Annotated in this window: 49 protein-coding genes (1 of these 49 running past the window's edge); 39 read left to right on the plus strand and 10 right to left on the minus strand. The window is 48.1% G+C overall.

Features of this window, described 5'->3' with window-relative positions; translation table 11 throughout:
• Positions 1-978: 978 nt before the first annotated feature.
• Complete coding sequence (locus tag MHN33_RS16405; protein WP_239399402.1) at positions 979-1329, minus strand: hypothetical protein; 351 nt, start codon at positions 1327-1329, stop codon at positions 979-981.
• Positions 1330-1606: 277 nt separating this feature from the next.
• Between MHN33_RS16405 and MHN33_RS16410 the strand changes: the two genes are divergently transcribed.
• From MHN33_RS16410 to MHN33_RS16450, 9 genes are all read left to right on the plus strand, one after another.
• On the plus strand, positions 1607-2215 hold the full coding sequence (locus MHN33_RS16410; RefSeq protein WP_239399404.1) for a hypothetical protein: 609 nt from the start codon (positions 1607-1609) through the stop codon (positions 2213-2215).
• Position 2216: 1 nt separating this feature from the next.
• Positions 2217-3305, plus strand: coding sequence for a glycosyltransferase (locus MHN33_RS16415; RefSeq protein ID WP_239399406.1), 1089 nt, complete (start codon positions 2217-2219; stop codon positions 3303-3305).
• Positions 3306-3322: 17 nt separating this feature from the next.
• Positions 3323-4495, plus strand: a complete 1173-nt coding sequence (locus MHN33_RS16420; protein ID WP_239399408.1) for a radical SAM protein — start codon at positions 3323-3325, stop codon at positions 4493-4495.
• An 8-nt stretch (positions 4496-4503) separates the two neighbouring features.
• Positions 4504-5187, plus strand: a complete 684-nt coding sequence (locus tag MHN33_RS16425) for a glycosyltransferase (RefSeq protein WP_239399410.1) — start codon at positions 4504-4506, stop codon at positions 5185-5187.
• A complete protein-coding gene (locus MHN33_RS16430) occupies positions 5184-6806 on the plus strand; it encodes an ATP-binding cassette domain-containing protein (RefSeq protein ID WP_239399412.1) in 1623 nt (540 codons plus the stop codon). The genes MHN33_RS16425 and MHN33_RS16430 overlap by 4 nt, the downstream gene beginning before the upstream one ends.
• 10 nt (positions 6807-6816) lie before the next feature.
• On the plus strand, positions 6817-7920 hold the full coding sequence (locus tag MHN33_RS16435; protein ID WP_239399414.1) for a glycosyltransferase family 2 protein: 1104 nt from the start codon (positions 6817-6819) through the stop codon (positions 7918-7920).
• A complete protein-coding gene (locus MHN33_RS16440) occupies positions 7917-8636 on the plus strand; it encodes a DUF1796 family putative cysteine peptidase (RefSeq protein ID WP_239399416.1) in 720 nt (239 codons plus the stop codon). The genes MHN33_RS16435 and MHN33_RS16440 overlap by 4 nt, the downstream gene beginning before the upstream one ends.
• Complete coding sequence (locus MHN33_RS16445) at positions 8633-11680, plus strand: amino acid adenylation domain-containing protein (RefSeq protein WP_239399418.1); 3048 nt, start codon at positions 8633-8635, stop codon at positions 11678-11680. Before MHN33_RS16440 ends, MHN33_RS16445 begins: the two co-directional genes overlap by 4 nt.
• Before the next feature lie 84 nt (positions 11681-11764).
• Complete coding sequence (locus tag MHN33_RS16450; protein WP_239399420.1) at positions 11765-12583, plus strand: transporter substrate-binding domain-containing protein; 819 nt, start codon at positions 11765-11767, stop codon at positions 12581-12583.
• Here the strand turns inward: MHN33_RS16450 and MHN33_RS16455 are convergent.
• The gene (locus MHN33_RS16455; RefSeq protein ID WP_239399422.1) at positions 12573-13016 is read right to left on the minus strand and encodes a GNAT family N-acetyltransferase; all 444 of its coding nucleotides are present in this window, start codon (positions 13014-13016) and stop codon (positions 12573-12575) included. The genes MHN33_RS16450 and MHN33_RS16455 overlap by 11 nt on opposite strands.
• A 298-nt stretch (positions 13017-13314) precedes the next feature.
• Here MHN33_RS16455 and MHN33_RS16460 point away from each other — a divergent pair, with 298 nt between their 5' ends.
• From MHN33_RS16460 to MHN33_RS16470, 3 genes are read left to right on the plus strand one after another with little or no spacing between them, the layout of a single operon-like run.
• The gene (locus MHN33_RS16460; RefSeq protein ID WP_239399424.1) at positions 13315-13635 is read left to right on the plus strand and encodes a hypothetical protein; all 321 of its coding nucleotides are present in this window, start codon (positions 13315-13317) and stop codon (positions 13633-13635) included.
• Complete coding sequence (locus MHN33_RS16465; protein WP_239399426.1) at positions 13625-13879, plus strand: hypothetical protein; 255 nt, start codon at positions 13625-13627, stop codon at positions 13877-13879. Before MHN33_RS16460 ends, MHN33_RS16465 begins: the two co-directional genes overlap by 11 nt.
• An 8-nt stretch (positions 13880-13887) precedes the next feature.
• On the plus strand, positions 13888-15477 hold the full coding sequence (locus MHN33_RS16470; RefSeq protein ID WP_239399428.1) for a PepSY-associated TM helix domain-containing protein: 1590 nt from the start codon (positions 13888-13890) through the stop codon (positions 15475-15477).
• 248 nt (positions 15478-15725) lie between these two features.
• Here the strand turns inward: MHN33_RS16470 and MHN33_RS16475 are convergent, their stop codons facing one another.
• Positions 15726-17273 (minus strand): PAS domain-containing hybrid sensor histidine kinase/response regulator, encoded by a 1548-nt coding sequence (locus MHN33_RS16475; RefSeq protein WP_239399430.1) that lies wholly within the window; start codon positions 17271-17273, stop codon positions 15726-15728.
• Positions 17274-17433: 160 nt separating this feature from the next.
• Here MHN33_RS16475 and MHN33_RS16480 point away from each other — a divergent pair, with 160 nt between their 5' ends.
• Complete coding sequence (locus MHN33_RS16480; protein ID WP_239399432.1) at positions 17434-18063, plus strand: LysE family translocator; 630 nt, start codon at positions 17434-17436, stop codon at positions 18061-18063.
• 81 nt (positions 18064-18144) lie between these two features.
• Positions 18145-18645 carry a GNAT family N-acetyltransferase gene (locus tag MHN33_RS16485; protein WP_239399434.1) on the plus strand — a complete coding sequence of 167 codons (501 nt, stop codon included), beginning with the start codon at positions 18145-18147 and terminating at the stop codon, positions 18643-18645.
• Positions 18646-18727: 82 nt separating this feature from the next.
• Here the strand turns inward: MHN33_RS16485 and MHN33_RS16490 are convergent, their stop codons facing one another.
• Positions 18728-19336: a LysE family translocator gene (locus MHN33_RS16490; RefSeq protein ID WP_239399436.1), complete on the minus strand. Its 609-nt coding sequence runs from the start codon at positions 19334-19336 to the stop codon at positions 18728-18730.
• Positions 19337-19583: 247 nt separating this feature from the next.
• Here MHN33_RS16490 and MHN33_RS16495 point away from each other — a divergent pair, with 247 nt between their 5' ends.
• From MHN33_RS16495 to MHN33_RS16520, 6 genes are all read left to right on the plus strand, one after another.
• Positions 19584-21689: a TonB-dependent receptor gene (locus MHN33_RS16495; RefSeq protein WP_239399438.1), complete on the plus strand. Its 2106-nt coding sequence runs from the start codon at positions 19584-19586 to the stop codon at positions 21687-21689.
• A complete protein-coding gene (locus MHN33_RS16500) occupies positions 21679-22164 on the plus strand; it encodes a TlpA disulfide reductase family protein (protein ID WP_239399440.1) in 486 nt (161 codons plus the stop codon). Before MHN33_RS16495 ends, MHN33_RS16500 begins: the two co-directional genes overlap by 11 nt.
• A gap of 252 nt (positions 22165-22416) precedes the next feature.
• A complete protein-coding gene (locus MHN33_RS16505; protein ID WP_239399442.1) occupies positions 22417-23619 on the plus strand; it encodes a sensor domain-containing diguanylate cyclase in 1203 nt (400 codons plus the stop codon).
• Positions 23616-25595: a TonB-dependent receptor gene (locus tag MHN33_RS16510; RefSeq protein ID WP_239399444.1), complete on the plus strand. Its 1980-nt coding sequence runs from the start codon at positions 23616-23618 to the stop codon at positions 25593-25595. The genes MHN33_RS16505 and MHN33_RS16510 overlap by 4 nt, the downstream gene beginning before the upstream one ends.
• Entirely contained in the window at positions 25588-26094 is a 507-nt protein-coding gene (locus MHN33_RS16515) for a YfiR family protein (protein ID WP_239399446.1), read from the plus strand. Before MHN33_RS16510 ends, MHN33_RS16515 begins: the two co-directional genes overlap by 8 nt.
• 45 nt (positions 26095-26139) lie before the next feature.
• The gene (locus tag MHN33_RS16520; RefSeq protein ID WP_239399448.1) at positions 26140-26898 is read left to right on the plus strand and encodes a DUF429 domain-containing protein; all 759 of its coding nucleotides are present in this window, start codon (positions 26140-26142) and stop codon (positions 26896-26898) included.
• A gap of 28 nt (positions 26899-26926) precedes the next feature.
• On the opposite strand, the gene MHN33_RS16525 is transcribed toward MHN33_RS16520, so the two are convergent.
• The gene (locus tag MHN33_RS16525) at positions 26927-27676 is read right to left on the minus strand and encodes a hypothetical protein (RefSeq protein WP_239399450.1); all 750 of its coding nucleotides are present in this window, start codon (positions 27674-27676) and stop codon (positions 26927-26929) included.
• A 252-nt stretch (positions 27677-27928) separates the two neighbouring features.
• Here MHN33_RS16525 and MHN33_RS16530 point away from each other — a divergent pair, with 252 nt between their 5' ends.
• The 3 genes from MHN33_RS16530 (at position 27929) to MHN33_RS16540 (ending at position 30158) form a co-directional block, all read left to right on the plus strand.
• The gene (locus MHN33_RS16530) at positions 27929-28366 is read left to right on the plus strand and encodes a GNAT family N-acetyltransferase (RefSeq protein ID WP_239399452.1); all 438 of its coding nucleotides are present in this window, start codon (positions 27929-27931) and stop codon (positions 28364-28366) included.
• A 170-nt stretch (positions 28367-28536) separates the two neighbouring features.
• Positions 28537-29628, plus strand: a complete 1092-nt coding sequence (locus MHN33_RS16535) for a YHYH protein (protein ID WP_239399454.1) — start codon at positions 28537-28539, stop codon at positions 29626-29628.
• Positions 29629-29645: 17 nt separating this feature from the next.
• Positions 29646-30158, plus strand: a complete 513-nt coding sequence (locus MHN33_RS16540; RefSeq protein WP_239399456.1) for a hypothetical protein — start codon at positions 29646-29648, stop codon at positions 30156-30158.
• A 349-nt stretch (positions 30159-30507) separates the two neighbouring features.
• Here MHN33_RS16540 and MHN33_RS16545 read toward each other — a convergent pair whose 3' ends face one another.
• On the minus strand, positions 30508-31317 hold the full coding sequence (locus MHN33_RS16545) for a sulfite exporter TauE/SafE family protein (RefSeq protein ID WP_239399458.1): 810 nt from the start codon (positions 31315-31317) through the stop codon (positions 30508-30510).
• Positions 31318-31754: 437 nt separating this feature from the next.
• Between MHN33_RS16545 and MHN33_RS16550 the strand changes: the two genes are divergently transcribed.
• Together MHN33_RS16550 and MHN33_RS16555 are read left to right on the plus strand one after the other, a co-directional pair.
• Positions 31755-32729: a DUF1852 domain-containing protein gene (locus MHN33_RS16550; protein WP_239399460.1), complete on the plus strand. Its 975-nt coding sequence runs from the start codon at positions 31755-31757 to the stop codon at positions 32727-32729.
• A 26-nt stretch (positions 32730-32755) separates the two neighbouring features.
• Positions 32756-33784, plus strand: coding sequence for a methionine synthase (locus MHN33_RS16555; protein ID WP_239399462.1), 1029 nt, complete (start codon positions 32756-32758; stop codon positions 33782-33784).
• Positions 33785-33860: 76 nt separating this feature from the next.
• Here MHN33_RS16555 and MHN33_RS16560 read toward each other — a convergent pair whose 3' ends face one another.
• Complete coding sequence (locus MHN33_RS16560) at positions 33861-38150, minus strand: SIR2 family protein (protein WP_239399464.1); 4290 nt, start codon at positions 38148-38150, stop codon at positions 33861-33863.
• Positions 38151-38521: 371 nt separating this feature from the next.
• Here MHN33_RS16560 and MHN33_RS16565 point away from each other — a divergent pair, with 371 nt between their 5' ends.
• Complete coding sequence (locus MHN33_RS16565; RefSeq protein WP_239399466.1) at positions 38522-39571, plus strand: kelch repeat-containing protein; 1050 nt, start codon at positions 38522-38524, stop codon at positions 39569-39571.
• 63 nt (positions 39572-39634) lie between these two features.
• Here the strand turns inward: MHN33_RS16565 and MHN33_RS16570 are convergent, their stop codons facing one another.
• The gene (locus MHN33_RS16570; RefSeq protein ID WP_239399468.1) at positions 39635-41809 is read right to left on the minus strand and encodes a phosphatidylinositol-specific phospholipase C domain-containing protein; all 2175 of its coding nucleotides are present in this window, start codon (positions 41807-41809) and stop codon (positions 39635-39637) included.
• Positions 41810-42350: 541 nt separating this feature from the next.
• On the opposite strand from MHN33_RS16570, the gene MHN33_RS16575 reads away from it, so the two are divergent.
• The 7 genes from MHN33_RS16575 (at position 42351) to MHN33_RS16605 (ending at position 51868) form a co-directional block, all read left to right on the plus strand.
• Positions 42351-42974 (plus strand): hypothetical protein, encoded by a 624-nt coding sequence (locus MHN33_RS16575; RefSeq protein WP_239399470.1) that lies wholly within the window; start codon positions 42351-42353, stop codon positions 42972-42974.
• Positions 42975-42983: 9 nt separating this feature from the next.
• Positions 42984-45863 carry a hypothetical protein gene (locus MHN33_RS16580; RefSeq protein ID WP_239399472.1) on the plus strand — a complete coding sequence of 960 codons (2880 nt, stop codon included), beginning with the start codon at positions 42984-42986 and terminating at the stop codon, positions 45861-45863.
• A 271-nt stretch (positions 45864-46134) separates the two neighbouring features.
• Positions 46135-46293: a hypothetical protein gene (locus MHN33_RS16585; RefSeq protein ID WP_239399474.1), complete on the plus strand. Its 159-nt coding sequence runs from the start codon at positions 46135-46137 to the stop codon at positions 46291-46293.
• A 206-nt stretch (positions 46294-46499) separates the two neighbouring features.
• A complete protein-coding gene (locus tag MHN33_RS16590; RefSeq protein WP_239399476.1) occupies positions 46500-46937 on the plus strand; it encodes a cupin domain-containing protein in 438 nt (145 codons plus the stop codon).
• A 789-nt stretch (positions 46938-47726) separates the two neighbouring features.
• Complete coding sequence (locus MHN33_RS16595) at positions 47727-49082, plus strand: phosphatidylserine decarboxylase family protein (RefSeq protein WP_239399478.1); 1356 nt, start codon at positions 47727-47729, stop codon at positions 49080-49082.
• Positions 49083-49264: 182 nt separating this feature from the next.
• On the plus strand, positions 49265-49570 hold the full coding sequence (locus MHN33_RS16600) for a hypothetical protein (RefSeq protein WP_239399480.1): 306 nt from the start codon (positions 49265-49267) through the stop codon (positions 49568-49570).
• A 354-nt stretch (positions 49571-49924) separates the two neighbouring features.
• Positions 49925-51868, plus strand: a complete 1944-nt coding sequence (locus MHN33_RS16605) for a RecQ family ATP-dependent DNA helicase (protein ID WP_239399482.1) — start codon at positions 49925-49927, stop codon at positions 51866-51868.
• 394 nt (positions 51869-52262) lie between these two features.
• Here MHN33_RS16605 and MHN33_RS16610 read toward each other — a convergent pair whose 3' ends face one another.
• On the minus strand, positions 52263-52439 hold the full coding sequence (locus MHN33_RS16610; protein ID WP_155946343.1) for a hypothetical protein: 177 nt from the start codon (positions 52437-52439) through the stop codon (positions 52263-52265).
• 517 nt (positions 52440-52956) lie between these two features.
• On the opposite strand from MHN33_RS16610, the gene MHN33_RS16615 reads away from it, so the two are divergent.
• The 6 genes from MHN33_RS16615 to MHN33_RS16640 all read left to right on the plus strand — a co-directional run bounded on the left by MHN33_RS16615 (position 52957) and on the right by MHN33_RS16640 (position 56908).
• Positions 52957-53439 carry a GrpB family protein gene (locus MHN33_RS16615; RefSeq protein ID WP_239399484.1) on the plus strand — a complete coding sequence of 161 codons (483 nt, stop codon included), beginning with the start codon at positions 52957-52959 and terminating at the stop codon, positions 53437-53439.
• Between the two features lie 932 nt (positions 53440-54371).
• Positions 54372-54896 (plus strand): hypothetical protein, encoded by a 525-nt coding sequence (locus tag MHN33_RS16620; protein ID WP_239399486.1) that lies wholly within the window; start codon positions 54372-54374, stop codon positions 54894-54896.
• 115 nt (positions 54897-55011) lie between these two features.
• Positions 55012-55398 (plus strand): hypothetical protein, encoded by a 387-nt coding sequence (locus tag MHN33_RS16625; RefSeq protein WP_239399488.1) that lies wholly within the window; start codon positions 55012-55014, stop codon positions 55396-55398.
• Positions 55399-55576: 178 nt separating this feature from the next.
• Positions 55577-56011, plus strand: coding sequence for a hypothetical protein (locus tag MHN33_RS16630; RefSeq protein ID WP_239399490.1), 435 nt, complete (start codon positions 55577-55579; stop codon positions 56009-56011).
• Positions 56012-56342: 331 nt separating this feature from the next.
• Positions 56343-56624: a type II toxin-antitoxin system Phd/YefM family antitoxin gene (locus MHN33_RS16635; RefSeq protein WP_130244812.1), complete on the plus strand. Its 282-nt coding sequence runs from the start codon at positions 56343-56345 to the stop codon at positions 56622-56624.
• Positions 56621-56908 (plus strand): type II toxin-antitoxin system RelE/ParE family toxin, encoded by a 288-nt coding sequence (locus MHN33_RS16640; protein ID WP_239399492.1) that lies wholly within the window; start codon positions 56621-56623, stop codon positions 56906-56908. Before MHN33_RS16635 ends, MHN33_RS16640 begins: the two co-directional genes overlap by 4 nt.
• A gap of 141 nt (positions 56909-57049) precedes the next feature.
• Here MHN33_RS16640 and MHN33_RS16645 read toward each other — a convergent pair whose 3' ends face one another.
• On the minus strand, positions 57050-57671 hold the 3' portion of the coding sequence (locus tag MHN33_RS16645) for a DUF1552 domain-containing protein (RefSeq protein WP_239399494.1). 605 nt of this gene lie beyond the right edge of the window; the window shows 622 of its 1227 coding nt (coding positions 606-1227); its start codon lies beyond the right edge, outside the window; it ends in the stop codon at positions 57050-57052.

A 57671-nucleotide genomic window follows, 5' to 3' on the forward strand; every position in this document is an offset into this window, starting at 1 on the left:
CCATTGATAACGTATTTGTCCCGCATAACAGTCGCCTGCGAACAGATACCGGCGCAAGGCCGGTATGACGCTGAGAGCTGGCATGAACGCAATGTGTTTACTCTCAGCCTTGGCTGGTTTTTAGTTGCGAAGCGCTGACGCTTGGAATGACTCACTACTCACCGCAAACCTGACCCTGTTCACCTGTCATCCTGTGCTCGACACGGGATCTTGCCTCAGACTGCGCCATTGATAACGTATTTTTCCAGCCTTGCCGTCGTCTACAAACAGATACCGGCGTAAGGCCGGTATGACACAGATGAGATGGTTTGAATGCAATGTGTTTTATCTCAGCCCTGGCAGGTGTTTAGTTGCGAAGCGCAGACGCTTGGAATGACTCACAACGCACCGCAAGCCTGACCCTGTTCATCCGTCATCCCGTGCTCGACACGGGATCTGGCTTCAGACGGTTTGATTGATAACGTATTTGTTCAAGCATAACAGTAGACTGCAAGCAGATACCGGCGCAAGGCCGGTATGACACAGATGAGATGGTTTGAATGCAATGTGTTTTATCTCAGCCCTGGCAGGTGTTTAGTTGCGAAGCGCAGACGCTTAGAATGACTCACAACGCACCGCAAACCACACCCTTCTCACCCGTCATCCCGTGCTCGACACGGGATCTGTTTCAGACAGCGCCATTGATAACGTATTTGTCCCGCATAACAGTCGCCTGCGAACAGATACCGGCGCAAGGCCGGTATGACGCTGAGAGCTGGCATGAACGCAATGTGTTTACTCTCAGCCTTGGCTGGTTTTTAGTTGTGAAGCCCAGACGTTTAGAATGTCTCACAATACACCGCAAACCTGACTCTTTTCACCGGTCATCCCGTGCTCGACACGGGCTCTTGTTTCAGGCGACTTCGTTGATGACGTATTGCGTGGTATCACCTTCGCCCTACCTCCCTCCATCTATTGCACGATAGTTGCTACAAAAAGTCACGGTCGCACAGTCAAAGTAACCCCTAAGCCACAATCAAGCGTGATAGGTGTGCCGATAGGCGCTGACTCAGATGTTATCTCGCCGACAGATAAACGCTCAGTGTCCGTGTTTTGCTGATAAGCGCTGCAGGCATAAATGACATACCAATGTGCGCCTTCGTGCCACAGTGCAGAGATAGTCGCCTGAAATGTTCGTTGTCCCACTTCGCCGCTGAATGAAGCCGACCCTTCTGATAACGACTTTATGCCACCTGGCCATTCAACGATCGCTGAAGGGTGTGAAGTACATGCCATTAAAGACAAAATGAGTGGTATCAGCAGGGAATATAGCAGTTTGTTTATCGGCACTATTGGTCTCTTTGTTTGCATAAGTGCCGCTCAAAATAACACAGAAAATCGTGCTTTTCCCGCTCGGAAATAAGGCGGAGTTTACAGCCCAATGTTAAGCAAAAAACACCATGTTAATGGCCTTGAAACGGACTGTTTTATCATCAGTTAGAATAACCATTGCTCAGCCTTCATAGGGCTCTCGTAACCATTCATCACTTTTCCATAAGCGATTTTATCCAATACTTATAATAACTTGCAGGCCATCAAAGCAAAGCAACACAATGGGTGGCCGGATATGGAACAGCAATTTAAAGATCGCAGAGCAGAACTTTTGGTACAAAAAATGCGCCGTACCGAGCGCTTTATGCATCATCAGCGGCTTGAAAAGACAGCGGTGTCATTTGGCGATGAGCAACTGGAATTTATCGAGCATGCAATGGTGGACGGACTGAACGAAGACACCATTCGCACCATTGAATTTCATCGCCGTTGTCTGGCGGCGGGAATAGACAATGGCCGTCATTATTGGTGCTTTAAACAGGGCGAGCAGCTGATTGGCATGTCTGGTTATCACTATCGCCTGTGGGACCCAAAAAGCATCGTCTGGGGTGGCTGGTTTGTTGCTGATCAGGCTGTCTCGCCTCTGATAAAAATGGCCATGCTGCTCGATACCCTGAAGGTCTTGCTGGAAGAAACCAGTTATGAAGAGCTGTACATTGAGGTATTTGCCGACACCGAGCAGTCGAATATTCTTAATATTTATCACTCTTTACAGTTTACCGCGCTGGGCCGTTTTGAAAATTTTTATGGCCCCCAACAGGACATGGTGGTGATGAAGCTGGAGCTGGCTGAGGTGAGAGCATTATGGCTGAACACCACGCGACCACTTGAGCGGGTTCAGTAATATGTTACTGCTATATGTGGAATCCGGCGCTGGCTCACGGGCACTGGCTGAGGCTTTGGCAAGCCGTTTTCGCAAACAAGGCAAAGCGGTTGAGCTGATGTCAGTGTCCGAGTTATTGCCACAGTGGCTGTCTGACTTACTGTTTGGCCAGTATTACCAGTGGTGCATGTCGGGTAAGCAACATCACAGTAAATTGTATGCCAGCCGCTGGTTTTATCCGTTTCTTTACCGATTGTTACCACTGTGGCTGGCACTTAAAGGCAATGACAAGCTGGATGAGGCCAAAGCGGTGATCCGCCGTCACAATCAGGTTGTGGCGTGTAGCTATTATGGCGCTTTTTTTGCCCGTTATTTTGCAAAACAGGCCGGGCACAAGATCGAAGTCAGCGGGGTGCTGGGAGACTATCAAATATCCAACGGCTGGCGAACTGTGCTCACTCAGTTGTTTGTTTCTCATCAGTACAGTCATCCCGTGCTGGACTGGCATCGCGCCAGAGGGACCGAGATATTACCGCTGGGGATCCCCACAGAGGTAACGCCCGACTTAACAGCAACAAATGAGCAAAACAACGCGAACCTGAACATGCTGCTTTGTGGCGGCGGCTGGGGACTGGGGATCTCCCCTGCAACGGTGGCTTTATTACTGGCGCAAAACCCATCAGGCACGGTGACGGTTATTTGCGGTCAGAACGAGGCGTTACAGCAGCAGTTGCAGGCACGTTTTGAACAACAGATTGCTCAGCAACAACTGCGGCTGGCCGGGTTTGTGTCGGATATGCAGCCCTATTATGCCCAGGCCGACATCATCATCACGAAAGCGGGCGGCCTGACTTTAACCGAGGCGGCGCTGGCCAATACCTGCCTGATCATTCATGGCGCTTTACCCGGGCAAGAGCAGCACAATCGCGCGGTGTTTGTGGCGCAGGGCGCCGCGCTCAATGCCCACAGTGACGAGCAGCTCAGAGACTTGATCAGCCGCATTCAGGGATCAAGCACATTGCGCAGCCAAACCAGCATGAGAGCGGCCACATTGGTTAATGCCAATGCATCACAACAGATTTGTCATCATTTACTCGCAAGTAGCAAATAATATTGTAGGAGTCGAATATGTGGACTAAGAAAGCCACGCAACTGGCAGTCAGCGAATTACCGCAGGCGCATCAGAACTTTATGGCCAGAAACCCAGGGTTTACTGCCCACCATCAGGCCAGCACCGAGCGCGTGGCGAACGCCCTCAGACGCTATGCCGCGAGCGGAAAAATTGAAGCCGAGAACATCTGCAAACTGGTAATTAAAATGACCAGCAGCTGCAACTTGCGTTGCGAGCAGTGTTTCCAGTGGCGTGAAACCGGTTTTCACCATGGCCTGGATCCCACGGCCATTCCGTATGAACAGAGCGGTCATCTATTTGATTTTGTTGAGCGTCAGCGCTGCGACATCATATTGACCGGGGGAGAACCCACTTTACACCCTGATTTTCCCAAGTTCCTCAGCCGTCTGGCAGAAGCCGGGTGCTTTATTTATATCTGCACCAATGGCCTGATGATCAAGCGTCACTTTGAGGTGCTGAGTAAGTATCACGATCAGCTGGCCTTTTTGATTTCCATCGACGGACCAAAAGACATCCATGACTCGATCCGGGGCAAAGGTACCTACAACAAAACCATGGCCGGTATTAAGCTGCTGGCAGATGGCAAAAAAGAGGGCAAGCAGTGGCTGATCGGGGTAGAAAACACCATGATGGCCAAAAATCTCGACCGGGCCACTGAGCTGCTGAATGAGTGTGAGCAGGCGGGCGTAGACTGGATGATCTACAACCATCTGTGGGTCGTGGATATGATGGCGCGCAGCGAATACCACCGCTTTTGTGAAGACTATGACACGGTGCCTAATTCTTATACTGGCTTCGATATGGGCGATTTTCGCCCGGATTATATCGAGCAGGTGATAGACACCATAGAAAAACTGCGTGCCTATCCGGCCCAGATCCCCGTATTGTTCGGGCCGGATTATGACGCAGACGAAATTCGTCAGTACTATCGCGGCAAAATGCCGGCACGGCCACATTATCTCAAAATGGGCGTGAAACTGGATGTTGATATCGGCGGCAAACTGGTGATGACCAAGCAGTTCCCTGATCTGGTCTTTGGTAATGTGCTGGATACGCCTATTGAGGAACTCATTGCGTCTGAGCCCTATCAGCGTGCCGCCGAGACCATGCGTCAGAAAAGCCTTAAAGTGCTCAACGCCTGCCCTGATGCACATAACTTTTTGCTGTAGAGGTGTGTATGTTGTCCGTGATTTTGCCGGCTCACAATGAAGCAAAAACATTAGCAATTACCTTGCCGCGATTGGTTGAGCAGTTGCCTTTGGATGCTGAGCTGATCGTGGTCTGTGATTCCTGCTCGGATGCAACTGTACAGGTCGCGAGGGCCTACACTGAGCAAGTATTCACTATCTCAGCAGGCAGTGCCGCTGCAGCGCGTAATTATGGCGCTGCACAGGCTAGTGGCAGCATGCTGTTGTTTCTCGATGCTGATACCGTGTGTAGCGCACAGCTACCAGCGCAGGTTGCTCAGTTTGCAAAACACAGTCACAGCGCTGTGTATGGCACCGCGCCGCTAAAAAGTGACAGCGGCCACTGGCTCGGTCGGTTTGTTGCGGCCGATATCAACCGCTTTAATCGGCGCCATTTGAGCATGGGCGGTAATTGTTTTATATCGGCCGATTTGTTTAAAGTGGTGGGAGGCTTCAACACGGACTTATTGCGTGGTGAAGATACCGACCTGGGCGTGCGCTGTCAGCGTCAGGGCGGTCATTATCAATGGCTTGGGCACTGTCATTTTGTCCACAATGAGCGCAAATTCCGCACCCATGGTTATTTGCGGTACTACGGCTCTTTGTTGCTCGGTGGCGTGTTATGGCAGCTTTCACCTCGTTTGTATGCCCGCAGTCTGGGAGGACAAGCATGATAGAAAAATGCCGAGCCCTGTGGCGGGTGCTGTCGCTCAAACTGGTTTTATTGAGCAGCTTAAGCGCCTGCACCACCATTTTGATCCTGCACACTTTCACTATGGCACTGCAACTGGATAGCAGCAATCCGGCCAATCTGGTTCAGGGGGCTGTGTGGTTCTCTGTGGCATTTGTTGGCTTTGTGGTGGTGCAGCTGGTTTTTCAGCGCAGCGTGATCCGGCTGACCGAAACCACCATTAAGACCGTGCGGCTGGATATTTTGGATGCGGTACGCCAAGCCCGGTTACAGATGATAGAGCAGTTTGGCCAGGAGCGGATCCTCTCGGCGATTGCGTATGATGCCAACACACTTAGCCAGCTGAATCAGTTCGTCGCGCTGAGTGTGGGCCACTTGTTCACCGTGATTGCGGCATTGATATACATGTTTGTGATTGCTCCTTTGGGCGCATTACTGGCGTTGGGGCTGATAGCACTGGCGGTGACGGCCTATTGTTTGCGCTTCGGGCGCATTCATCAGGGGTATGAGCGCGCAAGAGAAGCCGAAAACAGCTTTTTTACTCATCTGCACGACCTGCTGATGGGGATCCGCGAAGTGAAACAAAACGCGCTGCGCAATAACAGTCTGTATGAACAGCACCTGAGCCGCGATGCCACCGCCGTTCAGCACAACAAAATTATGGCCGAATGTCGCTTTGCCCATAATCAGCTGATGCTGATGGCCGCACTTTATCTATTGGCGGCAGTGGCGGTATTTGTCGCGCCGTTGTGGTTTGCCTTATCGCCTCAGCAGAGTATCAGCTTTGTGATCATCACTTTGTTTATGGTGAGCCCGTTTCACAGCAGCATGGAGTTATTTCGGGTGCTCAGCCAGCTACAGGTGTCGCAACACAAGCTGGCCGAAATCAAACAACTGGCCAGCGAGGCCGGGGAGCAGGGCGTTGCGTCATCAGCGGTGTCGTTTACACAGCAGCTGACGCTGCAAAAGCTGATGTTTGAATATGACCAAGGGTTTACGGTCGGGCCCATTAATCTTGAAGTGAACCAGGGCGATATCGTGTTTATCTCCGGCGGCAATGGCTCTGGTAAAACCACCTTTATGCGGTTGCTGAGTGGACTATACGCACCGCAAAGCGGTCAGGTCTGGCTTGATAATCGTCCGCTTGAGGCGGATCAGCTAATCGCTTATCGCCAGCTTTTTGCCGGTATTTCGGCCGACAGTGTGGTCTTTGCAAATCGCTATGGTCAGCCGATGGGCGAGGCGCAAGTCAATCAATGGCTGGACAAACTTGCGCTGAGCGACAAAGTGCAGTTGCGCGACGGTCGCTTTACTAATACCCGATTGTCGACGGGCCAGCTAAAACGCCTGGCCATGGTGCAGGCGCTGATGGAAGAGCGACCCATCCTGGTACTGGATGAGTTTGCCGCCAACATCGACCCGCAAAGCCGTCAGGTGTTTTACCGCCAGTGGTTACCCACACTCAAAGAAATGGGTAAAACCCTGTTCGTGATCACCCATGATGAGGCTTACTTTGATTGTTGTGACAGCCATTACCTGATGCGTGATGGTCAGCTTCACCCTTATCCGGCACAGCCGCTGTCGCTGGTCAAATCCCACTAAGGAGCGTGCGATGAAAGATTATCAGTTAACCTGGCTGGCACAGCGGGTAACCACTCAAACGACGGCAGTCTTAGTGCCCTTTTATAACGAGGCGGGCGATAAAACACACTTTGCCGAGCGCCTGGCTTACTTTGATGGGCTGGCAGCGCGCCATCCTGAGCTGGATATTATCCTGATTGATGATGGCTCTACCGATCAGCCTTTTGCGGCGGATACTGAAAAGCTGACCCATCTTAGCCTCAGCAGGGTAACGCCCAATGGCCAAAAGATAGGGGCGCTTTATACCCAAATCAAAGCTTTGCCGCATCAGTATATTATTTTCACCGACTTTGATACTGAACTTCAGGGTCTGGATAACCTGCCTGAGATACATGGTAAATTGGCAGCAGACTCGGCCTCTATGGGGTGTTATTTCAGCATGCGCCCCACAGAAGGAAATACACCCGCAGTGCAGTTTCAGATGCTGGAATATGCGCTGGAGCGAGCCAGTTATCAGTTCAGCAAGAATGAGGGCAGTGTGCCCATTATGCCCGGTGCGGGCTGCTTGTATAAACGGCCAATCATAGAGGCGCTGCTGTCTCGCCACAGCGGGCTGCGCAGTGGTGAAGACAGAGAAACCTGTTTGCTGGGTCTGGAGCTGGGTTACACCGTGTTTTACGCGCCGCAAATACAAGCGCTGACCCAGCCGCCACAAACCTTCCGTGCTCTGTTGCAGCAGCGCCGTCGCTGGTCGCAGGGGTTTGTCGAAGTGGCGCTGCATAAAGCGGCGTTTTATCGCAATCAGATGGCTGAGAAAACCGTATTAGGATTGCGCCACCGCATCGACATGATCTCTGTGAGCATCTTTTTATTAATGCCGCTGCTGTTGCTGATGGCGTTTTTGATTAGCAGTACTGTCGGCGTGGCGCTGGTGCTGGCGTGGACGGCGCTGGGTTTTGTTGAAACCTTTTGGCTGTACAGTAAAGCCCGCGATGAGTTTCGTACCATTCCAAATCACAAACTTAAGCTGTGTCTTATTCCGTTTGCCCGTGTGCTGCTGGAAGTACCAACCTGGTGGCGGGTGATTGGACGAGTCTGTCTGAACAAATTACAAGGGAAAGGAGCGTGCGCATGAACAAGTACTTTACAGCTCAAACCGGTAACCCGTTTATTGCGGGAAACTATCGCCGGGTGCACAGCCTGGGGATGGATTGCCGGCCTCGTCATTTAACCCGGCAGCTGGAATTAGGCTGTCGGCGTGGGCCTTTTGACTGGATCGGCGGCCGTTCGGTGGCTGACCTTAACCGAGCGCTGCAAACGCGGTGTAAAGAGGTGCTGTTACTTAAGAACCTGGAACCGTATGAGCCTGATTGCAGGGAATACCGCAAGTATGCCGACCGTTCAGCCGGTTTCCTCACTGCCCATGACTTTGCGGTTGAAAACCATGATCTGGTGCGGGAGTACCCGGCATTTCGGGAAAAGTTTGACGGCATTTGCACTCGCTTCTTTTCTGAGCTGGCAGAACTCGACAGTGTGTTGTTCTTTTTGAGTGTGGCCCTGGAAGAAAATGCTGACTGGCAGTTTGAAACACCCAAAGAGATCCTGGCAAACACGCTGACATTAAAAACCACGCTTGAGCAGCTGTGCCCCAACGCCAGGGTTGGCCTGCTGGTGGCGACCTTTCATGACGAGTTGGTTGAGCACAGCCGGCCTGGACTGGCGTTTACCCGTAAGTATACTTTTGATAATAGTGAGCCCTGGATGGAAGGCCAGGAACTCGCACACTGGCGCAATATGCTGGTGGGCGTGAATGGTTATACCGGAGTGACTCCACAGGGGGAGTCAGCATGAATCGAGCCACTGTGGCTAATATGATCGCCAATATTCTGAGCCAGCCCGCTCAGACTGTGGCACTCGAAGGCGATGACTGGACGTGCACCTATGGTGAGCTGAGTCGGCAAGTAATGGGATGTGCTCAGCAGCTGCGCAACTTGGCGGTTCTGCCGGGCGACAGTGTTGCGGTTTATGGTGATGATCCACGTCTAAGTACAGTGGGGATACTCAGCGCGCTATTGCTTGGCTGTCCCTTTGTCTGCCTCGATGTGCATTTCCCGCTTGCGCGTAAGCAACATATGTTGGCACGCAGTCAAGCGCGTGTGTTGCTTTATAGTCAGGAAGATCCGCAACTGGCTGAAACAGGTTGCAAAGTCGACGTGATGCGTTCGTATGAGGCGGTTTTGCCATCGTACGAGGTTTTAACAGGCAGCTGTGATGATGAGCAATGGAAAGTCGCTTATCATGTGTATACCTCTGGCAGCACAGGTCAGCCAAAGGGCATTGCGATTGCTCGGCATAGCCTGGCTGTGCAAGTCCAGGCTGCACGACAACAGTATCAGCTGCTACCGGGCAATCGTGCCTTATGCATTTTATCCAGCTCAACAGATGCCTTTTTGCAACAGTTATTGATGTTTCTGTCTGCCGGGGCATGCGTGTGTTTCACGCGGCGCACTATGCTGGATCCGGCCGAGTTTGCCAAGGTTTGTATTTCTAAAACCATCACTCATATTGATGTACCGCCCAGTTTGCTGGCCAATTTTCTGGCAGACTCACATGCTGCAGACTGGCTGGCGAATATGCATTTGAGTACCGTTATTCTCGGGGGAGAGGAGTTCAGCCATAATATAGTGCGTCACTGGGACAGGCTGAACTTGTTTGAACGCATTGCGTTATACAACGAATATGGACCATCCGAGGCCACTGTGACGTCGTGCTTGCACCGGGTGACCCGGGCCGATTTAAAACGCAGCCGGGTACCCATTGGCAGGCCCTCGGCGGGCAGCATTTTACTGATTGTAGATGAGCACGGCAGACCGGCTAAACAAGGTGAATTACTGATCGGAGGGGAGGGCCTGGCATTAGCATATTTAGCCGAGCCACAAAAAACGGCGCAACAGTTTATTTCCATGGCACGTCTTGGCGGGATGCAACGCTTTTATCGCAGTGGCGATTTGGTACAACGCGATGAGCAGGGGCTGATCACTTATCTCGGTCGGCTGGACAACCAGGTAAACTTGCTGGGTCACCGAATTGAATTGGAAGGGATTGAAGCCGTATTAAATCAGTATCCTGGCATTCACAGCTCGGCCGTACTATGTGTTGACACTCAGCTGATAGCCTTTATAGCCAGTGATCTCACTGATGCGGATACGAGCGTGCTACGCAACATGCTCAGCGAAATGCTGCCTGCCTATATGTTGCCTGCACAGTTTTTTTATTACACTCAGCTGCCGACCACTGCCATTGGTAAAATTGATAAACCAGCGTTAGAGCGAGTAGCCAAACTGAGGCTGGCGCAATGCCAGCCGGTGGCTACATTGCCCGAGCTAATTGCACAAAGTTTGAATGTGCCACCGGCTGAACTCAACTGTGATAAAGGGTATAAGTCACAAGGTGGTGATTCATTGAAGGCATTGATGCTGCAAACCCGTGCCAGACAACATGGCTGGACGGTATCGTTAAGCCAGTTACTCAGTGATGTGCCGCTTTCTCAGTTAGTACCGCCTTGCGCTAATACGACATTAGGCTTTGAGCAAGAATTGCTGAATTATGCTTTACCAAACAAGCTGGCGATGATCCATATCCAGGGGATAGCGCGCTGGCAAGTCTGTACTACGCTGTTCACCCAACAACAGCTGAACGGCGAGAAAGTCCATCAGGCTGCGCGTATTTTACTGCTGAAATATCCCGCTTTGCGGCTGCGTTTTAATCCCAGGCAGATGACGCAGCAGATCAGTAAAGGGGCTTTACACCTCAGCGCAGTGCTGAGCGTTGCCAGCTTTGCAGATTTCCAACATCAAGTCCGGGACGCGTTTCAATCTTGTCTGGATGGGGCTTCATTGCAAGAGCAATTGGTAACCATCGCCAGTTATCGCAGTCGCTATGGCCATATAGTCGCGATAGGGATAAGCCACTTGCTAGTTGATGATATCAGTTTGCAGGTGCTTAGTAGTGACCTGGAGAGCTTGCTTAATGCACCCGAGCGTTTCGACAGGCAAAGAGACTGGGCGCTGCTGCACTGGCAACAGCAATGTCATAATGAGGTCATGGCAGGTCACTTTGACACCGACCTGAGCTACTGGCGGGAAGCGCTAAACACACAAGGCGTATTTTCTCAGGAAGTGGAGCGTAAGCTTGTTGCGTTAAACAACAATAAGCCGATCTATAGTCAGGTGCAGTTAGCCAGCGCACAACAACTCGCCACGCTATTACCGCGTTTAGCCCGTCAGGGCATATCATTACAGGCCGTGTTGTTGGCTGCTCTTGCGCACAGTTACCATCAGTGCAGCGGCGACAACGCTGTGACGGTTGCGCTGGAAAATAATGGCAGACAGCCTTTCACACACAGTGAGTGCGGGGTCACGGTCGAGGTCGGTCAGGCGGTAGGTTGGTTTGCCCACAGCGCGCCGCTACTTTTGCATGCTTGTGAACAAACAGACGAACAGTTTGAACTGACACAAGCCGATTTAACCAGGTACCCTGTGGGTGGGCACAGCTATGGCTGGCTAAGCATGTTTAGCAAGGATCAGGCGTTTAAAACGCTCACCCAAACGCAGCCACCCAGAATCTCCGTAGCCTATGCGGATCAGAGTGCGTTGCCTGAGCAGCAGCTGTTTACTCAACCAAGGTTTGGCCTGAGTGGACAGGACTGGCTGACAGACGAGCAGGTATTTGATTTTGAACAACGCTATCACTGGTTGCAGATCCGCTTTGTTCACACGCAAGATACAGGTCTGGTGGTTGAGCTCAATAGTGATGCCGATCTTGTCAGTGAACTCTGGTTAGATAGTTTATCCGGGTTGATAGCGACAAGCTTTGGATATATCAGCGGCGAGTGACAGACTATTTTTCTCTGGCAACTGGCGGAAAAAGCACCTGATATGTTATAAGCATAGACACCTGTTTCATGAGGTAGGGTAAAAGTGCAATTAGGTCGAGACTACTTAGCGTTCATATTTGTCAGCCTGCTATGTGTAAGTAAATCTAGTTCAGCTAGTACAGCGGCACAAACCTGTGTGCAAACGGTCACGGTCAGTGCCAGCGATAACTGGCCACCCTATTCCTACCGGGTTGGCGATCAATATCACGGGCTGGATATTGAGATCCTTGAACTGGTACTGAAAAACGCCGATTTATGTTGGCGTTACGTGTCATTTCCTTCATCAAGTCGGACGTTTGAAGAATTTAAAAAAGGCAAAGTTGATGTGATTTTTGCCGCCAGTTTTACTCAGGAACGACGACGGTTTTCTGAGTTCAGTGTACCCTATCGGGATGAAGTGATGCAGCTGTTTAGTCACGCAGACAACCCGTTGAGCCCGCAGAATGCACTTACGCCTACCCTGAGCTTTCTGAGCAAATCTATCGTGGCTGTGAATCGTGGTAGCGTGTATGGTGAGGCGTTCTCCCGCATTAGTCAGCAGTGTCCGGACTGTGTGGTTGACATTAACCTGGCCACAGAGCGCTTTGATTTGTTGGTAAAAAAACGCGTTGATTATGCTGTAGAGGATTTATTTACCGGTATTTATTTGATCAATCGTGACCCATATAAATCCCGGGTTAGGGTAAGTCGCTTAACCGTGCATAAAAATCCCGCTCATTATATGATCCGACCTGGCCTGTTCAGTGAAAAGCGTTTGCAGCAGTTTAATCTGGCCATAATACGTAATCAGCCTGCCATTGATGCGCTGATTGATCTGCATTTTCAGCGCTTATTGCTTGTTTCTTCGCAAGCTAAACAGTGAGGTGCTTGTGTGCTGGTCGGCGCATATGATACTCGAACTCGTCTTCATCATAGGTGCTAAAGCCCAGTGAAAAATACAAATGACGCGCTGGGTTATGTTTTAACACTGTTAACGTGAACGGGCAATCCGGGTATTGTGCAAACAGGTACCTGAGAGCTGCACGCCCAAATCCCTGATTTTGGTACTCAGGTGCAATTTGTAATTGCATAATCTCCAGCTGTTTGTTCAACTTCCGAAACTTAAGTGTTCCAACAGTAACATTGTTGATGATCAGCAAATGTGAGCAGGCATAGTCTTCCTCTAACCGACATAAGTGAGCCTCGTCACTGAGAAAAATCCCTTCCCGCTCCAGGTGTTCCACCATAGTGTGCAGACGCAGGTTTAGCAAATAGGGTTTGTCGATATCGCTGGCTTGTTTTAGTTCAATATCCATCGTTTTTTCCTGTTTTCCATCTCTGTGTCGTCAGTCTCCTTGCGGGTGTGCAGCTTAATAGCATGCGCAGACTGACCAAGCTTTGCTTCATCTAATCCCAAAGTCACTGGGGTTGCAAGCGTAAATTATTCACAGAAACAAAACTTTAATGAATTTGCGTATTGAAGATGTAAGTGCACAGATCACGTGTCATCGGTGACACTATTCTTCTCTTAAGCGACTATATTTTGTGCTTTGCAGTTGAATGTCTGGGTGTAAAACCGTACCATAATTGCAAATGATAACGATTAGTATAAATATGAGTTTTATTGCAATTATCCCGCTTTGGCTGGCTGCACTGAGTTTGTACCTCGGCAGTCACCGACAAATCATCATCAATCGCGCAGTACCCAGACCTATAGCTGGGTTCAGTGCTATGTCTTTATTTTTACTTGGTATTGTCACTTTTAGTTTTGATTACCCCTGGGTGTCATCCATGTTGGCGGCACTGGTGATATTTATGTTGAGTTTATTTACGGTGACGATTAGCTCGGGTTACTCCAGAGGGCGTACTTTGTCCATAACTGGCGGAGTGTGCCTGTTTAGTCTGATCTTTGGGGGAGCAAGCTATGTGGCCTAAAACATTATCGGGCTTAATCATTGGCCTGTTGTTATCTGTCTCTGTGGTGCTTAACCTCAATCTGTTGTTGCCTTTCTCAGAGGGAACCCGGCTGTTGATTGGGCTTATTCTGGCGTTTCCTATTTGGGCTGCGGCCCTGGTGTGGGCGTACTCGTTTCCATCGGCCTGGAAGTCCTTCAGGGCGCTGATGTTGGCACTGGCGCCATCCGTTTTACTTAATACTGCCCTGATGGTGCTGAGGTAATTCAGACAATGAACAATCAAACCCTTAAATCACTGACCAACGCCCATGCCTGGATAGGTCTGATCATTTCTACCGTCCTGTTTGTGGTGTTTTTTGCCGGTGCTATCACCTTATTCAAAGATAATATTACCAGCTGGGAGCGGACCCCACTATTGGTCGATGCTGCGCACAATACTGAGCATCCCGCTTTTGATAAGGCGCTGGCAACCATAGAAAAAAATTACCAGGTGGATATGCATGGCGGCATGTTTATGTTTGCCCCGGATCAACATAACCCGTTTATTGAAGCCTGGTTTGAAAGCGAGCTGGCGCAGCCAGATCCTATCACCGGAGAAGATCACCTTCATCAGGCTCTGTTACTGGATGCCATTACGGGTGAAATCGTGGCCAGCAGTGACACTCATAACTATGCACACTTCCTGTACAAGATGCATTATGACCTCGGGCTGGGTCGTGCGGGCCTGTACTTCGTCGGTCTGGTTACCTTATTCTTTTTTGTGGCAATTCTGAGTGGTATCGTGATCCACTGGCGCAAGCTGTTCAGCAAGTTCTTTCAGTATCGAAAAGACGGCAATAAAGATAAATGGCTCGATGCACATAACCTGATAGGTACGATGGGGCTGCCTATGCATCTGATGTATGCATTCACTGGTCTGGTATTCAATTTGGTGATTATTTACCAGATCTCGTATGCGGTGATTTTGTATCAGGGCAACCAGGAAGCCTTGCTGGATGCAGCCGGGTTTGACCAGCCCCACCTGGAAGAAGCCGACAAGCGTATGGCTATGACAGGTGTCGATGATATGTATCGTCGTGCTATGGCCACTATGGGCGATGTCACCATACAGCGGATCGGTATTGAGCACTTTGGTGATGAGAATGCGATTTTGGTGTTCGCGGCAACCAGCAACGAGGATTTTTCTTTGTGGCGTGAAGTGCGTTATCTGATGAGCACGCAGGAGCAGATCTATCTGACCATGGACAATTATGACAATGCCGTACGTGGTGGCTTGTCGACCATTGCCAGTTTGCATTTCGGTGATTTTGCCGGATACGGTATGCGCCTGGCATTTTTCTTGTTTGGCCTGGCAACTGCTTACGTGATCATCACAGGTAATCTGATGTGGATAGCTAAACGCGCTAAACAACGCAATCAAAACCAGCGCAGTCTGCACTTTGTCAGGCGTCTGACTTCTGGCAGTTTTATTGGTGTTGTGGCGGCTACTGCGGCTGGGTTTGCACTGGCGCGCGCGCTTCCGGTTGAATACCTGGGGCGGACTGAGTTTATTGAACGCAGTTTTTACTTAATCTGGATTGTCAGTATTGTGGTCTCGCAACTGATGAGTAACCAAAAGTTGTTCTGTAAAGCACTCCTGAGTGCCAGTGCGGCCTTGTTTGCACTCACAGCAGTCAGTGACTGGACCTTGTACTACAGCACGTCCAGTTTGCTCGATGGGGCTGCGCTGCGTGATGTTTTGCTGGTTGATACTATGTTGCTGTTGCTGGCGGCGATTTGCATGGCCGCAGCCAAACGCGTTTATGCGCAGGAAGTGAAAGTGCAATCAATAGGCTCTGAACCCATAGCTTCTCAGGCATAATCGATAAAATGAAGGCGCTGTAATCAGCGCTTTTTTGTGCCTGAAATCCAGGCATAGTATCGACACTAACTCGATATACCAATCCACATTAATACATAACCAATTGGAGGGATGAAATCTGCCGATCACTATGTCAAAAACTTCTCATTCAGAACAACTAAATAGCAAAATTTTCTGCTAGTTAGCGACCATATTTTCTCGCCTCAAAATAGAGTACTTAATTAAGCAAATTGGTATAAGCAATTTCGTCAGCAACTGGCAAAGGCCGTCGATCTGTTGAGAACACAAAATAGCTGACTTTTTGAGTAAGGCTTTACCAGGTAATCATGCGCACCCATTTCAATGCAGGTTACCCGGGTAGCTTCATAAGCGTCTGCCGATAGCATCACGATTTTTGGTGTGGCTGGTAATCTGAGCTCAGTGAGTTGTTTAAGCACATCATAACCACTCATACCGGGCATATTGATGTCGAGCAACACAATGTCATAGTGTGTGCCGCTCTTGAGTTTGTTGAGGGCTTCGATCCCGTTTTGGGCATTGTCTAACAATACACAGTGGCCTTCCAACATTCGGTTTGCCACAATCAGATTGATGGCATTATCGTCGACCACGAGTACATTACCCAGTTGCACTGTCGACTCGGGATCGTGCGGTTGCTGTTCCGTTGTACTGCGTTGTTGTGATAAATCCTGCTGTGCTGCCAAACCTATGCTGGCCGTAGTGCCTGTGTTTACTTCTGATTGCAGCGAAAACTCGTACCCAAGCATATCACACAACTGTATCACGACATCCAGTCCCAGACCGGTGCTGCCTATTCCTGTGAGATCTGTGTGTCTCTCCTGAGAGTAGGGTTCACACACAGCGGCTATATCTTTTATCCCGACTCCGGTGTCCTGAACGATGAGTTTGCATTGACCATCATGGTAACTGGCATCCAGTGAGACCTTGCCTTGCTTAGTGTATTTTATTGCATTGCTCAGCAGGTTACTGAGGATCTGAGTCAGGCGCACCTTATCAGTTTTACAAAATAATGTCTGACAATCAGCCTGTGCGACTTCTAAGGTCAGCCCCTTTTCTTTTGCCTTACCATCATAGAGCCGTTGAAGGTGCAAAAAGACTTGCTGTAATGAAACGATTTCAAGACTGGTAGTCAGTTTTCCGGCTTCCAGTTTAGTTAGTGTTAAAATGTCATTGAGCAGCGATTGTAGTTGCTCACCACACTCTAAAATAGTGTCTACATCACGCAGAATATCAGGGTCTTGCAGGCTATTTTTTAATGACTCGGCAACGCCTAGCATACCAAACAAGGGGGTGCGAATTTCATGAGACATACGGGCAAAAAAGCGATCCCTGGCACGCAAAGCATCAATGGCTTGTTGCTCGCTTTCCTTCAGTTTAGTGACGTCGGTGTGCGCGCCGAGCATACGTATAGGTTGACCCTGTGCATTTCTGAGGATCATGCCTCTGCAGCGGATCCAGACAGTTGACCCATCGGCATGCTGATAACGAACGATTTGATCGTACGGGTGGGTTGGCTCTTCGGCGTGCTGGTTAAAGTTGTCTATGGCTTTTGCCAGATCGTCCTGATTAATAATCGATTGCCACTCGGATGCTTTGTGTGTTTTGGTGTCGGGATCATAGCCTAAAGTACGCCAGAGCTTATCACTCATCCACTCTTCTTCGGGGTTTTCCAAATCCCAGAACCAGATCCCGTCCAGCGAGGATTCCTGAACAAACTCAAACAGTGCAGGATCACACTTGATCCGCTCGTAAAGCTCCTTTTCTAGTCTGTGCATAAAACCATCAGGAAAAGTTGATTGTGCTATGACTATAGGCTTAGCTCAACAAAAGCAACATATCAAGGCGTGTCAATGATGTGATTTATACATCTACGCCTTGTGTGAGTGCAAAATGATCTGTAAAAAGGGTTAGACCATACAAAAGGAAGCGCTCAACATGGAATATCTCTACGCAATCATCCTCTTTGCTATCTCGTCTTCTGTTACCCCAGGTCCCAACAATATTATGATAATGACTTCTGGTGTGAACTTTGGTGTAAAAAAGAGCCTGCCTTTGTTGAGTGGTATATGTATTGGTTTTGCCTTTATGCTCCTGTTAGTCGGGCTCGGTTTCTCCCGCTTATTTGAATGGTTTCCCGCATTACATATGATCATAAAATGTGCGGGTGTGTTGTACTTGCTGTATCTGGCCTGGTTGATAGCGCGCTCGGCCGATATCCAGAGTACAGCCAGCCAGGGTGAGCCCCTGTCGTTTTTAAAAGGCGCTTTGTTCCAGTGGATCAATGGTAAAGCCTGGGTGGTTGCAACTGGCGCGGTTGCTGCCTTTACTACGGTTGGTGGTGGAGTCGATAGCCAGACAATGCTGATTGCCATCACTTTCTTATTGGTATCATATCCTTGTGTTGGCGTCTGGCTGTTATTTGGCTCGCTGTTAAAAAATTGGTTGGGTAGTGCAGCCAGTCGTAATCGTTTTAATTTGGTAATGGCAAGCTTATTGGTCATCTCTGTACTACCTGTGCTAAAAGAGATCCTATTACAACTACAGGGACAGGTAATGGCGCTCTGACAGGGTGCTGTAAAGGGCATTGACACCAGCATCTGCGTGGCTCAAATCAGTACTGAAAATAATAATGTAAGGAATATCCAAATGATCACCTATCGACTTGCTTTGGCTGCCGAAGCCGAGGCTCTAAAAGCATTGTTATGGCAACATGGCCAGAATGAATGGAACTACTTAACCGAAGAAGGTGTGCATGCTGAGTTTGAGCTATTCAGCCTTGGTGTTGCTAGCATCCTGGTAGCAGAGCAGGAAGGCGAAATCATAGGCTTCTCGGTGCTGATTGACGGTGCATATGGTCCGGATTACCTGAGCAAGTATACTAATCACAAGGCGATGTATTTTATCGGTGATGTATTGGTTGCGCGCCAGCATGGTGGTAAAGGCATCGCTACTGCCCTGTTGAAGGCGTGTATTGCTCAGGCAAAGCAAGCTGGTGGTGAACTGGTATTAATTGAGCGGCATGAAGAGAATAAGGCTTCAGCAGGCATGATGCGTAAAGCCGGATTCCACATTATAGATACTTTTCATGACCCGCAAAAGCGCAGCGCCGGATCACAAAATAGTTGTATTCTGGCCACTGAGCTGTGATAGCGTACTTTACAGAGTCTCTGATACTCAGTTAAGCCTGGTTCTGGCCAGATGCATAACAGGGTGGTCTTTGCTGATTAGCTCAGCGTACGGCCACCGTCACGCCTGATGCTGCTAATACTGAACCGGCACAGCGGTTGAGCATGGTGAGTCGTCGTGGTGTAGATATAAGCTTTCTGGCCTGACTGCCCAGGTAAACATAGCCCAGATTCACCGAGCCAAATGCCAGCGTTGCACATGCCATGATCCCCACAATGTCCGTATAGGTCATGCTTTCTATGGCTACAAAGGTGGGGAACAAAGCAACGTAAAAAACAATGGCCTTTGGGTTACTCAGCGTCAGCAAAAAACCACTCAGTACGGCCGACTGGGTGCTATGTGTTGTTGTGTCTGTGATCGTGGCATTGGGTTTTGCCAGTAACAGGGAAATGCCCATCCAGATCAGATAAGCGGCACAGAGGTATTTGATGATAACAAAGGCGCTACCTAATACTTCAGCAACGACCGCCAGGCCTGAGATTGCAAGTAAAATGAACACATAATCGGCCAGCAGTAAGCCGGCAGTCATAAACATACCCCGTTTATACCCACTGGCAACGGAGGCCGATGTAATAGCAAATACAGCTGGTCCGGGTATGATGGCGACAACAAACATCGCGATAAACAACGCCATATAATGTTCAAAAGTCATGCAACTTCTCCTTATTTAAACCATATTTGCCTATTAAATCGACTGAAACCATTATTGGCAAGTCGATCTGTGGCACATTTTATCCAAATGTGAGGGATCCCGAGGGCGGAACTGCAGGCTTCTTGTCAGACTAAATTATTCACTTCATCTTACGTTTTTAGTATTTAACCCCAATTTAATGAAAGTTAAAATGTTACAATATAACATTTTGGGTTGTAACTAAGATAAACACTAGGGTCTCACAAACATGTCATTGCTTTTATCAACGCTGACGGTCATTGCGTCAGCTGCAGCTGCGCCCGCAACTGGGATGGAAAAGTCGGTCGAAAAAATAGAGGTACAAGGTGTGCGCGCACGTCTGATCAAGTCGGGTGCATTAAAGGACGATATCGCCAAAACGGAGTTGCTTTCAAACGAATATATAAAAAATACCCAATCCTCCAGTTTGGCAGATGCAATCCAAAATGCCATAGGTATTCGTGTATCCAATGAATGCGCTATGTGTGGTGCAAAACGGATCATGATCAATGGTTTGAAAGGGGAGCACACCAATGTACTGATTGATGGGATCCCCATGCACACCATGATTTCGGGCTTTTACGGTATGGATTCCGTTGCAGCTTCCGGCATCGGGCGCATAGAAATTGCCCGTGGTGCCGGTGCATCACTTACTGCACCGGAAGCCATTGGCGGAACGGTTAATCTGGTAACGGCAGAGCCCAGCGAAGATAACATTAAGCTTGATATGGCGACAGGCACCGATGGATACAAGCTGTTCTCGGCGCTGGCAAGTGGTATAAGTGCAGACGGCAACACCCGGGCAACCCTGATTGGGCAGTATGATAACAAAGATCAGTTTGATGGTGATGGTAATGGCGTGAGTGAAAACCCAGCTCTGACCAATCAGTCACTCACGCTAATTGTCTCTCACGATATGGGTTATTCAGATAATATCCGGGTGCGTCTGAATCAAACTCAGTCAGAGGTCTTTGGTGGTCCTGTTCTGGGTGATACCGCAACCAGTATTTCTGCCACTTTGGCCAGCACCAGTCAGGGGGAAGCTGACTCTTTGTTTGTGAATGATGATGTAAGAAATCGTTACATCGGCCATGCCTGGGAAACCGCTGAGTGGGTTAAGACAGAGCGCGAAGAAGCCAGCCTGAGCTGGTTACATGAGATTTCGTCGCGCCTGAATGTGACCTCCAGTTTGGCCTATGTGGATCATATTCAGGATTCGTTCTACGAGCGCACAGATTATTATGCTGAAGATACCATGTACTATTATTCGGTGCGCTTTAACTATGATCTGAATGCTGAGCACCTGCTTACCTTTGGTGTGGACAAGCGAGATGAAACCATGCGTTCATCATCCGCCGCACTGGAAAGCACGGCGAACTATGTAACCGACAGTTTTGATTACGACACAACCGGTCTTTATATTCAGGATACCTGGTTGCCGAGCGAGTCGGCGGAAGTCTCTGCTGCTGTGCGCCTGGATCGGATCCAGGCCGACTTTGTTGACCCGCAAAAGCCCGGCATTGAGATAGACAAAACCATCCTGTCGCCCAGAGTCGACATGCGTTATTTCCACAATGATACTTTTACCTCGCGCCTGTCATTGGGTCAGGGTTATCGCGCACCATTGTCCTTCTTTGAAAGTGATCATGGCATACTGGACTCAGGTAAAGGTTTTCAGGTCAATGTCAGTGAACCTGAGCGCTCAAAATCGGCAACTTACTCGCTCAGCTACGAGGCAGAAATGCTGACCGTCACAGCCTCTGCCGCACACACCAAAGTGGATCATCTGGCCACTTTGTCTCATACCGACGCAGGCACGCCTGTGCTTACTCAGCTGACAGAAACCGCTACGGTGACAGCGGCGGATATTTCGGCAAACTGGCAGGTTACAGAGATGCTGACTGTGTCTGCAATTGCAGAGCAATATTATTACGATGACACATTCAAAGCGTCCTTTGGCATCGCACCCATTGAAAAGCGTGTAACACTCAGCACCGACTTGCATATTAACGAGTGGGAAATCATCACCAGTGCAATCTGGGTGGCGAGTCGAGACCTGACAGAATACGGTTATGAAGGCTTTAACGATGCCCACGGTGTGTTTGCCAAACCCAGCACGGCTGAGAGTTATATCACGGTTGACTTAAAAGTGGTTAGGCCGCTTTCCAAAGCACTCAGTCTGTATGCCGGTGCCAGCAATTTGTTTGATTATAATCAGGCTGAAGATATGGGCAGTCCGCTGATGTACGATGCACAAGGTGGCTACGATGTGGTGTATATCCATGGTCCACTGCGAGGTAGGCAGGCTTATCTTGGACTCAGCTATGAATTTTAAATGGGCTGCCATGTTGCTGGCCATTTGCCTGGTGTATGAGAGTCATGCGACTGACTTTTATAGCCAACCCATGCAGCGCCTTGATGACGCTGCATATGGCGAGCAGCAAACACTGACCCCATTTACCGGCACGCCAGTACTGATGTCTTTTTTTATGCCAAACTGCCGCTGGTGTGAAAAGCAGCATGTAGCTCTGACCAAGCTGATTGAATCTTGTGCCGGGGTTCAGCCTGTTATGATGGGGGTGAATGGAAATCGCCGTGATTTGCGGCGCGCACTCAAGCGAAAACACAATACATTTCCCGCTTTTTTGAGCAGCCGAGAGTTTACTCAGGCATTAGGGGTAACCCCGCCGGTCCCGATGACTTTGATCTTTAATCGCCAAGGTGAACTTGTGTTTTACACTCAGGGCTACCGATCACAGCAAACTTTGTCCACTTTACTAAAAAAGCACCGAGTCACGCGGTGTCTCTGAGGTTGTTTTGCTGGCACTCTGGTTGCGTATTTACTTGCACAGCAGTGCTGATGTGACAAGGTTAACTTGTTGCGATAAGCTCAATAATTTCTCTAATTACCTGCCACTTACTGTTTTTTGAACAGCTCTCTTCTATATTTATTAAGACAATACAGTCGTCTGGTTTATGGGGGACACTTGAGCGAGCCGTTACCTTCCATGTCTCTTGTTAAGAGACTAACGCAACTGAACTTGTCGGTTATGGCAAGCAGTATGTTGTTAGTGTTTTCGCTGACGTCGATATTTCTGTGGTTTGTGGTCCGTGATCGGCAGGCCGAAACGGCAGAGATCAACCTGGCACAGTTGGCACATAACGTGGTGCCCATGCTGGTTTTCAATGACGTGGATACGGCAAGCAAAGAACTGGAACTCGTCGGTGTCAATAAAGATGTGCTGTTTGTGTCGTTGCGTAACACCAAAGGGGAGGTGTTCAGTGAATATGCCAACCCCAGTTTTGTGCCGTCTTCGGCTTTGTATCGGCAGATTAGCACTGAACCTCAGCGGGAATACGAAGGCGTGCGAATGCGTTTGTATTACCCGGTGTCAATTAAAGGTAAGCTTGAGGGCGACCTGATCATGGTGCTCGACTTAACCGGCATGATGTACTGGTATTTACAGTTGGTACTCATGTTGGCGTTACTGAGTGCCGCGCTGTTTACGGTCTCGGCTGTTTTGCTGTCGCGTGTGCAGCGTCAGGCCCTGATGCCCCTTATTTCATTGTCGGAACTGGCGCAGCGGGTATCTCACGAGCATAATTTTCAGTTACGCGCCACAGTGATCCGCGATGATGAGATTGGCATTCTAACCCGTAGCTTTAATGAATTACTGAAGCGCGTTGACATATCTCAGGCTGAGCTACGACAGCAGCTCGAACAAGAACAGGCTCAGGGACAGCAACTTAAGCAAATGGTACGCACCGATCCGCTTACTAAGCTGCCAAATCGGGTGGCACTGAATCAATTACTCAAAGAGATAACCTGCGAAGCTTGCAATCCTAAGCCTTTAAGCTGCTTGATGTTTATTGATCTCGATAATTTTAAATTTGTGAACGACAATTATGGCCACGAAGCCGGAGATGAAACTCTGATTGAGGTGGGAAAGCGGATCAGTGCGATGATCCGCAGTGATGACCTGCTTTGCCGCCTGGGCGGTGATGAATTTGCGTTGCTGCTGCCCAGCATAGAATCAACGGAAAATGCAGAGAAGCTGGCCGCAAGGATAGTCACCATTATTAATCGGCCCATCATAGTTAAAGAGACGGTGATGCCGATTGGGATCAGTATTGGCCTGGCTTACACCCCCCTCGATGCCGACGCGCCTATGGAACTGCTCAATTGTGCCGACGATGCGATGTATGCAGCCAAGCGTGCGGGGAAAAACAACTTTCAGGTCTTTAGCAAACAGGCATCGGTATGAAACAGCAATATCTTATTGCGGGATTCATGGTTGGATTATCGAGCTGCGTGCTGGCAAAAAATGATCCGCTCCCCGAGCTGGAAGACTTGTTGAATCAGCAGCTTAACCAGTTACCAAGCAATACCCAAATCTCCGCAGGCTCCAGGATAGAGCGCTCAAGTAGTGACAGCATGGCGGTAACGCACGTGATCACCGACAAGGACATCAGACAGTTTAATCTGCAGTCACTGGCAGACATTCTGGCGATGTTTGTTGGTATTACCACCCGGGATAACAGCTCGTTTATCTATCTTGGCTCAAGAGGTATAGGTCGGCCCGGCGATTTTAACTCGCGTTTTTTGTTCTTACTGGACGGGACCAGAATGAACGAAAATCTGCTGGATGCCGGGTTGCTTGGCTACGAGAATTTTGTCGATGTGGGGCTGATTGAACGAGTGGAGTACAGTCCCGGCGCCTCAGCTGCTTTGTATGGTAATAATGCGCTCCTAGGAGTGATTAATATAGTCACTAAAACCAGCAGCAAATTGCGTGGCCTGAATACTGCTGTGTCTGTCACTAACAACAACACACAGCATGGCCGGATAACCTTTGGGCTGCGTTCTGAAGGTGGGGCTGATAGCTGGCTTTCTCTGAGTGGTGCCAAGTTGCGAGATATCGACTTTCCGGTGCCGGGAGCGCCTGCTGAGCTGTTAGCTTGGCAGCACCTGAATAAGGAAAGCAGCAGCAGAGCGATGTTCAGCCACCAAAGTGGCAGCTTTCAGTTTCAGGCAGCGGCTTCACGGCGTCAGCGCAGTTTCCCGGATGGCTTTAGTGTGCTGCGCTCTGACGTGCCCGCTATGGTGACCCCCGAGCTTGAAACACTGGACAATGAGGCCTTTTTTGTGGCTTTGACGTTTGATGACACCACTTCGGAAAATATCGAGGCATATTTTCATATCTCCACCCATGGCAACGACCTTATCCGCAATGTGCCACTGACCTTACCAAACGGTGGGCTAGAGTTTGTGCGCCCTATGAATTCCGGACGCTGGAGTAATGTAGACGGACAGCTGGTTTTTCTGGGAGTTGAGAATCACGAATTGATGCTGGGCATAGACTTTCAGAGAGACCACAGGCAGGCATTTAGCTCCCGCTCCAGCATTCCCACGCAGTTTAACTTTGAGCAAAAAAGCAACGAAAATCGCTATGGTCTGTATGTTCAGGACCTGTGGCGAATTACACCTAAATTTAAGTTCCAGTGGGCGCTGAGATATGATAATTCAGACTTCAGTTCTGAGCGATGGTCTCCCAGCTTAACCGCCAAATACAGTTTTACACCGGGCCATCGCTTGTTGCTGCGCCACAGTCGGGCGTTCAGAGTGGCGAACTTTCTGGAGCGCAACGCGAACAGCGTATTTAACGAACCTAACCCCAAGAATGAAACCATTGATTATAATGAGATAAGCTTGGTACAGCGCTGGAGCAATTCGCTATCGTCGTTTACAACGCTTTATTACGCCAACATAGATAACCTGATCCATCAGGATTTTTTCCGGCCAATTTACTTTAATCCTCCGCCCATTCGCAGTCATGGCGTTGAGTTTGGTGTAGATAAGCGCTGGTCGAACGGAATGTCCCTGATAGCCAGCTCGGCGATTCAGCGTTCACGCCTGCGAGGTGGGTTTGGTATTGCCAACTCGCCGGAGTTTATCGGCAAGGTGCGTTTTAGCTTACCGCTTGGCCGCTCTGGATTTACGCTGAGTCTGAACTCTTATGGCGTCAGTAAAAGAAGAACTTTTGACAGTCATTTGCCGGGCTTTGCCAGCCATGATGTCAGTGTAAACTGGCAAAACGAGGAGGACGTATTTATTGCACTGGGAGTCAGAAATATTACCGACAAAGAAATCCTCGATATCACCGATGACGGGTTTGTGCCTAATCTGCAGCGTCGTCGTCAGCTGCACTTGTCGGTTAACTGGAGCTGGGACCATGACTAAGCTGCTCATAGCTGTGTGTTTTTCATTGTTTCTGTCTGAGGGAAAGGCGCAAAACCTCAGTGAGAATGAGCTCAAGGCGGCGTTTTTATATCGTTTTAGTCAGTTCAGTAAATGGCCACCTCCACCACCGGATAAACTGAGCTTTTGCGTGGTCGGTAACCCGGATCTTTACCAGGCCATAGGCTCTTTGCTGCACGAGCAGCAGGTCGATGATGATACCGAAGTCATTGAACTGCCCGACAACGAACAAGTATCACAATGCGATATCCTATTTTTGAGCCAGCAAAACAGGCAGCAAACCCAGTACTGGCTTGAAGATCTGGCACAGTCCCCGGTGCTGGTGGTCGCGGATACCAGCGAAGGGTTTCGCCAGGGGGCCATGATAGGTCTGATTGCCGATGCCAACAATCTCAGTTTTCGTGTCAATCTGACAGACGCAAAGCGCCGTGGCCTGAACTTCAGTGCCCATTTACTCAAACTGGCCACTGAGGTACGTTGAAATAAACGACAACATAAGTGTAAGCAAAGCGTTAGGGAGAATAATATGAAACTGATGGGACTCGACCTGGCCTGGCACAGTGAAAAGAACCCTTCTGCGGCGGCTGTAGGTAGCCTGAATGAAGGCGTGTTATCTCTGGAAGGGATAGAGCCTGCTCTGTTTGGTCTGCCAGATATTGTGACCTTCATCGCAGGGCAACCCTCGCTCACAGGTATTGCCATTGATGCGCCGTTGATCATCGAAAATCACACGGGTCAGCGGGAATGTGAAAAACAGCTCAGCAGAGACTATGGGTCGCGGAAAGCCTCTTGCCATACCTCAAACACCACCTTGTATCCCGCCGCTGCCAGTGTCGCACTCTCGCTGGCCTTACAGGAGAAGGGGTTTGGGCATCTGGCATTGGCAAAATGGCAAATTGAATGTTATCCGCATCCCGCGATGATCGAATGTTTTGAATTACCGGAGAGACTACTTTATAAAAAGGGCGATGTGGCCACGCGCAAGGCAGGTCAGGTCGCGTTGGCCAGTTTAATTGCGCAACTTGCGTCTTCGCGGGTTTTAGCGCTTGAGATACCTGTGTCGTTCTCGCCCATTTTGTCTGAGGACTATATTGTATCATTGAGCGGGCAAGCCCTTAAAAGCAATGAAGACGCACTGGATGCCATTTTCTGTCTATATATCGCCGGGCTTTATCAGATACAAGCACCGGGAATGACCTATGGGTGTGACCAGCAAGGGTATATCTGGGTGCCGCAAATATCCTGTATTTCGTGGTCGCCACCCGGTCTGAGCAAGTGTTTGTAGTGCTGAATACAAAAAGATCCAGGAGCGGCTATGGTTCCTGGTGGCAACCAATCTCGCTGTCGCAATTTGCAGCGCGCTCCCGCCATATGCACCCATCCATACGCACGCGCCAGATAGCTGTGTCATGGTAAGAGCCATCACGATTGCGAGTAACAACTTTAACGTCGGTATAAAAGCCACCTGAATGCAGTGCTCGCAGTCCTTCTCGTAAATGGAGATAATCCAGGCTAGTCATACCGAAGCTGCCGCACTCTGAGCGACACACATACTCGAACCGTTCCATGGCCTTGATAGAGAAATTACCTTTCCCTTGCATGTTGTCGCTCATTACCCTGCCATCCATCACAAACTGAGCGTACTGTTTCACAAATGGATGAAGCTGCTCGGTTGTCAGACCCAGGTATGTAGCCAGTCGGGCATCATTTTGGTTGATCTCGGCTCTCAGGCGTTGTTCAAATTCCGGGGAATAGCCGTCAGCATGGTACTTTGCTTCCTGTACCGCAGGGATCTGGTTAAAAGGCAGGATATCATCAGGCACTTCACTGTCGTGATAACCCGCGGGTGCTGCCAGCTTGGTCATAAAACGCTCGTACTTCTGGGCGACATCGGCATAGCGCTCAGCACTTATCCCCAGTGCATTGGCGCCTTCATCAAATGCTACCTGCATTTCCTTGAACTCAGCCATTGCCTGATCACTAATCTGGCTGTTGGCGTGCGCGAGCGTGCTATGGCTCAGTAATGCAGCAAGTATACATGCGGTCAGTGGTAACTTTTTCATTTCAGATCCTCTCCTTTTGATTAGTGAGATAGAGGTTAGTTTTGTGTATATTTTTTGTCAAATTTATGGTCGTGTTTTTTGCCCTCTCAGCGCTTTGCAATTGCAGGTTGCAAGTTTAGGGCTTATCACCCCATCGCCAGCTTACTGTTGATCCTGTAAAGTTAATGACTGATGAATCTCGGGCATTTGGTAGGGTTTTTGCCCGGTGCTATTTACGTCAGGTTGCCACGGCTCCAAAAACAGGGGAGTACTATGGTAGAACTAAAAAAATCAAAACCATCAGATATAACGCAGTTTGTAGAAATGGAAAGGGCCACAGACACATGCGGTTTTATTCTGCCAAACAGTGCAGAGCAACATCGCGTCGCGATGGTGCAGCCACAGATAATATATTTATCTATATATGAGCGTCAGTCGTTGGTCGGTTTTATCATTCTGGCACGCGATGATAAAACCAGTGTGGAGTTTCGCAGAATTGTAGTCAGTGTTAAAGGTCGCGGTATTGGCCAGCAAGCTCTCAGCCAAATGGAAAAGTACTGCGCCGATGAGCTGAAATGTAAACGCATCTGGCTGGATGTATTTGCCGAAAATACCCGTGGGATCCATATCTATCAAAAGTTTGGATACACCCCCTTTGATAGTGGCGAGCGTCAGGGGCGCGCTTTACTCTATATGGAAAAAATCCTCTAAAGCGAGTGTATGCAGCCAGGCGCCTGGTCCTAATAGGTCGATGTCTGCCAGCTGCATTTTTGCACCGTATTTGCACTTTCTTTGCGCGCTGTTTGCACAATCCACTCATATAGTGAAACCAGAGGTAGCGTTCGGGCTACCTGATGTTCCATTTTGTGGGAGTGATTGGTATGAATACAATGTATAGAAGATCTAGGCTGGCGGCTTGGGTGTCGGTGTTTTTGTTATCTGCATGTGGTTCAGGATCGAGTGATGACAACAGTACACAGACTCAGTCGAATTCGCTTAGCGGTGAAGTGAGTAGCACAAGCGCCGCAACGCAAAGCGGCAGTACAGGGGATACATCAAGTGATAATAATGCCCCGTCGGATGATTCAGCGTCTGGAGAGACAGAGTCTGGTGCCAATACAGAAACAGGTACGGCGCTGACATCTGGCTCGACCGACGGCGTGCTGTGCGACTACTTTTATAATGAGTTCAATGATTCCACCTCGGTACAAATGACCAGCAATGCTGACTGGAGCTGTACGGGAAGCACCCGGCAACTTACAGCCAACGGCATTCCAGACCATGAGACGGGGACTTTTCCCAATCCGGGCAACCCCAATACCATCAGCGAAACCGCGATTTCTGTCAGCTATACCCTAACGCCTGAACAAACGGACACGGTGTCAACGCTTGGCGGGCCGAGAGGCGCAACGGGCTATGTTCTGAATGGCGTTAAAATAGACGCCAATACCGCAGGCTCGTGCGACGATTCGGGCAATAGCTGTAGTTTGGTTGGTAATACCGGAAACTGGCATATCGAAGCGCTTGGCCAGACCAGCTTTGATTTTGGCACCGATGACAACAATGCCCATGTGCAGCCCAATGGTTCTTATCATTACCACGGTATGCCGGAAGGTTTTATTGCTCTGCGTGGTGGCGATAATCCCAATATGACCTTGATTGGCTGGGCCGCAGACGGTTTCCCGATATACGCCCGATATGGTTACAGCGATGCACAAGACTCAACATCATCATTAAAGGTGATGACGGGAAGTTACCAGCTGGTGGAGAGCGTCAGCAGCAACCGACCTGCAACTTCTGTATATGCACTCGGGACCTTTGCGCAAGATTGGGAATATGTCGCGGGCAGTGGCGATCTGGATGAGTGTAATGGTCGTTATGGCGTCACCCCTGAGTTTCCTCAAGGCATTTACCATTACTATGCCACCGACACCTATCCGTATTTTCAGCGTTGTGTGAAGGGCCAACTTTAGTCATAGGAGGTTTAATCATGTTTTATTTAATCAAACGTGTCGCTATGATCGCCTGTTTGGTCACGTCGACAGCGGCCTGCGCTCACTTAATGGTAGCCGAGCAGGGCACGCTGAACTTTGACGAGTCGGGTGCCTATCTGGTGGTGGCCATCGACCCGTCGGGTTTTCCAGATGCGGATGCCGATAAAAATGGCCATTTGTCAGTCCAGGAATTTAAAGGTGCACACAGGGATATCTTTGATGCAATTCAGCAGCAGATATTTATGACCCAGGGCGAGACCATACAGTATATTGAAGGCTTGATCCTCTCACCACAAACGGCACACCACGGCGACCAGACCGAAATAGATCAGATTGTGGTTATGGGCAAGTTTGTCGGGGTTGATCACAAACAAGGGCTGCGATTTCACAATGGATTTTATGGCAAGGGTAATGACAAGCAGCTGGCTATGCGGGCCAAATACAAGCGACTGGGCTTAACACAACGTTTTACCCTAACTGCAAAGCAGCAGGTTGCAAAGGTATTCTGAATAACAGCAAGATGACTGAGGAGCATTATCTGCTGGCGCATGCCTGGTTGCTCGTACAGCCATCGTTTCTTTGTGGAGCATTATCCGGACGGTAAAAATGCCCTGTTGACATTCAGACAACAACTGAGTGAAGCTGGGTATATAAAGGCGACGCAACGGATACCACTCAATAGCACGCTCTGAATGGGGGAAGCGGCAAATTTGGCCTACTAACCCCGGAGAGTTTAGTTACCATACCACAACCTTGTGTTAAACCTGCCTGAGTTGCGGCGCAGAGTGCCGCAACTTTGTTGTTCTGAACCGAGTTTGGTGAAAACGGAGCCGCTCACCCCGGCTCCTGTGGCTGTGTCTAGGCAATCATCATATTCGCCGCAACCACCACCAGTAACCCCGCAAAAATTTTCTTGATGGTTGGTACGGGCAAATGATGAGTCGCTTTAGCACCCAGCGGTGCGGTAAACCAGGACGTACAGACAATCCCCAGCAGTGCAGGTAGATAGACAAACCCGGCAAAACCATCTGCTAAGGCAAATTGAGCGCTGCCCGAGGTGATGTAACCGACAGAGCCAAACAGGGCGATTACGATGCCACAGGCAGAGGCGCAACCAATGGCCTTTTTCATATCAATGGAGAAAAACGTCAGCAGCGGTACCAGCAGTGCACCGCCTCCGATGCCAATCATGGCTGAGAGCCCGCCCGTTAAGGTTGTAAACCCCGTTAACACCCCTTTATTAGGCATAGTGCGTTCGTCAGAAGTAGGCTTGTTGTTGCCAAAAAACATCTTCAGTGCAATCAGGACCACGCTGATGGCAAATACCCAGCGCACGATTTGTTCCGGTAGCATGGCGGCTAAAAAGCCGCTGATCAGCGCGCCCAGTGCCACACCCGTCATGATCCAGGGGGCCAGCTCCCAGGGTACATTGCCATTTTTATGATGAGCGATGGCTGAGGAAGTAGAAGTAAACAAAATAGAGGCCAAAGAGGTGGCAATGGCGGCGACAATCACCTGTTCAGGAGGCAACACTGCAAAGTACAGCAAGATACTGCTCAGCACCGGGACAATTACCAGACCACCACCAATGCCAAGAAGTCCGGCCAAAAAACCTACACCGCTGCCCAGCACGGCGCAGCATATTATCAATAACAACAAGTCACTCATTGTGTTTGTCTCATTTTATTATTCGGGGTTAGACGGGTGACGAGTGGGTTGCCTTGCTGGCAATCGGTTCGCCACGTTCAGCACGAGTATATCAAGATAAGGTCACGGGCTTTTCAGATAAGTTTTGAATATTCCTCACGTTTTAGTTGAAGGAAATTTAATTTAAACTTCTAGATGTCTAGGTGTTTAAGTTTCTAGGTGTTTTTATGTCGTTTTTTCTACGGTTGCCCGATAAAAAGTCAGTGCCGGGCTATAACCATGAACACAGCTCAAGCTTTAGGTGAAATTAAACCGTTTTTCTTCATGTGCATGTCCGGGTAACAATGTGTGTGCTCTCAACAACAGGCTAGCTTAACGATGGCTAAGTGCATGCGCTGCACCGGGAAGAGCACATTGTACATTTGGGTTAATCACAGAAAATTGGAAACCAGAACGCCATGAACAACGAGTTTACTTTTACAGTTAAAAGCATCATTTTTGATGAAAACTACCACCCGTCAGACAATACACGGATCACGACTAACTTTGCTAACCTGGCCAGAGGGGAAAGCCGTCAGGCGAACCTGCGAAACGCGTTGAAGATGATCGACAATCGTTTTAATGCGTTGGCAAACTGGGACAACCCGAATGGTGACCGCTATGCTATTGAGCTGGAGATTGTTTCAGTTGATATTGATATCGTGGGTGGTGGAGAGGCTTTTCCATCAATTGAAGTACTGAAAACCAACATCATTGACCACAAAACCGGTGAGCGCACCGAAGGCATCGTCGGCAACAACTTCTCCTCTTATGTGCGAGACTACGATTTCAGTGTGGTGCTGCTCGATCACAATAAGGGCAAGCCGCAGTTCAGTATTCCTGAAAACTTTGGGGAACTACATGGCAAACTGTTTAAACACTTTGTGAATTCAAACGCCTACAAACAAAACTTTAAAAAACGGCCGGTGATCTGCCTGAGTGTTTCAGACAGCAAAACTTATCACAGAACCGAAAATCATCATCCGGTACTGGGTTTTGAGTATGAGCCAAATGAGTCGTCGCTGACCGAGCAGTACTTTAAAAAAATGGGCCTGCAGGTACGCTACTTTATGCCACCCAATAGTGTTGCCCCGCTGGCATTCTACTTCTTTGGTGACCTGCTGAATGACTACACCAACCTGGAACTGATCAGCACCATCAGCACCATGGAAACGTTCCAGAAAATCTATCGCCCGGAGATTTATAACGCCAATGCCGTGGCAGGCAGACGCTACCAGCCAGACCTAAAAAACCAGGACCACTCACTGACGCAAATTGTGTACGACCGTGAGGAGCGCAGCAGGCTGGCTGTGGAGCAGGGTAAATTTGCCCACGAACACTTTATTAAACCTTACCAAAGTGTGCTTGAGCAGTGGTCGGCGAATTACGCCTGAGAGTTAACGAGAAAAACGGCAAAATTATGAAAACACTATTACCTACGTCCACAGCGGGCAGTTTACCTAAACCCTCATGGCTGGCACAACCAGAGGTACTCTGGTCACCCTGGAAGCTAACAGAGCAGGCCCTCGTTGATGGGATACAAGATGCATTGCGTGTGTCATTGCAGGAACAACAGCAGGCTGGCATAGACATTGTCAGCGATGGCGAGCAAACCCGTCAGCATTTTGTAACAACCTTTATTGAGCACCTGGATGGTGTGGATTTTGAAAACCGTAAAACGGTTAAAATTCGCGACCGTTACGATGCCAGCGTACCAACCGTGGTGGGGCCAATCAGCCGTCAGAAACCGGTATTTGTTGAGGATGCCAGGTTTTTGCGTCAGCAAACCACACAACCGATAAAATGGGCCCTGCCTGGTCCAATGACGATGGTGGATACCTTGTACGACGACCATTACAAGAGTCGTGAAAAGCTGGCCTGGGAGTTCGCTAAGGTATTGAATCAGGAAGCCAAAGAGCTGGAAGCGGCCGGGGTTGATATTATTCAGTTTGATGAACCGGCGTTTAATGTGTTCTTTGATGAGGTGAATGACTGGGGCATTGCCTGCCTGGAGCGTGCCATTGAAGGTTTGAAGTGCGAAACGGCCGTACACATTTGCTATGGCTACGGCATTAAAGCCAATACCGACTGGAAAAAAACGCTGGGATCAGAGTGGCGTCAGTACGAGGAAGTGTTCCCTAAGCTGCAAAAGTCGAACATAGATATTATCTCGCTGGAGTGCCACAACTCGCGGGTGCCGGTTGAGTTATTGTCGCTGGTACGAGGTAAAAAAGTCATGGTCGGGGCCATTGATGTGGCGACGGATACCATAGAAACGCCGGAAGAAGTCGCTGCAACGCTCAGAGAAGCCCTCAGATATGTGGATGCCGATAAACTTTACCCCTGCACTAACTGTGGTATGGCACCGCTTGCCCGTGAGGTAGCCCGGGGCAAACTGAATGCGCTCAGTGCCGGGGCTGAGATAGTGCGCAAGGAGCTGGCCGAATAAATTTGGCAGGTGTCAGTCTTTGTGTTGGGGGAGATGCTGACTGTCCCCCAACACATCAGTTTGTCAGCGAGCGTGATTACCTATCTTGGTGCGCCTTCAAGTTGAGCGCAGTCACAGCATCAGGTTTTAACTCGGCGTTTCCGTCAACAGCAAGTGCAACCAGAGCACCTTTTGATGAATCCAGATCAGAAAGTGGCCAAAGCTTTAGTGCTGCTCTTTGAAACTGCATGAACGGACTGTCCAGTAAATAACCTAATGCGGCATCAGAGAGCCACTTTGCGTAGATTGGGGCCCAGTCCGAATTACAGAAGGATTCAAATAACGCGGCAATCTGACCTGCCTCGGTAAGGTTGGCACTTTCAGACTCCAACCCAATGGTCAGGTATGTCATTGCCCAGTCAGTGGTAACTTTGTTGACCTGATCCGGATGAACCCTGAGTAATGCTTCAATAAACCGGGTTGCCTCCTCATCTTCACAGATGCCTATCTCCATAGGGTTGTTATATAAAATGAACCATGGTGGAGTGTCCCAGGGAACTAATAAAGCCCAAATGAGGAGTGAACTGGAAAAGTGAACACTGTCTACCGTGCGGTCTTCAATAAATTCTTTTAAAGATTCGAAATGTACTAAATGCACAGGGTCACCAGTCAGTGCAGCACATTCTGAAGCCGTTTGTTTGAGCCACTGATAGCATCGCAAATAATAAGACAGATCTGACAACGAGGCTGCTTCAAGCTGCCTTATCGCTTTAAGGGCGGCATCAACAGGTGCAGGTAGGGTGTGACGCTCAAAGAGCTCTTCGACAGATTGCAATGCCTTGAGCGCATCTTTCATTTCTGTAAAATACACTGGATCCCAAGCAAACGGAGGCCAGCGCTCAATGGGCGTATTTAAATGCGGATGGTTGACAAACAGTGCCACTAACGCGTTTTTCAAATCAAGTAACTTCTCATCAAAGCCTGTGGGAGAATTGGGCGCCATGGAGAGCTCTGAGGGCAAGCGGTTCAACAGCTCGATTGTCTCTGCTCGAGCCAGTTCAATATCATTAACCTGGGATTGCTCAAAAAAATCATCCAGAATTCGGTAAGTTTCAAACTCGTCGCAGTCACCGGGTATAGTGGTTTGCTCGGCTAGCTGAGTTGCCTCAGACAACAATGTGCTTGCCAGCTTGTTGAGCAAATGGAACTTTTGGTTGAGGGTATATGTCGATGAAGCTTGAATGATCTGACCTGCACGCCAGTACGTGTAGGGGGTTTGTGACTGGGGCATAGTATTGCCATATTCATCCTGCTGGGCGACCAACACACCTTGGTTATCGACAAAATCTTCAGTCAGGCACTGAGCCAAACTATAACCCAGTTGAGACACCACGCCAAACTCACTGAATGTTTGTTCTCGGTACCAGTGATTCAGGCCCGCGCAAGGTTGTGCGAGTAAAGCAATCTCAGTAAAGGCAGCCAGGTCGCTACTGGAACGAGAGCTGGCCAGCCGCTGAAGAAACATTTTCAGGGCTTGTTTATCCTGCAGCAGTGTGGCGGCAACCCGTCTGGAGTGTGACCATAAATTCCCCGCTTTGCCAAATCGGCTATAAAACTGTATCCACAGAAACATCACATGTTCAGCGCGCCGAGCGCCAAGATGGAGCATGATATTGAGCAACTGCTCATTGATATGTGTTTCTGGTGCACCGTGGTAAATCGTGGCGCTGAGCAAAGCCTGGCGCAGATCGTCCAGTTTTTCGGTATCTGGCAGGTTTGATGGTAATTGTGCCAGTACGCCTAGTACGACTTCTGGCTCAAATAAGGGGCTGGGCTCGGCTAAACCGGCGATGTATTCGCCCCTTGTGATAAACTCAGTCATCTCACCGCGCACCGCCAGGGCATATAGAATGTGGGCATATCGCTCAGGTCCCAGTTCGATCTCCTGGATGGAGACAAAAATTTTACTACCCAGTTTAAGTAAGTCCCGGGATGAGCAAACTTCCAGAACGTGAGGCAAATACAGGTCCATCATGTGATAGTCGAACCGGTTTAGTGAGCGGTGGCTGTCCAGGCGCGCGTCGTCATGTTGATCAATAAATGGGTCGATGTATCTTAAAAGAAACTGCAACGCAGTGTCGTCTAATCCCAGCGTTAGCATCAGCTTCATGGCTGCCTTGCCCGTCTCCATGTCACCTTGTTCATGCCACATGGTATCTTCTACCAGCGTTAACAAATACCCACTCAGAAACGTTTTGGCAGATAGACCTATATAGTCTGGGTAATGGCGAATAAAAGTGAGTGTTCCTGTGACCAGACGGCTGTTTGGAGCTCGGCAAAACTCGAGCAACTTAGCTTCAAGGCTGTGCCCTGTATGGTGATAGTGATTTGCCCATTCTACGCTAGGTAATTGATTCGCTAATGAATACTTGAGTAAATTTTCTATCTGCTTTACCGAGAAGCCTGCTTGTGATTGTTTATCTAACAAATAGTTGCTGATTTCTGACGATTCGAAATCGGGCTCTATGGCGAGCGGACCATCTTCAATGGCTGTTACAAGAGAGTCATGCACCAGCTCCCAGGCTCTTTTTTCGACAATGTACACCACGAGTCGCTTATCGACTAAAGTATTCAGTACGGCTTGCGCTTTTTCGGGCTCGGGAAACAGAGTTTCTAATTGAGACTCAGTGATTTGCTGCCGGTGTCTATGCAAAGTGAGCTGCTTGAGAACAGATATGACTAAACTGTGTTGCAGGTGGGCGGGCAGTACGCTGAGTGCGTCGGCCACGAAGTTAGAAATCACATTCTCCTGGCTCAGGCTTTGAGTCCTCACCTGATTGCCTTCCAGGTGGCCTTCAATTCGGGCTTTTTCAGCACTTTCAAATTGAGCAAAACCATATAACTGTAGCGCTGGTAAGTAAGGTGTGTCTGCTTTGCTGGCATAGTTAACCAGTTCGAGAGCCAGATTTTTGTCCAGATCATAACCTTGTAGCGCAAAATGATGGACCAGTATTTTTGTGGCATCTTGCTGCGTTAAAGGCGTCAATTCAAGGCTTTCTGTAAACAGCCCAGGGTGAAGATGCTTGTACGGATATAGATCGGCAATTCTGTCCCGGCGCATAACAAATAAACAATAGAGATTTGGGTTACGTTGCTGTTCTAGTTTCAGCGTTTGCGTCAAAAAGTGCTTTTGTTTTGCTTGCGCAGAGCTGTGGTCAAAAAAGCGCTCAAACTGGTCCAGAACAATAAGAGCGGGTTTGTGGCGGTCCAGTTTGCTGGTGATCCGTTGCCATTGTTCGGGCAAATCATCAGCAACGGTTTCTATAAATACTTGCCTGTCGTCTTTTTTCCAACCTGGCAGTAACGCGGCATTGACGAAACTAGATTTGCCGCAGCCTGAGTCACCAAACAGTAATACTGAGTGATATGCTTCCAGCTTGCGCAGGCATTCTGCCAGAAATACGTCTCTGCCAATGAATTTATTGCAGTCTTCTTCTCGGTAGGGCTCCAGCCTTTTGAATGGGTTAGCTCTGCGATTGATCTCTAAGTTTTGCAAAGAGATTTGCTCCACTGGGATCCCTCCTAAAATCCCCAGCAAGATAGGGATCCTTTGGTGTGCTGCAAAGCCACAGCCGTCCTTGATCAAAATAGGTTGTACGCCCTCTCTTTGGCAGAGCTGTGCCTGGTGCTCATCTAGGTGCAGTGCGATGACTTTTTTACCGTCATTGCGCTCATCGAGCCAATTGGTCAGTAAATTGAAGTCGGGTTCATCCGCGGTAAACCCAATGGTCATAACGCTGTTATCCTGAAATAAGCGCTTAAGCTTGTGTTCAAACTCTTTATCCTGATGCAATATTCGGTCGTAGTCGTTGTCACTAAATACCAGTGTATGGGGGTGTTCGAGCGTGCCGTGGATCTTGAGTAAAGTTAAAACGTCTGAGCGTGCATACCCGAGGTCTTCCGGTAGTGAAAAACATAAATGTTGCAGGCGTTGTTGTCGGCAACTTTCTTCGACCAGACGATCGACATTCACCGTGATCAGGTATTTTAAGTTGAGCCGGGGGATTAACCTGTGAATGGGTGACAGGGGTTTATTCCAGTCATCCAGTAACTCCATCAGTAGTCTTCTGAGCTCATATTGGCTGTGCTGTGCTTCATAAACACTACACAGCGCTCTGAGACAGGTTGCATCACTGCCCGTTCTCTTTTGAAATTCTTCGACCATTTCAGCACCAGAGCGCATGCCGCTGGGGATGGAAACGCCGGCCCCGAGAAAAAATGTTGCAGCTTTGTTTTGAAGTGCCTCAGAAAACCGTGTGCATGCCTCAATTTCCGCAGCAGAAAAGTCAGCAAAGTGCTGTTGTAATTGTTCCCTACAATGTTCCATCATGCGCTCCTGAAAGTAACTTGACTATCTGCCTGTAAAGTAGCAGTCAATGCTGGTACACAGTACTGACTACAATAAGGCATAGCTTGATACTTTAAGAAAACACCTTTGTGTCTCAGGCGCAAGAGCCCTGGGGAGATAAAAATATAAGGGTCATAGCCGTGTTACAGTCGAAACACTGAGCGCAAAGTTGGCTTCTCTGGTTACTATCTAAAACACTTAACAGAGATTTGGCCTTTCTGGTTAGTCAATACAGTCGTTTTTATTTGATGTCGATTATGATTTACGGTAACAGTATAAGACGATGAGCGCACTGATCTTGCGCTAAAGCAGTGTCGTATCATTGTGTAATTGAATTTTAAGGAGTCAGAATGCGCCTATTCTCTGCAAGTCGGGTCTTTATGATAATGACATGTGTGTTGCTATCGGGGTCGCTTGGGGCAGAGCAAAACATTGAGCCTCAGGCACCATTTAGCTGGTCGACCGGGCCCGACTTGCCTATTGCACTGCAGGAGATTTATCCAGCGGTCTTTAACAAGCGCATTTTTGTGGGAGGCGGTTTTACGCCTTCTGATCTCCCGTCGTTTTCTGACTTAGGTCCCACCACTGACGTGTTTTTACTTCATCCGGCGCACGCGCGCTGGACCAAAGCACCCACTTTACCCGCTGCCCGCCATCATCTGGGTATGGTAAGCAACCAACACTTCCTTTATGCCATTGGCGGCTTTACAGGAGCCAGAGACAATGCCTGGCAAATTCAAAGCTCGGTATTCAGGCTCGATGGCAATATGCAGGCCTGGCGCAACGCGCCGTCTTTGCCCATACCGCTTGCCGAGTCTGTGTATGCCAGCGTGGGCAAAAACATTCATGTGATTGGTGGAAAAACGACCAGTCGGGGCAGCGGTAAAAATATTGATACCGACGCACACTATGTGCTGGTTAACAATGCCTACTGGCGTAAGGTTAAGTCTGCGAGTGTAGCGCGCAATTCGGCCGCCAGCGCGGTGATTGGCCATAAAATTTTTGTGATTGGCGGGCGTACCAGCGGCAAAGAAGGGGTTAACCTCAGTCATGCGGAGGTCTATAACACCAAAACGGATAGCTGGTCACCGATTGCGCCTTTACCCGTTGCGTCGGCCGGGCTGTCGGCCAGTGTGCTGGATGGCAAAATCATTGTGTCGGGTGGTGAGGTATTCGGCCCTAACGGGGACTGGCAGGCAGGTAAAGCCCTTGATCACGTATGGGCATATGATCCGCAAACGGATCTGTGGCAGGCGCTACCCAACTTGCCTCAACCGCGCCATGGTCATGGTTCAGTGTCGTTTAACGAACAGCTCCATATTATCGGCGGTGCGGCTAAGGTGGGGCCGCAGGAAACCTTGTCGTCGACCATGACGTTGTCACTGCATGAAAGTGAATAGCGAAAAAGCGCCTGAGGGCGCTTTTTTTTAAATAGGCATGTTAAACCAATTAAGCTAAACCAATTAAGGTAAACAACTGGCCTTGGTGAAAAAGTACCTCACTTCGTAATCTTCACAGGTGGTGTAACTGCTGTTTCCGCCATTGCTGGAGTTCCAGCAGGCAAAGCCTGAGCTGTTGTTAACCAGATTTTGCCCGGTCAGGCTTGAGTCCAGCTTGCTGCCTTTGACTCGTGCAACCACCCCTGCAACATCGCTGGTGCTGCAACTGACACCGATATTACCCACAGACTGATGGGCGCTGAATAACTCGTTATCACCGCTGGCCGGATCATCGCGGTCAAGCCAGCCGGTGGCATAGAGTCCGCCGTTAACCTGTGAACTGGCGATGCGATAAACACCCAGTGCGTTAAGTTCTTTATTATCGGTGCCATGAAAGGCAAACAGTTGCTGGCTGGCGCTGGCCGAGTAGGTTGTACAGCTGCCAGACGAAGTACCACCTTTGATTGAACTGCCATTGCTGGAAGTCAGCTTCAGGTAGTACACCGTATCATAGCCATATTTGCCATCGTCTTTACAGATCTGCAGGCTTTTTAGGTGCTCGCCCTTGCTGCTATCAAAGGTCAGTTTATCACCCCAGCTACCGCCGCTGCCGCCGTAGGTAACGCATATTTCTGATGTGCCTACACTGGCATGAGACAGGCTCTGTTTGGTCTCGTAACAGGCCTGAAAGCCATCCACCCGATTGTTTGAGCGAACCCGCACTGAGCTGAGGTTAAAGGTGCCGCCCACCAGCGCTTTGCGCTTTAATAAAGCAATATCATTGAAAGTGTCGCCTTTATTGGTCGAGCCCACCGCAGTGTTTTTCACATACTGCCAGTCGATATGCTCAGCCGCGTTAGACAGCCAGAAATCATCGAACGCCCTGTAATAATTCACCCAGTGGTGCTCTGAGCTGGTGCCAATGGTGTTTTGCAGTTGCACATGCTCATAGGCATTGAATGGCATCGCAAAGGCATAGCTGCCGCCGAGGCTCTGACAGTTCGCAAACCCCATCTCCCAGCTGCCCTTGCTGGTGGTCAGCTTCCAGTTTCGGTTATCATCTACACAGGCATGATACTGATAGGTAGAGCAGGCTTTGTCGACAATAGCGGCATCGTTTTCGAGGCTGGCACAGTCGCCTGAACCATTGGGCCGGTTCGATTTCCACGACCAGATAAAGTCTTCAATCTGGACCTCATTGGCACCATAGCCGCTGGCAGCACTGGTGTTGTTGGCTTCGACCAGCGCCAGTTCAAGAATTTGCGCGCCTTTGTTGGCCCATTTGCTGATCACATTGCTGCCGGTTTTACTGGAACTGGGACCATCCGGGTTGAGCTGCGTTGCGCCATCAATGATCACCGTCATATTGTTGGCCAGATAGTGTGCGGTCTGATCGCCGTTCACACACTCATTGCTGCCGTTCTGGCAAAATGGTTGATTGCTTTGCAGGTTGCCACTGGCATCGAAGGCATCGACGCCGATAAACACGGTATTCCAGAATTTAGAGTAGCTGCCACTGCTGTGATAGGAACACAGGTTACTGTGATCTCTGGGCGTTTGCACTACGGCAACCAGCTGCTTACCCGCCGCCAGAATGTCGCGCTTGATGAGGTGCGACACCGGCAAAGACGCACAACTCTTATCGGCATAGCCCCAGTCTGAGGGCATCAGCAAATAATCGCCGATGTCTTTTTCCAGGCGCTCACCAATCTTGTTGTGCCAGTTTCTATGGTCGTTATGCTTGTACGATTCGATTTTCAGTAACACCACCTCGTCCGGGTTGTCTTTCAGAAAGTCTTTAATGTCGTCTAACCCTTCCGACAGTTTTGCGTGAAAGCTTGAACAAATGGCTTTATTTTCCAGCGAGTTGTGGCACAGCATAGGGGTAGAATCAAAGGTGCCTTCCGGGTAAATATCAAACTCCATCACCCGTATGCCACGTTTAAGCAGGCTTTTGGGGGAGTAGTATTGATTTACATCGGTATACGTACCTTTACTCCAGGCATGTGAGGCATAGGCATTGTGCGCCCCGGCCCACAGGGTTTTAGAAAAAGGCGCCAAGTTATCTATCTGTCCCTGCAAGTCCAGACGGGTGACCTTCTCATCGTCGGTATCTATTGCGGCATGTACCACAAAGGGTACACCGGATACCGCGACAGTGCCTGCCAGCAGCAACGCCAGTGTGTTGTTTGGTTTCATGGTAAAAATCCTCTCCTTTTAGTGTGAAGCTGGTCCTTAAACAGGGATGGTTTATACCCCTGTACGAGCAACCGCGGAAAATATAGACGTGAAAAGTGCAAAAATTGTGAGGTTAAGAGTTTTAACTCTAGCGGGGTGAATTTCAGTTTAACCAGTCTCTGGTTGATACTAAAAAGTGCTTGCGAACTGGGAACTGGCAACCTACGGCGCTGCGCTTGTGCGCAGGCATTTAACATAGTTGGCAGGTTTCTGTCAGGTTTACAGATGGGGATCTTTGCAAAGTTGTAATAGAACTGTGCGGCGCTGTTGTATAATTTTAAGCGGTCAGCTGTCAAATCATGCCCGCTGGGGTCACACAGGATCACACGCTGTTGCGGAGCTTATACCAATTCCACTGAATACTTGTGTCATTTGATGCCTTAGCAAAGCCATCAAAAAGCCAGCAGTCGCGACATCTTGGGTTGAAAAGTTCCCAACTATTACCTTTACTTAAATATCGCGCTGCAGGAAACCTTGCATTAATGTAGATAGGGAAGTTCGAATGAGACACGTCTGTACAAAATTATCCGCCTTGTTTTTATGTATTAATCTCATTGGCTGCGGGCTAACCCCCCGGGAAGCAGGGGTTGTGGGGGCAATCGCTGGGGCCGGTGGCACTTACTTATCTACCCACACTGTGACGGGTGAAGTTTACCAAGTCTATTACCTGGGGGTTTTTGACCCCATCAATCAAATATCGCCAACATTCTACAGAATAACAGTTAGGGGCCAGTCTAACCTGCTCAGTGACATGAAGTTTGCTTCGGGTTGGGTCCCGGCAGAAGCCATTGATACATTGACCAGTAAAGTTGAAATGACGAACCAGGGGTTGAGTACAGACGCGAATGGGGGTGTGCAAGTTACCAGCCCCAGACGCAAGTTTGTATTAATGGGCCCGGAAGGGGTCAGAGAGGGACCCGAAAATCATCGTCTTGTCATTGTGATGGGGTCTACACCTCATAATTTCTTTTCTGCCATTGATAGTGCAATGGGAGAACTACTCAGTTTTGAACAAACCAAAGCCAATGATCCGATTAATCGTCGGCTGATGGAAGAGCTATTATCCATAGCACAGGAAAGGCAAGTGCTGGAAAGCTTTTGCCGTAACGGCAAAGATTTATGCTGAGGGAGAAAGATGATGAAGATGAATAAATTACCGCTACTTCTATCGATTACAGCCCTAGCTTCTGGGTGTTCAACCTTATTAATCGAAGTGGATGTTTATAATGGCCCGTTAAATAGCCAGGCGCCAGAGCGCCTGGACCAGGTTGCTGCAATGGTGACCGCCGCAAGGCCTATGCTCGGGTATATCAGGGATACCTATAACTGTGATGCTGAAACAGACAATGATAAGTCAGAGGCGTGTAGGCAGATAAACCCGATAGAAGTTGATCGTTACCGAACATACCCGGGAAGTGCTTACTACCTCAAGAATGAGGGAAATATAACTTACTATCTTGCGAACGAAATACTGCGTATGTATACCAACGAGCAAAGTGCAGCTCAGCACTTTATAAGCAACTATCGGCAGTTGCTCAGAAAGCTCGAATATCAAGAGGACATTTATACCAAGTTTATATCAAATGAAGCGCAGGATAAGAAGTTTATAGAAGATAATTTTGGCTCGTTTGACGGTAAGTCAACTGAAGTCAATGCAATTAAATCATTTATAGCTCCCTCAATTCAGACGGAGACAGGGTTGGTATCGGTTTTTTGTAAATCTGATTCTGATACTGGTTTGTCGGTGTCGTGCGATGAAAATGAAGAGTCTAAATTATTGGTCGCTTTGCAAGACGAGTCGAAAAATCTTGAGAAGATCTTAAAAGAAAAAGCGAAGGATCCTCAAGTTAAGGATTTAGACAAAAAAATAGACCATATTACAGGCAGGGTTAAGGAGCTCAGCGGGTATTTCGATAGTGCATGGTTAGCTGCCAATGAAAGTGTGATTGCCGCTGCGAAAACAGCGGACTCGTTAGAGCAGTTAACAAAGTCAACTGATGTGTTTGATACACTTCAATTGACACAGCGGGATTTAGATGGGTTACAAGAGGTCTTGTTGTCAGTAATAGAAAATAACACGGATCTGAAAAAGTTGCAGAAGTTAGGGCCGCCGGAGTGCCAAGCTGGATTGAAAATAGAGAGCGATAAAGAGCGCGATATGGGGCATTTGGTTCACTGTATCCTTTCAACACATAAAAAATTAAACCAAGAGGGAGGCAAAAAAGCCGACCTGGGTAAGCGGTTTGCGAAGGCGCCGGACGTAACAGCAGTAGACAGAGGTTTGAAGGGGAGAAAACTGGACCATGTAAAAAGCTATAAACTTACTGGGTTGGGGGGAGATACCGGCAAAGGTCTGGAAGAGGTTATTTATAGATATAAAGAGCTGTATTACCTGGGGTGTTATGAAAGCGGTGACGCTGAGAAGCTAAGTTGTAAATCCCGTAAAGATGTAAAACGTGAATTTCAGTCCGACTTAAAAAGCTTTTCAGAGAAAATACTCTTTTTAGCAAATAACCTTGTTTTACTTCACGGCAATGCAAATATGGATAATGAAAGCGACATTGATGAAAGCGAGGCAGGTGAAAATACGACGGGGGAGCAGCGCATTAAGAAGTTTATTGCCGTGCTTCAGGCGATAGGTAATTCCACCAAAGTTTTGGCGAATGATATTGAGAGGCAAAGCCAATTTACAGAGCGCAACAATGGTGTCAATGCAAAGTTACTGAAAAATGCAATCGCCAACACCATTAAATCGGAGCTTTCAGTAGCCAATGTCACCGACGATTTGGCGGTTTGGCTAGACAGTGAACAAGCAAGCTGTCCTGATAGTGATAAAAGTCGCTGTGATGTATTGAAAGGACTGAAGACAACATTAAAAGACAAGTGTCCAGATAAAGAGTCTGGTGATGCTGAGCTATCAGTTGATCAGAGAGTTAATAATGCTGTTGAGTGTATTAAGAACAACCACACTGTTTCGACAGGTGAAGCTTCTGAGTTGCGCGAGGGGATCTTGGAGAAATATAAAACACAGCTGCGAGAAGCAACCTCAAAACTTAATCTACCTAGTTTTGACGAAAATAGCGATGAGCTTAATACTGAACAAGTCTGGGATAGCTTAATGTATCACCTGGCCGTGGAGAGAGTGCTGGCGGATAAGCGCGGCGACAAAGAGAAAGTTAAAAAGCTCAATAAAGCACTGGAAACAGCCCGGTATTTTCGCTCAGAGAACTCATTCCTGCGGGCGACCTCAGATGCGATCAGGATGACAATGAGACCAACAACCTTATTGAATAACTCTGAGCTTATACAAAAAAAGAGGTTTTTAAACAGAAGCCTTGTTCAGTCAACAAATGCCATTTTGCAAAAACTAGACAACCAGAACTGGCACAATATAAACCGTGTGGCTGTTAAAGGCGGTGGGGATGTCAATTATGTAGTAGCTAAAGATGACATAGGAAACTGGTACATTAAGCAGTATTCCGAACAAAAGAAAGAAATGATTGAGTCAATTAAAAGCATTGCCCTGTTTAATATTAAAAAATCAAATATCTCTAAGTTGGCGAATTACGTACCAAGCGGAGTGAGTGAGGACGCAGCACAATCTACAAGCGAAAAAGTATACATATCCTTTTTGAATCAGCATACCCTGCCACTGAGGAATGAACTGGAGAAGCAAAAGGAGTTTTTAGCTGGCTTAAAGAGTTTTAATGACAGTGCGGAACAGAAATTTATAGGCTTAGAAGAAGCTCAGAAGAAAACAGAGCAGATATTAGAAGACACGAAAGAGCTTAAAAGTGGTGGCAGAAGCAAAATTGCAGGTGGGGTGCTAGACAATATTTATTTACTGACAAGGTTCAGAGAAGGGCTCGGTGACTGCACTAACAATAAACAGCAATGTATATCAACTAAACAGCAAATAGAAGGCCAGGTTAAAAACAGTGTTACGGTGATGCGCCAGCATACATTGCAAGTTGAACCCTTTGTACTCGCGTTTATCGGGGCTGTGCAGGATTAACTTGAGGGTATTTATTTGGGGCTGAGCCCAATCAACCCCACCATTGTTCAGGACGCGTGCCAGCTTGGATCTTCGAATGCTGTGCTGTTGGACATATTATTTGGCCAGGTGGGGTTAGAAGACGCTTACTTTTTAAAGTCTGCGGGTATCTTTAATTTGTGCTTGTTAAATAAGTTAGCACTTTGCTTTATTTTTGTTTTATTGGTGTGATTTTTAGCTGTTGTATTTTAATGCAGCAAAAATTGACATCATCATATGTAAGGATAATTGTATGAAACTGACATTGAACTTAAATAAGAAAAAGATTAAAAACCTGTCTTCAGGCCATAGAACAGTGAATGCTGAGATGACACCTAAAGTCGCTGGTGGTGGAGATGAAATGCCATTACCGACAAATCTATTTGTTGCTTGTACTGGTACTTTCGCATGATTTTTAATTTCTGTGCCGGGCCTGCGTAAGCAGGCTTATCTAGTTGCAGTTTATTCCCTTCAGCTAAGTTATCTCTTCATCCTCACTCGAAAAAACACAGGAAGAAAACTTCAAAACCAGACAGCTTTACTCCAGTATCAAGTAGATATGGGTAATCTTTATTGGGTAAAACTACACTTGCCTATTTGATAAACAGAGGATATGCAATGAGATATAAGCACGTTAAAAGCGGTAATGCTGAGAGATTCAACCTGGAACAAGGTGAAATCACGTCCATTCTTGCATCCGGATCTGATACTGATAACCGGGTTTCCATTTTTGACAGCAAACTGCCTAAAGGCAATGAGGCGCCGTGGCATTTCCATGAGATTGATGATGAGATCTTTTACATTATCTCAGGGGAAATTGAATTTGGTGTAGAAAACGACGAATTTGTTGCAAATGCAGGCGACCTTGTCATTGCTGGTCCCAACGTAAAAAGACGTTTTAAGGCGGTCTCCGATAGTCATGTGCTCGTCATCAATGCGCCTTCAGGCCCCTCTGAGGGATTTATTCGGGATATATCCAAATTCACAGCTGACAACCCACCGACTGAATCAGACAGACAGGTATTTATTAAAAAGTACAAAATCCACATAGTCTAGTCTTTTGACATGTCTGAATTAGGCTCCTTAGTGGGAACTGGCGCTGTGAATTTACGGGCGCTCGACAAGTATTATGGTGGGTATCTGGCAACATGATCTGTGGTCGCTGACCCCTGCAAACCTCGCTATCATCCCAGGCGCGTGCTAACCGATTTAGTGCCAGATAAGAAATTGATAGCAGAGCCTTTAAGCTGGTCGAGAAACCTTCATAACCAGTGGGTTTGTTTTACACTGAGTGAGCTGGAGCCCTTTGTACAGTCTTCAGAGATCAACTCGGTGGACTTTATTTTACCGGCAGAGCAACATGTTCGGGAAATTGTCCCGCAAAATAACATGCTGTATAGAAAATCAGCCGCAGCTTTAGAAAAGCACTTTTCCCTGCATGAATATCTAATTGACGATCAATTCTCGGTTACAGATATTGTACTTGCATACACACTTTGCCGGGGGTAAGAACAACAGCTGTAAGATGATTTTCCTAACATTAATAAGTACATGGAAAGACTCTATAAGCGTGAACATTGTACATTAACGAAGCCTTAAAGTGCGCCATTTATTGTGATTCACAAAAATCCAGCATCCACTTTGAAATTTCTTCAGGCCCTCCATTGGATTTATTGGTGGGTGTCCGAGCAAAAGCTATGCACTCTCTCAAAACTGTCCTGAGTATCTTGGCTGATGCCTCAGCGATGCCACTGTAATAAGTTGTAATAACTATCAACGACAAAGTGAACTAGCCTTTTTGGGTGTTTTTTATCCAGCCCCATTTACCTTAAGGAGAGCAGTCAAATGATAGAAATACTGAACATATTGCGCGTAGTGAGCGAATGCCGTCAGGCAGAGATCAGTTCGGCGGACAAAAAAAAAGTAGAGCAAATTGTTCAATGGCAAAAAGACACGTTAGTCAACGCCGAACAAGCTTTTTGTGGCCACTTAGAACCAGCAGTTCAGGCACTTTCTGACTATTTGTCATGTACACCGAGTAGCGACAGCACTGCCAGGCGTTATGCCACTCAGATGCTGACTGAAGTGCCTGAAGAATATAAAGTATTTAGCACTCTTGAAGAGTGGCTAGTTGCAATTAACTATACTATTCAACGTGCTCCAGAGTTTTTTCAGGAGACATTTCCGATGTCTAAACTGTTCGTGTTTTACATGTTTGTTCCATCGGGCAACAAACTGTTTGTCATGAGCGAGTTCAACGAAAAGCTGACTCAGGTGTTAAAGGCTTGGCAGACGTTCCTGGATTCGGACGAGTCCAAATCGGTCCTCAATCCTCTGGGGGTTGCGCCAGCCACAACCGGCTGGCTATCGCCTTATGCACAGGAGCAGCTGTGTCTGTCTCAGGCTAGCAACTATGACAACCGGGAAGATCCTTACTGGGGCTTTACTTCTTACAACGACTTTTTCCATCGGCAATTGAATCTGAAGAAATACCGTCCGCTCCCTGTCCATGATTCGGACAAAGTTGTGGTCTCGGCCAATGATGGCACTGTCTATCGCATTACACGTGATGCTCAGTACTGCAGCGAATTCTGGTTGAAAGGCCAGTCTTACTCGCTATTTGATATGTTGGGTGGGAACGCTAAAAGCAGAGAGCACGATGAACCCACACCTGCAAACCTAATTGAACCATTTGTGGGCGGCGATGTGATGCAATCATTCCTGTCGGGTGCCGATTATCACCGCTGGCATGCCCCAATTTCAGGCAAGGTCGTCCGCATACAAACCATTGAAGGTTTCACTTTTAGTGAACTGCGTAGCGAAGGGTTCGATGTCTCTGCCGGCACAGAATCTCAGGGCTATCAGGCCATGGTTAATACCCGTGGCATTGTGTTTATCGAAGATGAACAGGGCAGAGGATTAGTTGCTGTCATCCCCATTGGTATTACAGAAATTTCATCAGTCGAAATTACAGTAGAAGAAGGCCAGATGGTCGGCAAAGGCGATGAACTGGGTTACTTCAGTTACGGCGGTTCAACCCTGGCTTTGGTCTTCCAAAAAGGCATGGTGGAGTCTTTTATCGCGGAACCCGCAGCTGATGACGCACAATTTCCGGCCTGTAAAAGTGCACAAACCTGCCCAGTAGAAAAAGGTTGTTTACGAGTACGCTCTGCAATTGCGATGCTAAATGACCCAAGGTAATAATAACCTTACCCGATGAAATGAGAGGGAAGTTTTAACCCTCTCTGCTCTGTTTACTGCTGTCTCGCAGGTTCAATATTGCGACCTGATAAAGCATTCCACGCAGCATTGAGCCGATCTTGTTGCGTTGCTAGTCGCAGTTTAATACCAATATTATTATCAATTAGAGTAGAAGATTAATTATGAGTAATTGGAAATTTAGAGTTTATGGCCCTCAGGTTTATCAGGGCCCAAATAGTCTTGGAGGAAATTCAGTTGCAGTGATTAAGTTGTCTTTCGCTCCGGATTCCGGTGCCCCATGGGGTCAAGTATCGCTTAACTTTTTAGAAGAGGGTGTTCCAGTGCCAAGTAATAGTGAATATGAAAACGGTGGACAGAAAGTAATGAATGTAAACTTTCCTATATCAATGTACTCTGTAGTAAAAGAAGCCGTTAGCCGCCCAGACGCGGTAGCAAATGGTGGAATAACTTCATTTGCAATCCAATAATTAATTGCCTGCTATATTACAAGAGACTATGGCGTCAATAGCTCAATTTCGGTATTTGGCGCCTCCCACGTTGTTCCGTCTCCGGACATAAAATAACCGCTTTAGCAATCCTGACAATTCACTCGTCGATTTTGAGACAAATAAAACTTATAGATAACACCGCTTATATATTCTGTTATCGCTGAGGTACCTGCATCCGTTTTGGCGAGGTAAAAGCATCACCGTTTAGTGATTCTGAATGAGGGAGCTTTAGCGCCGATAGCGTCAGATTTAGTCCGTCAACCTGGTTAAGTATTACTGGAGATTAGTATTGTGTTATCTTACCAGGCAGTTGTTAACACGGAATTTTGCATCATGAACGAATCGGTGATCCACCAAACCTTATCGCAGCGTTTTGGCTTTTCAGCATTCAGGCCTGGCCAGGAACAAACAGTCACCCAGCTGGTCAACGGTCATTCTAGCCTCGCAATATTCCCAACCGGCTCTGGTAAATCCTTGTGTTATCAGCTGACGGCCTTACAGCTACCCAATTTAACGTTAGTTATCTCGCCACTGCTTGCGCTCATGAAAGATCAGCTTGAGTTTTTACACAGCAAAAACATCAATGCGGCCAGTTTAGACTCAACGTTAACCCGGGAGCAAAGTCAGTCTGTGATGCAAAATGTCAGAAATGGCAGCATTAAAGTGCTGATGATCTCGGTTGAGCGCTTTAAGAATGAACGCTTCAGAGAATTCATCAAGCAAGTGCCTGTTTCTATGCTGGTGGTTGATGAAGCGCACTGTATCTCTGAATGGGGCCACAATTTCAGGCCCGATTATCTTAAGTTACCCGACTATCGTAATGAGTTAAAAATCCCATTAGTGCTGCTGCTTACCGCCACAGCGACCAAAAAAGTAAAGCGCGATATGGCGAACCGGTTTGATATAAAACCCGAGCATATTGTTCAGACGGGCTTTTACCGTGCCAACCTGGATTTAAGCGTGTATGCCTGTCCGGAAGCGCAAAAAGTGCAGGCACTGATTGGCTATTTAAAGCAACAAGCTGGCGCAGGTATTGTGTATGTCACGCTGCAACAACAGGCCGAGCAGGTGGCTAAGCAATTGCAGGCGGCGGGCGTAAATGCTGCTGCCTATCATGCCGGGCTGGATGACAGCCTTCGTCAGAGTATCCAAAACGACTTCATGAACAATCACAAGCAAGTGATTGTTGCCACGATCGCCTTTGGTATGGGCATAGACAAATCCGATATTCGTTTTGTGGTGCATTACGACCTGCCAAAGTCGATAGAGAATTACAGCCAGGAGATAGGCCGCGCAGGGCGCGACGGGCAATTTTCTGAATGTATTACCCTGGCTAATTTAGATGGCGTTGCGACGCTTGAGAACTTTGTTTACGCCGACACCCCAGAGCAAGCCAGCATTCAGGCACTGATTGATGAAATTCAGTCGCAGCAACAGCAGGGCTTATGGGAAATGCAGGAGCTCAGTGCGTCTAAAGTCAGCAATATCCGATTGCTGGCATTAAAAACCTTGCTGGTGCAGCTAGAACTTAAAGGTGTAATTGAGGCCAAATACGCGTTTTACGCCGATTTTAGATTCAAGTGGTTACGCTCAGAGCAGGACGTCATCAGGTTGTTTGATGCGAACCGCCAGCAATTTATTCAGCAGATAATTGCCAATACGCAATTTAAGAAAGTGTGGGGCACGGTTGATATTCAGGCCTTAGTGCAACTGGGGCACGACAGAAATCGGATTGTAGCGGCACTGGACTACTTGCACGAACAGGGCCACATTGAGCTTGAGTCAAAGCGCATGATGCAGGTTTATCAGGTAGATGAAACTAAGCTGGCAGAACCAAATCTGGCCAAAGAACTTGCCGATTACTTTTTAGAGAAGGAGCAAGCCGAGGTTAAGCGCATCGCCGCCATGCTGCGCTTTTTTGAGTTAAATACGTGTTTAAGTTACAATCTGGCGCGCTATTTTGACGATGAAAATGCCCCTCAGCAATGCGGACACTGCTCAGCGTGCCGAGGTCAAATTGCACAATTAGCCCAGTCTAAGCAGACAGAATTTCCGTCGGACGATACATTAAGAAACGACTTAAATGCGCTAAAACAGCATCTGATGCAAATTGGCGTTACGCCAAGCCTGGCAATACTGACCCGATTCCTGACCGGCATGACCTCGCCACTGGCAACGTCTTCCAAATTCAGACAACGCGGCGGATTTGGCAGCTGTGCAGATATTCGCTATCAGCAGGTTTTGAATAAAGTACAGCAATTAGGTTTTGGGGCATGATGGCGGAGCAAAGATGTAGCACATCTTTATCAGATAGCACCAAAATCAAAGCGAAACAGTGCTTGAATGAGTACCGGCCTGGTAGCCAAAGCTGACACGGCCGAACGTCTTTTTTAAAACGGCATTTTCAAAACAGGTATTCCCCACCGTCATCCCGGACGCCTGCGAGCAGGGAGCTATTAACGTTCAGCGCAGTAGTATCCTGAAGCATACAAATTTGAGGCGAGATACCACCCGTTTTCTAACAATTGATTTGTGAATTTATGGTGAGAACTGTATGTCGCGGCAAGTATCACTAAAGCAAGTAATCGTTGCCACCTTTAGAGCAGAGCCTGTCACGACCCTGGCAAAAATGAGCGCTCATCAGCGCTCTTTTCCGTAATTTAGCTCAAAATTAAGCTTCTATTTTACACGTACGGCCCCAGTAACACGTATATGCATCGGTTGGGTTTAGGGCTGGACTGGCAGGGACGTCAGGCCCAGCGGCACCAACAACTGGCGTTAATCGCTGAGAAATTGCTTTGTCTGCTGATAATTGTTTAATGCTTTTTTTACTTAATTTTAATTTCATGGTTAATCCTTTATTTAAATTTTAAACCCACACTAACTGTGGAGTTTCCATACTAGACAAACAAAAAATCTAATTCAAGCTTGAATTCAGATAATAAGCGCACCACTCATTGCTAACCGGTGAGAAAAGATCAGCTGACCCTTGGTCGTAGCCCCCTTGCTGCTGAACTCACAAACCCCACCGTCATCCCTGGTACCCGTGAGCCGAGATCTGCCAATATTCGACACATTGGTAACTGGTTACAGCCGTACTCACAAACCCCACCGTCACCTTAGACGCTTGCGAGTCGGGAGCTACCAACGTGCGGTAAAGTGGCACTCCGTTACAGCCGCACTCACAAACCCCACCGTCATCCCGGACGCTTGCGAGCCGAGATCCATTAAACTACAAAACCGTAGTATCCTGAGGCAGTCAATGTTGAGGGGCGTGTCGCTTGTTTTCTCCTCCTCCGTCACTTATCTTTACCAGCTATTTTTCGCTCGCTAAGCGGGGCATTGGACAAAAGTGGGGACTACTAATGTATATATTTCCGCACAGTGAACTGTGGAAGGATGACTTTGAGAATGAGGCAGAATCTATAAAGCTGGCCTTAGGTCTGGACATTGAGCTGATTCATATAGGTTCGACCTCAGTACCAGGTTTACTAGCCAAAGACTGTATTGATATTCTTGGCCAGGTTGAAAATTTAGAACCAGTCCGAAAGGCTCGCAAAAAGCTTGAGGACATTGGTTTCGAGGCGAGAGGTAGTTACGGTATCGAGGGGCGTGAATATTTTTCGAAAAGCTCACGAAAATGCCATTTGCACATCTTTGAGTTCGGTAGCACCGAAGCGGCTAAACACTTAGGTTTCAAGGATGTTATGTTGAAAAACCCCGAGCTTGTTGAGGCGCTGAATCGTTTGAAAACTGAGCTTCACTCAAAGTATCCAAATCATAAAGAGAAATATCAGGCAATGAAAAAGCCGTTTTATGACAGGATTCACAGTAGTCTTAAGCTCTGATGTGGGGAGCGATCTGCACATTAACCTAAACGCTGATGATCTGTCTATTTGAAACGGCCAAAGACTGCCCGACAAGGCTGTAGCTTGTGGGTGGTCGCTTTTTCGCGCTTTATCGACACTGATAACGGCAAAACTTACCTTAAAAACTGGCACCCCGCTCCTTTATCCAGAACGCCTGCGAGTCGGGTTCTACCAAAGTGCGGCACAGCGGTATCCCTTTGCTGTCGAACTTGCAAACCCCACTGTCATCCCGGACGGCTTGCTAGCCAGGATCTACCAACATGCGATACAGTGGCACTCCGTCACAGCTGAACTCACAAACCCCACGGTCATCCCGGACGCTTGCGAGCCGGGGTCTGCCAACGTGCGTATAGTGGCACTCCGTTACAGCCGAACTTACAAACCACACTGTAATCCCGGACGCTTGTGAGCCGGGATTTACTAATGTTCGCATAGTGGCACTCCGTTACAGCCGAACTTACAAACCACACTGTAATCCCGAACGCCTACGAGTCGGGATCTACTAATGTGCGGCACTGCGGTATCCCTTGCAGCCGAACTAACAAACCCCACCGTCATCCCGGACGCCTGCGAGCCGGGATCTACTAACGTGCGGCACAGAGGTGATTCTTTTCTATCAAACTCACAAACCCTACCGTCATCCCGGACGGCTTGCGAGCCGGGATCTATTGACTTACAGCACAGCAGTTTCCTGAGGCACACTAATTTAGGGTGGGTGTCCAAGCAAAATATTGTTGTCCGGTAACATTATTACGCCCCAATTTGTCCAAATTTCACATGGCTGCGACTTTGATAGTCACAACATACTGTTTACTCAGAGTTTATTCCGTGGGACCATGAGGTTATGTAATACAGCCCGTTATGTCAGTTTATGTTCCGACATGATGAGGTAGAATAAATTGTTAGGCATCATGGAAAGATTAGTCACATTCATCATATTACTCTTCGTATCTCTGCCAACTTATGCTTTAAGTATTACTTGCTTGAAAGCTGCATCAGAAGAGCAACGTGTAGAGTGGTTAAACGAATCTTTTAATAACTCTCAAATAGTCGTTCAGCTTGGTCAACCAATCCCTACATCTTCATCGACGACTAAACACAAAGTATTGCGCGTATGGAAAGGCGCTGTTGGTGAATTTGTGTATGTGATTGGTGGGACTCATTCTGGAGTTTTATTTACTTCTAGGGTAAATGGAAGTGGTCCTCTAGAATCAAAACAGTCATATTGCCGCTCACTTTCAAACGATTCTTCAAAAGCTTCGGTAGTAGATTTACTTAAACAGAATCATGGAATTGGTTATGAACCTGATACAACAATATTAGAGCCACAATACCCAGAGAGTTACTTGAATTGGCTTTTCATGTTTGGATTTGTGTTATTGGTTTTAGTCAGTATGATTACTTATAATTTTGTAAAACACAAAGCCAAGAAATAGGCGCAGAGATGCCTAACAAGTTAATTAAACTGTGGACGCAAAACAGCAGGCTTGCGCTCATTCTTCGCTTAGTTTAGCCTGCTATTTTAAGGCGTTATGTTTCTGAGGGCGAATCGTGACTGATGAAAAATTGATCATGCAGTTAATTCCACTTTGGTACGCCAACCTCTCTTGGGCAAAGGAATTAATTGCTAGGTCATTCGGGTTAGAGACTGCTTCGGAAATCTTAAAGCAGGAAAATAGAGGAAGGCGGCAAGTCCCCGGTACTAACTGGTTTATAAAGACCCATGGTGTCGGTGTCGATATTTTTAAGTCTCCAGAAGTCGGCGGTATAGATTTCGACTTTGGGCATGATGCGCCTGATGCCTGGAGGTTGAAATATTTCTTCGAGAAGCAGTTTAATGATGGGCAACTGCCTGCAGCCGATTATATTCATTTAGCAGATGACGAAGAAAGACTAAAAGCTGCGATTAAAGTTGTGTTGTCGAGTGACAAAACATAACCAGTCCGCCCAGGCGACAGCATGAGCTGTTATAATTTTTGTAAAACAACAAAAATTCCGCCAGCTGCAAGCAGCGCATGGCGGCAGCGTAATGTGCTTTGGAAAAAGTCTTAAACTTTAGATGAGCATGTCTGTTAATCTTGGTGTCAGTGATAACCAACTATCAAGGACTGGTTTAATGTTTGATTGGACAAACCCTAAGCAAATCGATCTCACTCAACCATACCTGTATTTCATTAAGATCTCTGCTGAACAAAAGGAGTTTCGCTATATTGGCAAAGCCTCGAAGAAAGCGAGGCTGAATGAGTACAAGTCTAACGTGGCAAAGATTCTCGAAGGAAAGTCTCGACGACCTGTGTTAAAAAGAGATGGCTCTCTTCAATCACAAGGTAACTTGAAATACCGTTACGTTCACCTTGTGTTAGCTAATGCTCAAAAACGGGGTTGGGATATAGAGCATTACCCAATTGAAAACGTAGCTAAGCAAGATCTGAATTCCCGAGAGTTAGCACTTATAAATGAGCTTGAGTGCAATATGAATGATGGTTCAACTTGGTTCATTGAACAATTTTCTGAACTATCAGAGCAATTGCTACAAACAGTGCGCACATAACAAGCCAAGTCAACGGCACGCTCCCTTTATCCTGATTCTATTACGCAATGCCAGACCAATCAGAAAGACTAGCGCTATTGATGCGAGTGACTGGAATCCGGCTACAGCAATCCGGCTACAGCAAACACTGCGTGAGGTATGTCGACAACCAGCTTGTCATTAACCAAAGTCCCATACAGTGCAGCTGATGATTCTGAGCGCGCATCTCTTGAGCTGGGTACATAAGTTATGCAGACATCCACCCAAAAGTTACAACACAACCCAACTTCTTGCTCATCATCATTAGTTGAACTATTATTTGTACGTTATTTTGTACTTTTTAGGGTTCGTTATGAGTCGTATTCATTTGGACAAAGATATTCAGCCGCTTTCTGAGTTTCGTGCTGGTGTTGCATCCTATATCAAGCAAATCAATGAGACGCGCCGTCCATTGGTAATCACACAGCGCGGTAAAGGTGTTGCTGTTGTGCTTGATGTGGCCGAGTACGAAGCGATGCAAGAAAAAATTGAATTGCTGGAAGAAATGCGTGCAGCTGAGGCTCAGTTAGCTTCAGGCCTCGGCGTTTCAAATGAGGATGCGCGAACCCAAGTGCTAAGTCGCATCAGAAAGTGAATGTTGTCTGGTCTCCTTTAGCGATTCAGAAGCTTGGTGATGCAGCTGAGTTTATTTCTCAGGACAACCCTTCCGCTGCTGAAAAGTGGGTAAATGATGTATTAGACAAGACTGAGTTACTCGCAAGCATGCCTGAAATGGGGCGTTGTGTGCCTGAGCTGCCTAATACAAATTACCGTGAAATCATTTTTGGCCACTATCGTATTATTTATAGCCTGAGTCAGGAAATTCGAATATTAACCGTTCGTAATTGTCGGCAAATTTTGACGGAAGATGACGTTTAATGATGAGTTGAACAAATATCACTGTTACTTCCCATCAATGCATTTTTTAGCCACAAAAAAAGCCCCTAAAAAGGGGCTTTGCTGTCCTGATGACCTACAAACTAAAACGACTCACTAAATAACCTTTTTCAAAACAACCACCTAAACAATCACCCCCGGAATTTCCTTACCAAACCCAAGGTCTACGCCACAGGCTTTGGCTGCGGTGTGCAGTACATCGTGCTGGTTGTAGCCAGAGCCGATGTCGCTGACTACGCCTCGGTTGATGCGGGCGCCGCCGCCGGCGATTAGATAGGCGCAGGGGTTGGCAGAGTGTTTGTCTGCATGGCCCATGTCGGTGGTTTCTAGTACCACTGTGCTGTCTAAGATGCCGGCTGCTTTGAGTTTTTGGATCAAATAGGCGCTCAGGCTGCCCAGGTGGCTGCGCATTTCACTGTAGTACGGATAGTTTGGCTGGCCGTTACTGCCACCGTGAATGGCGTTGTGATAGTGCCCCTGGAAGTTTAGTTCAGGAATACGGAACTCTGACTGATGGTTACCAAAGGCCAGCGATACCGAGCTGGTCAGGTTACATTGCAAAGCTGCCACGGCAATGTCTGCCTGCAGCCTTGCCTGCTGACTGAAGGTATCAAAGGTCAACGGGAACTCAGTGTCATCGGGGGCAATGCCACAGGAGGTGCCGCCAGAGAGCTCATCTAAACGCCGCTGGGTGTCTGCAATGGCATCGAGATGATCATTCATGCGCTGTATTTCGTAGCCCGCG

This window comes from Pseudoalteromonas sp. OOF1S-7 (assembly GCF_022347765.1).
GTDB lineage: Bacteria > Pseudomonadota > Gammaproteobacteria > Enterobacterales > Alteromonadaceae > Pseudoalteromonas.

Excerpts from the sequence above, each read along its gene's own strand:
- MHN33_RS16555 (WP_239399462.1), top strand. The coding sequence starts at position 32,756 with ATGAAAACACTATTACCTACGTCCACAGCGGGCAGTTTACCTAAACCC.
- MHN33_RS16580 (WP_239399472.1), top strand. The coding sequence starts at position 42,984 with ATGATGAAGATGAATAAATTACCGCTACTTCTATCGATTACAGCCCTA.
- MHN33_RS16535 (WP_239399454.1), top strand. The coding sequence starts at position 28,537 with ATGAATACAATGTATAGAAGATCTAGGCTGGCGGCTTGGGTGTCGGTG.
- MHN33_RS16510 (WP_239399444.1), top strand. The coding sequence starts at position 23,616 with ATGAAACAGCAATATCTTATTGCGGGATTCATGGTTGGATTATCGAGC.
- MHN33_RS16485 (WP_239399434.1), top strand. The coding sequence starts at position 18,145 with ATGATCACCTATCGACTTGCTTTGGCTGCCGAAGCCGAGGCTCTAAAA.
- MHN33_RS16525 (WP_239399450.1), bottom strand. The coding sequence starts at position 27,676 with ATGAAAAAGTTACCACTGACCGCATGTATACTTGCTGCATTACTGAGC.
- MHN33_RS16425 (WP_239399410.1), top strand. The coding sequence starts at position 4,504 with ATGTTGTCCGTGATTTTGCCGGCTCACAATGAAGCAAAAACATTAGCA.
- MHN33_RS16420 (WP_239399408.1), top strand. The coding sequence starts at position 3,323 with ATGTGGACTAAGAAAGCCACGCAACTGGCAGTCAGCGAATTACCGCAG.
- MHN33_RS16560 (WP_239399464.1), bottom strand. The coding sequence starts at position 38,150 with ATGGAACATTGTAGGGAACAATTACAACAGCACTTTGCTGACTTTTCT.
- MHN33_RS16480 (WP_239399432.1), top strand. The coding sequence starts at position 17,434 with ATGGAATATCTCTACGCAATCATCCTCTTTGCTATCTCGTCTTCTGTT.
- MHN33_RS16605 (WP_239399482.1), top strand. The coding sequence starts at position 49,925 with ATGAACGAATCGGTGATCCACCAAACCTTATCGCAGCGTTTTGGCTTT.
- MHN33_RS16475 (WP_239399430.1), bottom strand. The coding sequence starts at position 17,273 with ATGCACAGACTAGAAAAGGAGCTTTACGAGCGGATCAAGTGTGATCCT.
- MHN33_RS16445 (WP_239399418.1), top strand. The coding sequence starts at position 8,633 with ATGAATCGAGCCACTGTGGCTAATATGATCGCCAATATTCTGAGCCAG.
- MHN33_RS16430 (WP_239399412.1), top strand. The coding sequence starts at position 5,184 with ATGATAGAAAAATGCCGAGCCCTGTGGCGGGTGCTGTCGCTCAAACTG.
- MHN33_RS16520 (WP_239399448.1), top strand. The coding sequence starts at position 26,140 with ATGAAACTGATGGGACTCGACCTGGCCTGGCACAGTGAAAAGAACCCT.
- MHN33_RS16490 (WP_239399436.1), bottom strand. The coding sequence starts at position 19,336 with ATGACTTTTGAACATTATATGGCGTTGTTTATCGCGATGTTTGTTGTC.
- MHN33_RS16500 (WP_239399440.1), top strand. The coding sequence starts at position 21,679 with ATGAATTTTAAATGGGCTGCCATGTTGCTGGCCATTTGCCTGGTGTAT.
- MHN33_RS16540 (WP_239399456.1), top strand. The coding sequence starts at position 29,646 with ATGTTTTATTTAATCAAACGTGTCGCTATGATCGCCTGTTTGGTCACG.
- MHN33_RS16435 (WP_239399414.1), top strand. The coding sequence starts at position 6,817 with ATGAAAGATTATCAGTTAACCTGGCTGGCACAGCGGGTAACCACTCAA.
- MHN33_RS16415 (WP_239399406.1), top strand. The coding sequence starts at position 2,217 with ATGTTACTGCTATATGTGGAATCCGGCGCTGGCTCACGGGCACTGGCT.
- MHN33_RS16550 (WP_239399460.1), top strand. The coding sequence starts at position 31,755 with ATGAACAACGAGTTTACTTTTACAGTTAAAAGCATCATTTTTGATGAA.
- MHN33_RS16630 (WP_239399490.1), top strand. The coding sequence starts at position 55,577 with ATGTTTGATTGGACAAACCCTAAGCAAATCGATCTCACTCAACCATAC.
- MHN33_RS16495 (WP_239399438.1), top strand. The coding sequence starts at position 19,584 with ATGTCATTGCTTTTATCAACGCTGACGGTCATTGCGTCAGCTGCAGCT.
- MHN33_RS16575 (WP_239399470.1), top strand. The coding sequence starts at position 42,351 with ATGAGACACGTCTGTACAAAATTATCCGCCTTGTTTTTATGTATTAAT.
- MHN33_RS16515 (WP_239399446.1), top strand. The coding sequence starts at position 25,588 with ATGACTAAGCTGCTCATAGCTGTGTGTTTTTCATTGTTTCTGTCTGAG.
- MHN33_RS16590 (WP_239399476.1), top strand. The coding sequence starts at position 46,500 with ATGAGATATAAGCACGTTAAAAGCGGTAATGCTGAGAGATTCAACCTG.
- MHN33_RS16465 (WP_239399426.1), top strand. The coding sequence starts at position 13,625 with ATGTGGCCTAAAACATTATCGGGCTTAATCATTGGCCTGTTGTTATCT.
- MHN33_RS16530 (WP_239399452.1), top strand. The coding sequence starts at position 27,929 with ATGGTAGAACTAAAAAAATCAAAACCATCAGATATAACGCAGTTTGTA.
- MHN33_RS16610 (WP_155946343.1), bottom strand. The coding sequence starts at position 52,439 with ATGAAATTAAAATTAAGTAAAAAAAGCATTAAACAATTATCAGCAGAC.
- MHN33_RS16635 (WP_130244812.1), top strand. The coding sequence starts at position 56,343 with ATGAGTCGTATTCATTTGGACAAAGATATTCAGCCGCTTTCTGAGTTT.
- MHN33_RS16585 (WP_239399474.1), top strand. The coding sequence starts at position 46,135 with ATGAAACTGACATTGAACTTAAATAAGAAAAAGATTAAAAACCTGTCT.
- MHN33_RS16440 (WP_239399416.1), top strand. The coding sequence starts at position 7,917 with ATGAACAAGTACTTTACAGCTCAAACCGGTAACCCGTTTATTGCGGGA.
- MHN33_RS16455 (WP_239399422.1), bottom strand. The coding sequence starts at position 13,016 with ATGGATATTGAACTAAAACAAGCCAGCGATATCGACAAACCCTATTTG.
- MHN33_RS16600 (WP_239399480.1), top strand. The coding sequence starts at position 49,265 with ATGAGTAATTGGAAATTTAGAGTTTATGGCCCTCAGGTTTATCAGGGC.
- MHN33_RS16410 (WP_239399404.1), top strand. The coding sequence starts at position 1,607 with ATGGAACAGCAATTTAAAGATCGCAGAGCAGAACTTTTGGTACAAAAA.
- MHN33_RS16545 (WP_239399458.1), bottom strand. The coding sequence starts at position 31,317 with ATGAGTGACTTGTTGTTATTGATAATATGCTGCGCCGTGCTGGGCAGC.
- MHN33_RS16620 (WP_239399486.1), top strand. The coding sequence starts at position 54,372 with ATGGAAAGATTAGTCACATTCATCATATTACTCTTCGTATCTCTGCCA.
- MHN33_RS16570 (WP_239399468.1), bottom strand. The coding sequence starts at position 41,809 with ATGAAACCAAACAACACACTGGCGTTGCTGCTGGCAGGCACTGTCGCG.
- MHN33_RS16460 (WP_239399424.1), top strand. The coding sequence starts at position 13,315 with ATGAGTTTTATTGCAATTATCCCGCTTTGGCTGGCTGCACTGAGTTTG.
- MHN33_RS16595 (WP_239399478.1), top strand. The coding sequence starts at position 47,727 with ATGATAGAAATACTGAACATATTGCGCGTAGTGAGCGAATGCCGTCAG.
- MHN33_RS16615 (WP_239399484.1), top strand. The coding sequence starts at position 52,957 with ATGTATATATTTCCGCACAGTGAACTGTGGAAGGATGACTTTGAGAAT.
- MHN33_RS16505 (WP_239399442.1), top strand. The coding sequence starts at position 22,417 with ATGTTGTTAGTGTTTTCGCTGACGTCGATATTTCTGTGGTTTGTGGTC.
- MHN33_RS16565 (WP_239399466.1), top strand. The coding sequence starts at position 38,522 with ATGCGCCTATTCTCTGCAAGTCGGGTCTTTATGATAATGACATGTGTG.
- MHN33_RS16470 (WP_239399428.1), top strand. The coding sequence starts at position 13,888 with ATGAACAATCAAACCCTTAAATCACTGACCAACGCCCATGCCTGGATA.